Here is a 57671-nt window from a genome sequence, read left to right on the forward strand (position 1 = left end):
CGACGGCCGAGCCGAGCGTCCACGGCAGCATGGCCAGGCCGGCGCCCAGCGCGGTGAAGCCGTGCGCGGTCTGCAGCTGCACCAGGAGCGCGAACATCATGCCGCTCAGCGCCGTGTAGTACAGCACCCCGAGCAGCAGCGCGGCGACGAATCCGCCGTGGCGGACCAGGCGCGGCTCGATCAGCGGTACCCGGCCGGCCCGCGCCCGTCGGCGCTGGTGGACGCCGAGCACGACCAGCACCGGCAGCGCCGCGCCCATGCTGACGAAGCACCACGCCGGCCAGCCGTCCGTGCGCCCCTGCATCAGCGGGTACGCGACCAGGACCATCGCGCCGACGGCCAGCGCGGTGCCGATCCCGTCCAGGCGGCGTACGGACGCCCCGTCGGCGGGCGGCTGGTCGGGTACGTACCGCACGGCGCCGAACAGGGCCAGGACACCGAGCGGCAGATTGACGAAGAACACCGCGCGCCAGCCGAGACCGAACAGGTTCCCGGTCGTCAGCGCACCGCCAAGCACCGGCGCGACGATCGCGGCGACGCCCACCACCGGGCCCATCAGACCGATCGCCTTGGGCAACTCGCGCGGCGGGAACAGCTCGCGCATGATGCCGAGTCCCTGGGGCACCATCACCGCGGCACAGGCCCCCTGCGCCATCCGCGCGACGATGATCATCCCCGGGTTCACCGCGAGACCCGCGAGCAGCGAGGCGCAGGTGAACCCCGCCGTGCCGATCAGCAGCATCCGCTTGCGGCCGGCGATGTCCCCGAGCCGCCCGCCGGTGATCAGCAGGGAGGCGAACGCCAGGGCGTAACCGGCGCCCATCCACTGCAGGTCGGTGCTGCTGCCGTGCAGTCCCTCGCCGATCGCCGGAGCGGCCGTGTTCACCATCATGCCGTCGAGCAGGTCCATGCAGTGGGTGGTCAGGATCGCCGCGAGGGCGTACCAGCGCAGTCTGTCCGTGGGAGTGGGGTCCATGGCCGAGCCTTTCGGGAATCGATGACGCGAATCTGGCGCGAACTGTGCGGCCGGCAGCTCCACAACCGGTCAAGCCGCGCTCGAGCGCCGTTCCCGAAGGTGGGGCCGGGACCCGGCCGACGGGGCCCTGCCGCACGACGTACGAGGGGACATGCCATGGATCTGGGACTGGCGGACAAACGGGTACTGGTCACCGGCGCCACGAGGGGTATCGGCCGGGCCACCGCGAAGGCCTTCGCCGCCGAGGGCGCGCGGGTCGCGGTCACGTACAACCGGTCCGAGCACGCCGCGAAGGAACTGGTCGAGGAACTCGGCGGCGCCGACCGCGCCTGCGCGCTCCACTACGAGCTGGCGGACCCGGCATCGGTCGCCGCGACGGTGAGCGCCGTCGAGGAGCGGTGGGGCGGCGTCGACGTGGTGGTCGCCAACGCCCAGACGTGGGTGTGGATGAACCCCGAGGAGATGGTGCCGTACCACGAGTTCCCGATGGACTTCTGGCTGAGCCGCTACCGGGAGAACGTCGAGGGTCATCTCTGGACGGTGCGTCAGGCCCTCGGCGGCATGCGCGAACGCGGCTGGGGCCGCATCGTGCTGCTGTCCTCGGTGACGGCGACGCACGGCAATCCGGGCTCGGAGATCTACAGCGCCGCCAAGGCGTCGCTGCACGGCTTCGTCCGTGGCCTGATGTGGACGGGCGACGGCGTGCTCGCCAACGTGGTCGCGCCCGGCGGCACGCTCACCGAGAGCCTCGACGCGGTCGACCCGGCGCTCCTGGAGAAAGCGGTCGCGGACACCCCCAGCGGCCGTCTGAGCACGGCGGACGACGTGGCCAGGCTGATCGTCTTCCTCGGCTCGGCGGCGAACGGGAACGTCAACGGCCAGATCATCCACCCCGCCGGCGGCCGGTGATCCGCTTCGCGTTCGAGGGCGGCTCGACTCCCGTTCGAGCGGCTCTCGGCCGGGCGACCACACCATCTCAGCCACGCTGAGACAGCGTCACGCAAGCAGAAGGAGCACCAAGCATGCGATCCACCCGTATACCGAGAACAGCGGCCGCGGGAGCGGCGATGGTCCTCGCCCTGTGCGGCACCCCGCTCGCCGCGGCCGCCCCCGCCTACGCCGACGGCCGGCAGTACTACGTCGACTGCTCCGCCGGCGACGACTCCGCGGCCGGCACGTCCGCCACGACCGCCTGGCGCAGTCTCGCCAAGGTCAGCGGCACCACCTTCGGCCCGGGCGACTCCGTCCTCCTGCGCAGCGGCGTCACCTGCAACGGCGTCCTCGCACCGCACGGTTCCGGCACGGCCACCGCGCCGATCACGGTCAGCACCTACGGCGGCAGCGCCCGCGCGTTCCTCGCCGGCGGCGGCGCCCGCGCCACGGTCTACCTGCACAACGTGCAGGGCTGGGAGCTGCGCAACCTCGACGTCTCGGACACCACCACCCGGGACTCCACCGCGCGCACCGGCATCTACGTGCTGCTCAGCGACTACGGCACCGGCAGCCACTACGTCATCGACAACGTGAACGTGCACGACGTCACCGGCATCGACAGCACGGGGCCGGACAACGAGGACAGCGGCGGCATCGTCCTGAAGGCGGCCGGCTCGGCCAAGCCGACCACCTTCGACGGCATCACGGTGTCCAACAGCACCGTCTCCGGCACCGACGGCTACGGCATCGCCACCGAGTCCCAGTGGTCCAAGCGCGCCCTGTTCCCGGCCGGCGAGAACAGCTACGTGCCGATGACCAACGTCCGCATCACCGGGAACCGGCTGTCGAACCAGGGCGGCGACGGCATCGTGGTGCAGAACGGCACCGCCCCCAGGATCGACCACAACGTCGTCGACGGCTTCGGTCTGCGCGCCACCGCCTACCACTCCGGCGTCTGGGTCTGGAACTCCGACAAGGCCGTGATGGAGTACAACGAGGTCTCGCACGGTGCCTCCGCGCCGCCGATGATGGCCTTCGACGCCGACGGCGCCAACTCCGACGTCACCTACCAGTACAACTACAGCCACGACAACGGCGGCGGCTTCCTGGCCTTCTGCACCGCGCCCGGCCAGCTGAGCGACGGTGTCGTCGTCCGGTACAACGTCAGCGTCAACGACCACGACGCCAGCTACAACGGCTTCACCTTCCCGGTGATCTTCAACGGCTGCGGCGTCACCATGACCAACCTCGCCTTCTACGGCAACACCGTCCACACGTCGGTCGCCAAGGCGCTGATCGGCAACTACGGCCAGAGCGTGGTCAATTACCACGACAACGTCTTCGTGGGCGCGCCGGGCGGCTCGACGATCAACGACACCGTCAGCACCTTCAAGGGCAACGTCTACTACAACATCGCCCAGGTCCCGGCCGGCGACACCGGCCCGGTGAGCAAGCGCTAGTACCGCAAGCGCCAGTAGGCCGGCGTCAGTACCGCCGGCGTCAGTACCGCAAGCGCCAGTACCGCGCAGCATCGCCCGCGTACCTCCCGTACGCGGGCGATGCTCTGCCGTCGTCAGCCCCGCGCCCGCTTGATCGACCACTCCGCGATCCGCAGCGACATCTCCACCCCCTCGGTCGCGTACTCCACCATCGCCTTCTGGTAGTCGCCGACGGCCTCCGCCAGTTCACGCTCCCCGCGGTCCACCGCGGCCAGCAGGCCGCTGAGCGCCGCCGCGTCCCGCGCGGCGGTGTTCGCGCCCACGCCCCCCGACGGCGGCATCGCGTGCACCGCGTCACCGAGGGGCACCACCGGGCAGGTGTCCCACGCCTCCACGGGCCGGGTGGCCCGCAGCGCCACCGCGAACGACGTCGCGGGATCGGCGAACCGGAAGATCTCCCGCAGGTCGGGGTGCCACGCCCGGGTCCGTTCGACCACGAACGCGCACAGCTCCTCGCCGCTCAGCGCGAAGAACTCCTCGTCGGTGAGACCGAGGTCCGCCAGGTGCACGTTGAACACGGACATGTAGTAGTCGTCGCTGTCCTGGAGCCCCGCCCCCGGCCACAGCCGGGCGGCCGCCCGCGACGGCCGCTCGCGGAACAGCATCGGCATCAGGCCCAGGTGGTGGCCGTCGGTGCCGATCACATAGCTGAAGCGGTCCCGCAGCGCCTCCGGCAGCCCTGCCTCGATGGCCTCCTGCCGCGGAATCCGGGAGAAGATCGTCCGGATGCCCAGGTCCTGGGGGTTGTCCCAGGGCCGGAGCTGGGCACGGACCCGCGAGTTGGTGCCGTCCGCCGCGATCAGCACATCACCGACGGCCTCGCTGCCGTCCGCGAAACGGGCGGTCACCCGCCCGTCGGGCGTCCGCTCCAGCTGCTCGAAGTTCTTCCCGAAGTGGACGACCTCGTCGAGACCGGCCAGCAGGATCCGCCGCAGCGTCACCCGGTCCACGGCATCGATCTTGTCGTCCCGGCCGGCCCGCGGGTCCTCGAAGGCCGGCGCCCACTGCGCCGTCAGGTGCTCGTCGTAGGCCGCCAGTCCGCTGTCGTCGCGGGCGTTCGCCGTCGCCGCGAGCAGCTCGGTCAGCCGCGGCGGCAGACAGGCCCTGAGCGCCGCCTCGCCCTCGGGGCTGATCCGGAGCCGGTAGCCCTGCCGGCGCCCGTCGGCCGACTCGTCGCGCTCGTACACCTGGACGTCGACACCGGCCCGCCGCAGCCCCTGGGCCACGCAGAGACCACCGATACCGCCGCCGATGACCAGGACCCGGATGGGTGATCGGCTCGTCGTCACCGCCATGGACACCTCTCTCGTCGCCGTGAACTCGCCGTGAAGCCGCAGCCTCGTCGCCGAGTGGAAGCCGCTGCGGGGAAGCCGCGGCGTGGTCGCCGCGCACGGAACCACGGCAGCATGCGCCGTCCCGCTCAGGTCTGGCTGGAGGCGCCCGCTCCGCCGCCGCGTCGAGCGGAACTCGAGCCCGCTTGAAGAGTTCCCGCCCACCCTGTGCGGACCCAGCAGTCCACGGCCCCGCGAGCTCCCGGAGGAATCGTGTCCCGTCGTCTCTTCACCTCGGAGTCCGTGACCGAAGGTCACCCCGACAAGATCGCGGACCGGATCAGCGACACCGTCCTGGACGCGCTGCTCGCGCAGGACCCCGGGTCCCGCGTGGCGGTCGAGACCCTGATCACCACCGGCCAGGTCCATCTCGCCGGCGAGGTCACCACCACGGCGTACGCCGACATCCCCGGCCTGGTCCGCGCGGCCGTTCTCGACATCGGCTACGACTCCTCGACCAAGGGGTTCGACGGCGCCTCCTGCGGCGTCTCCGTCTCGATCGACGCCCAGTCGCCCGATATCGCCCAGGGTGTCGACCAGGCCCACGAGCACCGTGTCGACGGCCTCCAGGACGAACTCGACCGGCAGGGCGCCGGCGACCAGGGCCTGATGTTCGGCTACGCGTGCGACGACACCCCCGAACTGATGCCGCTGCCCATCTCCCTGGCGCACCGGCTCGCCCAGCGGCTCACCCAGGTCCGCAAGGACGGCACCATGCCGTACCTGCGGCCCGACGGAAAGACCCAGGTCACCATCGAGTACGACGGCGACCGCGCGGTCCGTCTCGACACCGTGGTCGTCTCCACCCAGCACGCCGCCCACATCGACCTCGACGCGCTGCTCGCCCCCGACATCCGGGCGTTCGTCGTCGAACCCGTCCTGGCCGACGCCGGCATCGACACCACCGGCTACCGTCTGCTGGTCAACCCCACCGGGCGGTTCGAGATCGGCGGCCCGATGGGCGACGCCGGCCTGACCGGCCGCAAGATCATCGTGGACACCTACGGGGGCTACTCCCGGCACGGTGGCGGCGCCTTCTCCGGCAAGGACCCCTCCAAGGTGGACCGCTCGGCGGCGTACGCGATGCGCTGGGTCGCCAAGAACATCGTCGCCGCCGGACTCGCCCGCCGGGCCGAGGTGCAGGTCGCCTACGCGATCGGCAAGGCGGAGCCCGTCGGCCTGTTCGTGGAGACCTTCGGCACCGAGACCGTCCCCGTAGCGAAGATCCAGGAGGCCGTCGGCCAGGTCTTCGACCTGCGGCCCGCCGCGATCATCCGCGACCTCGACCTGCTCCGCCCGATCTACGCCCGCACCTCCGCATACGGCCACTTCGGCCGGGAACTGCCCGAGTTCACCTGGGAGCGCACCGACCGGGCGGACAAGCTCCGCGCCCTCGCGCTGGCCTGATCACCCGCCATGCCGCCGTAGCCGTAGCCGTAGCCGTAGCCGCAGTCGTTCCCGTCGCCGTTGCCCCGAGGAGGCACCGCCGTGCACATCGCCGTCACCGGTCCGATCGCCACCGACAGCCCGGTGGGTGGGCCATGAGCCCCCTCACGCAGGCGCAGCGCGCCGACGCGCTGCGCGAGGCCCTCGCCACCCGGGTGGTCGTCGCCGACGGCGCGATGGGCACCATGCTCCAGGCCGCCGACCCGACGCCGGACGACTTCCAGCAGCTGGAGGGCTGCAACGAGATCCTCAACGTCACCCGGCCCGACCTCGTCCGCGCCGTGCACGAGGCGTACTTCGCGGCCGGCGTCGACTGCGTGGAGACCAACACCTTCGGCGCCAACCACGCGGCCCTCGGCGAGTACGACAGCGCCGACCGGATCTTCGAGCTGTCCGCGGCCGGCGCCGCCGTGGCCCGCGAGGCCGCCGACGCCCACCAGGACGGCCGGGTCCGCTGGGTGCTCGGCTCCATCGGACCGGGCACCAAGCTGCCGACCCTCGGCCACGCCCCGTACGCGACCCTGCGCGACGGCTACCAGCGCAACGCGGCCGGCCTGATCGCCGGCGGCGCCGACGCGCTGCTCGTGGAGACCAGCCAGGACCTGCTCCAGACCAAGGCCGCGGTGCTCGGCTGCAAGCGCGCCCTCGCCGAGGCCGGGCTCGACCTGCCGGTCTTCGCGCAGGTCACCGTGGAGACCACCGGCACCATGCTGCTCGGCTCGGAGATCGGCGCCGCGCTCACCGCGCTGGAGCCGCTGGGCATCGACATGATCGGCCTCAACTGCGCCACCGGCCCCGCCGAGATGAGCGAGCACCTGCGCCATCTGTCCCGGCACGCCCGAGTCGGCCTGTCGTGCATGCCGAACGCGGGTCTGCCCGTGCTCGGCAAGGACGGCGCCCACTATCCACTCAGTCCCGGTGAACTCGCCGACGCGCACGCCGAGTTCACCGAGGAGTACGGCGTCTCGCTGGTCGGCGGCTGCTGCGGCACCACCCCCGAGCACCTGCGCGCCGTCGTCCGGCGCGTCCGGGGGCGCGCCGTCACCCCGCGCCGGCCCCGGCCCGAGCCGGCCGCCTCCTCGCTCTACCAGCCGGTGCCGTTCCGCCAGGACACCTCCTACCTGGCCATCGGCGAGCGGACGAACGCCAACGGGTCGAAGAAGTTCCGCGAGGCCATGCTGGCCGAGGACTGGCAGGGGTGCGTGGAGATCGCCCGGGAACAGATCCGGGACGGCTCGCACCTGCTCGACCTCTGCGTCGACTACGTCGGCCGCGACGGCGTGGCGGACATGAGGGAGATCGCCGGGCGGCTGGCCACCGCGTCCACGCTGCCGGTCGTGCTGGACTCCACCGAACCCGAGGTGCTGCGCGCCGGACTCGAGGTGCTGGGCGGCCGGGCCGTGCTGAACTCGGTGAACTACGAGGACGGCGACGGCCCCGACACCCGGTTCGGGCGCATCGCCGCACTCGCCCGCGAACACGGCGCCGGCCTCGTCGCGCTCACGATCGACGAGGAGGGGCAGGCCCGCACCGCGGAGAAGAAGACGGAGATCGCCGAGCGGCTCATCGCGCAGCTCACCACCGAGTACGGCATCGAGGAGTCGTCGATCCTGGTGGACTGCCTGACCTTCACCCTGGCCACCGGTCAGGAGGAGTCCCGCCGCGACGGCATCGAGACCATCGAGGCCATCCGCGAACTCAAGCGCCGTCACCCCGAGGTGCAGACCACCCTCGGTCTGTCCAACATCTCCTTCGGCCTGAACCCGGCGGCCCGGCAGGTCGTGAACTCGGTGTTCCTGCACGAGTGCGTGAAGGCGGGCCTCGACTCCGCGATCGTGCACGCCGCCAAGATCCTCCCCATGGCACGCATCCCGGAGGACCAGCGGGAGGCCGCGCTCGACCTGGTCCACGACCGCCGCAGGGAGGGGTACGACCCGCTGCAGCGACTCCTCGAGCTGTTCGAGGGCGTCTCCGCCTCCTCCAGCGCCGCGTCCAAGGCCGAGGAACTGGCGGCACTGCCGCTCGGGGAACGCCTCGAACGGCGCATCGTCGACGGGGAGCGCGGCGGCCTGGAGGCCGACCTCGACGCGGCGCTGGCCGAGCGCCCGGCGCTGGAGATCATCAACGACACGCTGCTGTCCGGGATGAAGACCGTCGGCGAGCTGTTCGGCTCCGGCCAGATGCAGCTGCCGTTCGTGCTCCAGTCCGCCGAGGTGATGAAGGCCGCGGTCGCGTACCTGGAGCCGTACATGGAGAAGGCGGCCGACGGCGGGAACGCGGCGGGCAAGGGCACGATCGTGCTGGCCACCGTCAAGGGCGACGTCCACGACATCGGCAAGAACCTCGTCGACATCATCCTGTCCAACAACGGCTACGACGTCGTCAACATCGGCATCAAACAGTCGGTGTCGGCGATCCTGGAGGCCGCCGAGGAGCACGCCGCCGACGTGATCGGCATGTCCGGTCTGCTGGTGAAGTCCACGGTGATCATGAAGGAGAACCTGGAGGAGCTGAACCGGCGCGGGCTGGCCGCGAGATATCCGGTGATCCTCGGCGGCGCGGCCCTGACCAGGGCCTATGTCGAGCAGGACCTGCACGGGATCTACGACGGCGAGGTCCGCTACGCCCGCGACGCCTTCGAGGGGCTGCGCCTGATGGACGCCCTCATGGCCGTCAGGCGCGGCGTCCCGGGCGCGACCCTGCCCGAACTGCGGCAGCGGCGCCACCCGCGCACCGAGGTCGTCCAGCCGGAGGAGCCCGGCCGCGGACACGTCCGCTCCGACGTGGCGGTGGACAACCGGATCCCCGTACCACCGTTCTGGGGCGACCGGATCGTCAAGGGCGTCCCGTTCGCCGACTACGCCTCGTGGCTCGACGAGGACGCCCTGTTCAAGGGCCAGTGGGGGCTGAAGGCCCCGCGCGCCGGGACCGGCCCCTCCTACGAGGAACTCGTCGAGACCGAGGGCCGGCCGCGGCTGCGGATGTGGCTGGACCGGCTGCAGACCTCGGGCTGGCTGGAACCGGCCGTCGTCTACGGCTACTACCCGGTCAACTCCAAGGACGACGAGCTGATCCTCCGCGACGAGGACGGCTCCGAACGCACCCGCTTCGCCTTCCCCCGCCAGCGCCGCGGCCGGCGGCTGTGCCTGGCCGACTTCTTCCGCCCGGAGGAGTCCGGCGAACAGGACGTGATCGGCCTGCAGATCGTCACCATGGGCAACCGGGTCTCCCAGGCCGCGGCCGAGCTCTTCGAGGCCGGCTCCTACCGCGACTACCTCGAACTGCACGGCCTGTCCGTCCAGTTGACCGAGGCCCTGACCGAGTTCTGGCACGCCCGGGTGCGCCGCGAACTCGGCTTCGGCGACGAGGACCCCGAGGACCTCCGCGACATGTTCGCCCTCAAGTACCGCGGCGCCCGCTTCTCCCTCGGCTACGGCGCCTGCCCCGACCTCGAGGACCGCGCCAAGATCGCCGGACTGCTCCGCCCCGAGCGGATCGGCGTCGTCCTCTCCGAGGAGTTCCAGCTGCACCCGGAACAGTCCACCGACGCCTTCGTCGTCCACCATCCCGAGGCCACGTACTTCAACGCGCGGTGACGCCCGGCCTCGTGACCGCCGCATGACCACCGCCCCGACCGTTCGACCGACCCGATCCCCAGGAGTGCCGGATGCCTTCCCCCTTTTCCGACTTCAAGGTCGCCGACCTGTCCCTGGCCGAGTTCGGCCGCAAGGAGATCACCCTCGCCGAGCACGAGATGCCGGGGCTCATGGCGATCCGTCGCGAGTACGCGGACCAGCAGCCGCTGGCCGGTGCCCGGATCACCGGCTCGCTGCACATGACCGTGCAGACCGCCGTCCTCATCGAGACCCTGGTCGCGCTCGGCGCCGAGGTGCGCTGGGTGTCCTGCAACATCTTCTCCACCCAGGACCACGCGGCGGCGGCGATCGCCGCCGCCGGCATCCCGGTCTTCGCCTGGAAGGGCGAGACGCTGGAGGAGTACTGGTGGTGCACCGAGCAGGCGCTGACCTGGCCGAACGCCGACGGTCCCAACATGATTCTCGACGACGGCGGCGACGCCACACTCCTCGTCCACAAGGGTGTCGAGTACCAGAAGACAGGCGTCCTGCCCGAGGCGTCCAACGAGGAACTCGCCGTGGTGCGGGCCCTGCTGGAGAACAGCACGCTGGACTGGTCGGCGATCGCCGCCGGTATCCGTGGCGTGACGGAGGAGACCACCACCGGTGTCCACCGCCTCTACGAGATGCACCGCGAGGGCGCGCTCCTCTTCCCGGCGATCAACGTGAACGACGCTGTCACGAAGTCGAAGTTCGACAACAAGTACGGCTGCCGCCACTCGCTCGTCGACGGCATCAACCGCGCCACCGACGTCCTCATCGGCGGCAAGACCGCCGTGGTGTGCGGCTACGGCGACGTCGGCAAGGGCTGCGCCGAGTCCCTGCGCGGCCAGGGCGCCCGCGTCATCGTCACCGAGATCGACCCGATCTGCGCGCTGCAGGCCGCGATGGACGGATTCCAGGTCACCACCCTGGACGAGGTCGTCGAGACCGCCGACATCTTCATCACCACGACGGGCAACAAGGACATCATCATGGCGTCCGACATCGCCCGCATGAAGCACCAGGCGATCGTCGGCAACATCGGCCACTTCGACAACGAGATCGACATGGCCGGCCTGGCCCAGATCCCCGGCATCGTCAAGGACGAGGTCAAGCCGCAGGTCCACACCTGGACCTTCCCCGACGGCAAGGTCGTCATCGTCCTCTCGGAGGGCCGCCTGCTGAACCTCGGCAACGCGACCGGACACCCGTCCTTCGTGATGTCCAACTCGTTCGCCAACCAGACGATCGCCCAGATCGAGCTGTTCACCAAGACCGAGAGCTATCCGGTCGGCGTCCACGTCCTGCCCAAGCACCTCGACGAGAAGGTCGCCCGCCTCCACCTCGACGCCCTCGGCGTCAAGCTGACGACCCTCCGCCCCGAGCAGGCCGCGTACATCGGCGTCCCCGTCGAGGGCCCGTACAAGCCCGACCACTACCGCTACTGACGGAGAGCGCCATGACATCGTCGACATCGTCCGCAACCGTCCGGCCCGCGGTCGATCCGTCCCGGACCGCCCCGCCCACCCTGCTGGGCAGACCCCGCTGGTTCGTCACCCTGTTCGCCACGGACATGTGGGAGAGGTTCAGCTTCTACGGAATGCTGGCCATCCTCTTCCTGTTCGCCTCCGCCCCGGCGGCGAAAGGCGGCCTCGGGCTGACGAACTCCGACGCCGGCATGCTCTTCGGCATCTACACCGCCGCGATCTTCCTCGCCTCCCTCCCCGGCGGCTGGCTCGGTGACCGCGTCTTCGGCAGCTACCGGGCGACCCTGTACGGCGCCGTGGTCATCGCCTCCGGACACCTGCTGATGGCACTGCCGACGGCGCCGACGGTCTACGTCGGGCTGCTCCTCATCGCCCTCGGCACCGGTCTGCTCAAGCCCAACATGGCAGGACTGCTCAGCGCCTTCTACCCGCGCGAGGCGACCGCCGAGCGGGACGCCGGTTTCGCGATCTTCTACACCTCCATCCAGATCAGCGGCCTGATCGCGCCCCTGGTCGTCGGCGGCGTCGGCGAGGGCCTCAACTGGCACGCGGGGTTCGGCGTCGCGGCGGTCGGCATGGGGCTCGGAGTCTGGCAGTACGTCCGCGGCTCGGCCTCCTTCGGCGAGGTCGGCCGCGCCGCCACCCGCCCGCTCGCGCCGGCCGAGCGCCGCCGCTTCCTCCGCCTCTCCACGGCCGCTGTCGCCGTACCGGCCGCGCTCTTCACCGCGGACGCGCTGGCCGGCACCTTCACCATCCGTCACGTCCTCACCCTGGTCGCGGTCCTCAGCCTCGCCGTACCCGTCGGCTGCTTCTGGACCCTGCTGCGCCACCGGGACATCTCCGCGCCGGAACGGACCCGCCTGCGCGCCTACATCGCGCTCTTCCTCGCCTCCGCCCTCTTCTGGGCCCTGCACGTGCAAGGGGGCTCGCTGTTCAACCTGTTCGCCCGGGACGCCACCGACCGCGACATCCTCGGCCTGCACCTCCCGGCCAGCTGGTTCCAGTCGGCCACCCCGCTGGCGATCCTGCTCTGCGCGCCCTTCTTCGCATGGCTCTGGGTGCGCCTCGGCGCGCGCATCAGCGCCACCGCGAAGTTCGCGCTCGGCATGTTCGCCATGGGCGGCTCCATGCTCCTCATGTCCCTGGCCGCCTGGCACGCCCACGCCGTCGGCCGGGTCTCCCCCCTCTGGCTCATCGGCACCTTCCTCCTCACCGGCGCCGCCGAGGCAGCCCTCGCCCCGGTGGGCATGAGCGTCGCCACAGCCATCGCACCGGCGCCCTTCCTCAGCCAGGTCGTCGGCGTCTTCTGGCTCTCCGCGGCCCTGGGCGCGGGGCTCGGCGGCAACGCCATGAAACTCGCGGGAACATCGACCCCGGGAGCCGGGCTTTTCCTCGTCCTGGGCGCAGTGGCGGTGGGCGCAGGGGCGGTGCTGCTCCTCGGGTCCCGGGCCCTGGCTCGGCGGTTGGGGCTCTGAGACGGCGCGGAGGGAGCCACCCGACCGTGAGGCCCTTCGCGGCCATCACCTTCGCGGCGACCTCGGGCTGCTCGGGGGGAGCCCGAGCGTGACGAGGGTCGCCGCCGCGGCCCGCCCGGAGGCGGGCCGCCCCGGCCGGGCGGTGAAGGACCGGCGCGGCCGGTGTGAACGGTGTTCCTCCGTTTCCCGGGAGCCGGATGCGGCGGAGGGCGTGGAGGCGCCTCCCGTGGTTCGCGGGTCGGCGAGGATCCGGGCGCAGGCGGCGGCGTCCGGGCGGGCCTCGGGGGACCGGTCGGTCATCGTCGTGAGCAGGCGGACGAGTCCCGCCGGGAGCCCGGACGGCAGCACCGGCGGGCGGTACAGATGCGCCAGCGCCGCCTCCAGCGGCGCTCCGCCGTACTCCGCCTCGCCCTTGAGGGCCTCGAGCAGCACCAGGCCGAGGCTGTACACGTCGGCCGCAGGCCCCGTCCTGCGGCCCAGGGCCTGCTCGGGCGCCATGTACGAGGCGGTGCCGACGAGGGTGCAGGCGCCCTCGGGGGCGTCGTCCGCGTGCTCGACGCGGCGTGAGATGCCGAAGTCCGTGAGGTGCGGGGTCTCCGACCGGTCCAGCAGGATGTTCGACGGCTTGACGTCGCGGTGGACGACGCCGTGGGCGTGCACATGGGCGAGGGCCGAGGCCAGGGCCACCCCCGTCCGGCAGGTCTCGGCGGGCGTGAGGACCCCGCGGGCGATCCGCCGCCGCAGGGTCGTCCCCCGGACGAGCTGCATCACCAGGAACGGCCGGTTCCCGTCGCGGCCCGTGTCGTAGAGGGTCACCAGGCCGGGATGGTGCATCCGGGCCAGCAACCGGGCCTCCTCGCCGCACTGGGCGTCGGTCCGGCGGGCGCCCGCGGGCCGGTACACCTTCACCGCCACGCGGCGCCGCAGCCGCAGGTCCAGCGCCTCGTACACGTCCGCAGCCCCGCCCCGGCCCAGGAGGCGGTCGAGCCGGTAGCGCCCGGCGACGGTACGGGCCGTCCACGTGACGTCCGCATGTACGGGCCTTGCTCGGAGCTGCATCGGGGCTCCCTGAGGGTGTGGCCGGCCCGCTGCCGACGGGCCGGGAATCGGGCGCGTCGCCCGCCGGTCGTGCGCGGGGCCGCGGCTGAACGCGTGCCCCGTCCGTCCATGAACATCCCCTGAAGGACGGCGAATCGACGGTCGGCATGCCCACGGGCCCGGGAGCGACCCGGTCCGAACGTCTCCGAGGACGGCCGAATGATCCCCGGAGACCCGGGTACGCGAACGCTGTCCAACCCGCAGGGGAGGAGCAACCAACCATGGGTCTGGGACTGTTCATCATCATGATCGCCGTCGGCGCCATCCTCACGTTCGCGACCGACTGGGAGCTCAAAGGGATCGACCTCGATCTGGTCGGCCTGATCCTCATGGGCGTCGGCCTGCTCGGAACCGCCGTCTACACCAGCGTGCTGCGCCGCCGTCGGATGGTGGTCCCGCCGGTGGCGCCCACGGTCACCGACGACGACCGTCGTGACCTGCTCTGAGACGGCCCGCGACCGGCGCCGCGCCCTGCACGAACACAGCGACAGAGGAGTGACAGCGATGACCGACCATCTGTGGTCCTTCAGTGCCGAGTCCGGCCACCTGGCGGGTACCGACCTCACCGGGTGGCGCGTCGAGGCCGCCGACGGGCACATCGGCAAGGTGGACAAGCACTCCGACGAGGTGGACGACTCCTACCTGGTCGTCGACACGGGCGCCTGGATCTTCGGCAAGGAAGTGCTCGTCCCGGCGCGGGCGGTGACCCGCGTCGACCTGGAGGAGCGGACCCTGCACCTCGCCCTGTCGAAGGAACAGGTCAAGGACTCGCCCGAGTTCGTCTCCGACAAGCACCTCGCGGACCGCCAGTACCGCGAGGAGATCGGCCAGTACTACCACACGGCCTGGCCCTTCGGCGGAGGCATGGGCGGCCTCTGACGGCCGCCGGCCCGCCCCCGGTACGCACAGGCTCAGCAGCACGTCCCCGACGGGGAGCAGATGCCCGTCCGAGAGAAAGGTGTGACCATGTCCAAGGTGGAGGAGTCGGTCGAGGTCGAGGTCCCGGTGCGCGCCGCGTACGACCAGTGGACCCAGTTCGAGACGTTCCCGCAATTCATGGACGGCGTGGAACGGATCGAGCAGCGTACGGACACGCTCACCCACTGGGTCACGGAGATCGGCGGGGCCCGGCGCGAGTTCGACGCCGTCATCACCGAGCAGATCCCGGACGAACGCGTCGCGTGGACGACGGTCGAGGGCGAGGCCCGCCAGGCGGGCGTCGTCACGTTCCACCGCCTCGACGCGACCCGGACGAAGGTCATGCTTCAGATGGACTTCGACCCCGAGGGGCTGACGGAACAGGCGGGCGACAAGCTCGGGTTCGTCAAGCGCAAGGTGGTCGGCGACCTCAAGCGGTTCAAGTCGTTCATCGAGGAGCGCGGCGGCCTGCAGACGGGCGGCTGGCGCGGATCGGTCTGAGGATCCGGCGCCGGTGCGGCGCGGCGGGGTACGCCGCGGGCCTGACTCCGCATCGTGCCGCGCCGGACGGAAGCCCCCGCGTCGACGGGGGCTTCCGTCGTGTCGGCCCGCTCCGGGGCGCCTCACGTCCGGGGGCCGCTGCTGCCCCGCGCTTCAGAGGAGGGTCTTCGTGATCGAACGGTACGGCGGGACGCCTGAGGACGAGCCGACGGAGGCGCGGCACGGCGGGAAGGCGGAACAGAGGCTGACCGACGGAGCCTGACCACAGAAGCTGACCGGAGCACCGCCCGGGAAGGGCCCCGCCCCGAGGCGCGTACGGCCCTGAGGCGCGTACGGCCCTGAGGCGCGTACGGCCGGGGACGCGTACCGGTCCGAGGCGCGTACCGGCCCGGGGACCGCCCCCGGCGGGGGAGCGCGGCGACGGAGAGGGGCGGCCCCCCGGGTGGCGGGCCGCCCCTCTCCGTGCCGGACGAGGTCCGTCGTCCGTCGGTCAGTGCTTGAAGACGTCCTTCGCCTTCTCCTTCGCGTCGCGCGCGTCGCCCTTGGCCTGTTCGGCCCGGCCTTCCGCCTCGAGACGCTCGTTGTCGGTCATCCGGCCGAGGGCCTCCTTGACCTTGCCCTTGGCCTGCTCGCCCTTGGCCTTCGCCTTCTGCTCACCGGACACGGGGGATCGCTCCTTCTTCGTGCGACACATCTGACAACAGAACGCCTCACCTGAATCAGCGAGAGCAAACCCATGGAAATCGGGCGCGTCACCGCTCAGCGCGCACCGGAGGGGAGGTTCTCCTTGATCTTGGCGATGGCGAAGCCCCACCCCTGCGACACCGTGGGCCTGGCCGGCACGGCCACCTCCGCCGGGTTGGTCAGCACGTCGAGGAGGACCGGGCCGGGGAGGGCGAGCGCCTCGCGCACGGCCTCGTCCAGTCCGGCCGGCGCGGTGACGCGGATACCGGTCAGCCCGAGCGCCTCGGCCACCGCGGCGAAGTCGGGGTTGTCCAGCACCGTCCCGAACTCGGGAAGCCCCGCCTGCTCCTGCTCCAGCTTGACCATGCCGAGGCGGCGGTTGTCGAAGACGACGAGCTTCACCGGCAGCCGTTCGGAGCGGATGGTCATCAGGTCGCCGAGCAGCATGCCGAGGCCGCCGTCACCGCAGAAGGCCACGACCTGCCGGTCCGGCGCCCACAGCTGCGCCCCGATGGCCTGGGGCATGGCGTTGGCCATGGAGCCGAGGTCGTAGGAGCCGATCAGCCGGCGGCTGCCGCGCATCCGCACGAGCCGCGAGAGCCACACGGTGGCCATTCCGGTGTCCGAGGTGAAGATCGCGTCGTCGGCGGCGTGGCGGTCGACGGCAGCCGCGAGGGCCTCGGGACGGATGCCTGCCTCCCGGTTGTCGAACATGGCCCGCACGCGCCCCAACAGGCGCTTGTCGTGGCCGGGATCGGCGAGGCCGGCCTGGCCCTGCTGCCAGTCCGTGTACCGCTCGCGGGCCTCGTCGAGGTGCGAACGCGACGGGACGGGCGCCAGCAGCGGCAGCAGGGCCCGCAGCGTCGCGCCCACGTCCCCGGCGAGCCCGACGTCCACCGGCACACGGCGCCCGAGGTGCTCCTCGCGGGAGTCGATCTGCACGACCCGGCAGCCCTCCGGATACCAGTCCCGGTAGGGGAAATCCGTCCCCAGCATGATCAGCGTGTCGCAGGAGTCCATGGCGTGGGCCGCGGCCGGATTGCCGATGAGGCCGGTCTGGCCGACCTCGTACGGGTTGTCGGCCTCGAAGCCCTCCTTGCCCTTCAGGGTCAGCACCATCGGCGCCGAAAGCAGCTCGGCGGCGCGCAGCACCTCCTCGCGGGCCTCCCGGGCGCCGCGCCCGACCAGGAGGGTGACCCGCGAGCCCCGGGTGATCACCTCGGCCGCCTCGGCGAGCGCCGGGTCGTCGGGACGCGTGACGGCCGGGCGCGGCAGCGCGAACCGCGTCGGCCGGTCCTCCTCGACCTCCCGGTCGCCGAGGTCGCCGGGGACGGTCAGCACCGCCACGCCCCGCCCGGTCACGGCCGCCCGCACCGCGGACTCCAGCAGCCGGGGCATCTGGGAGGGGGAGGTCACGGTGGCCCGGTACACGGCCACGTCCCGGAAGAGGAGGTCGTTGTCGACCTCCTGGAAGTAGTCCCCGCCCGCCTCCGACAGCGGCACCTGGCCGCAGATCGCCAGGACCGGCGCTCCGCTCTTGGCCGCGTCGTACAGGCCGTTCAGCAGGTGCACCGAGCCCGGCCCCACCGTGCCCATGCAGACGGCCAGTTCGCCGGAGAGCTGGGCGCGCGCTCCGGCGGCGAAGGCCGCCGCCTCCTCGTGGCGGAAGCCGGTCCAGTCGATGCCCTCGGTGGTCCGGATGGCGTCGGTGAGCGGGTTGAGCGCGTCACCGACCACGCCGAAGACACGGCCGACACCGAGGTCGGCCAGCCCGTCGACGATCACCTGTGCGACGGTACGGGTCATGGGGTCTCCCTTCGCTGTGGACGTCGACCGGTTCATCCGAGGGCGAACCGGTCCGGATGAGCTGCCTTCCAGTCGCCTGCCCACGCGTCCGGAACCGAAGCGGGCGACAGGAGCAGACCGGGTTCGAGCGGTTCGTACAGCTCGGCGTGGGACCGCACGACGTCCGGTCCGACCCGGCGCAGCAGCATGCCGGGCCGCAGCTCCCGGGGACCGTCGGCGCCCATGGCGGCCATGAGCGCGAGGGCGCTCCGGACGGTCGCCTCCTGGAAGCGCCGGACCCGCTCCGCCTTGTCCTGGACGTCGAGGGCGCGGGCGCGCCGGCGGTCCTGGGTGGCGACCCCGACGGGACAGGTGTTGGTGTGGCAGCGCTGGGCCTGGACGCACCCGAGGGCGAACATCATCGCCCTGGCGGAGTTGGTGTAGTCGGCGCCCTGGATCAGCCGCTTGACGATGTCGCTCCCGGTGGCGATCTTGCCTGAGGCGCCGATCCGGATCCGGTCGCGCAGCCCCGTGCCGACGAGGGCCCGGTGCACCGTGGTCAGGCCCTCGGTGAGGGGCAGGCCGACGGCGTCCGCGAACTCCAGCGGGGCCGCTCCCGTGCCGCCCTCCGCCCCGTCGACGACGATGAAGTCGGGCGTGAGGTCCTCCTCCAGCATCGCCTTGCAGACGGCGAGGAAGTCGCGGCGCGCGCCCACGCACAGCTTGAAGCCGACCGGCTTGCCGCCGGAGAGCTCCCGCATCCGGCCGAGGAAGCGCACCAGTTCCCGGGGAGTCCGGTAGACGCGGTGGTACGGCGGGGAGATCACCGTGCGGCCCTCGGGGACGCCGCGGACGGCGGCGATCTCACGGCCGACCTTGGAGCCGGGCAGTACGCCCCCGATGCCGGGCTTGGCGCCCTGGCTGATCTTCAGCAGGACGCAGGCGACCTGGCCGAGCGCGGCCTTCTCGGCGAACTTCCGCGGGTCGAAGCCGCCGTCCTCGGCACGGCAGCCGAAGTACCCGGTCCCGATCTCCCAGACGAGGTCGCCGCCGGGAGCGAGGTGGTGCTCCGATATCCCGCCCTCGCCGGTGTCGTGGGCGAAGCCACCGCGCCGGGCGCCCTCGTTCAGGGCGCGGATCGCCCGGGCCGACAGGGAGCCGAAGCTCATCGCCGACACGTTGCGCAGGGCCATGTCGTAGGGCCGGGCGCAGTCGGGCCCGCCGATCCGGATCCGCGGGGGCTCGTCCGGCACCGGGCGCGGGGCCATGGAGGGGACCAGGTACTCGGAGCCGGTCCGGTCCAGCTCCAGCTCGGTGCCGAAGGGGTCCTCGGCGTCCGTCCCCTTCGCCCGCTCGTACACGATGGATCGGGTGTCCCGGTCGAAGGGCGCGCCGTCGACGTTCCGCTCGACGAAGTACTGCTGCACCTCGGGGCGGATCGCCTCCATCGCGAACCGCAGGTGCCCGAGGAGCGGATAGTTGCGCAGGATCGAGTGGCGCCGCTGGACGACGTCGTACGACGCGACCGCGGCGAGCAGCAGGGCGGGTCCGGCCGCGCACCACCACCACGGGGACACCAGGACGGCCGCGAGGCCGGTGGCGAGCGCGGCGAGGACGGGGCAGACCACGAGCAGTGACGTCACCATGGACGGTCGTCTGTCCCGGACGGGCGCGGTCAAGCGCGCGGGAGGAACGGGCGGGGGAGGGGCGGGGGAACGGGCGGGGCGGGACCGGTGGGGCGGGACCGGCGGGCCCGGGGCCCCAGGTTTAGCGGGCGGGAGTCCGGCGAGACGATGCCCATGATTGCTTCGGAGAACAGCGGACGGAACCACTTTCCCCGGACCCGCCCCTACGCCGTGCCGGACCACGCCCACCCGACACGGGTGGACGGCCATGACGTGAACGAGAGGAACGAGCCGGTCGCGCTCGGGGAGCTGCGGGTCCTGCCCGCGCCGTTCGCCGAGAAGGCCCGCGAGGCCGCGTACACGGCCCGGGGCGCCGGGAGCGACCTGTGGGCCGCCGCGCGTGCCCGGCGGGGCGCGACGGCCGGTGCCGCAGCCGGCACGGCGGCCGTGCTCGCCCTCGCGTACGGGTGGGGGCGCAGGGCCGGGCGCCTGGCCGCGCGGCGCGAACTCGGCCCGGTGGCCCTCTTCTTCGAACGCCGCGGCTGAGCGGGCGGCGCTTCCCGCCCCCGCGCGACGCCGGTGCGCGTGTGTACGCCCTCCGGCCGTCCCCTCACCTGTCCGTCACCGTCCTCATGGAGGTCGACCCGCATGATCCCCCTGCTTCTCGTACTCCTGCTCGCCCTGCTCCTCTTCGGCGCCGGCTTCGCCGTCAAGGCGCTCTGGTGGATCGCCGTCATCGTCCTCGTCGTGTGGCTGCTGGGCTTCGTGGCCCGGCCGAAGGGCGGCGCGGGCCGCTGGTACCGCTGGTAGGCGACCCCGGCGACCCCGGCGACCCCGGCGACCCCGGCGACCCCGGCGACCCCGGCGACCCCGCCGCGCGCCCGCAGCGTGACCGAGCCCGGCACCTCCGTCAGGAGCGTGCCGGGCCGTCGTATGCCTTCCGCCGGGGCCGGAGGGGAGGGGTTTCGGCCAGATGACCCGGCACCGCGCTCCTCCAGTCGATCACGGAGGGGTAGGGTCGTCATGATTGCCGTACGGCAACGATCGCAGCAGCCGGAGCCGTCCCGGGGGAGCGGACGTCCGGCGCGCGGCGTGGGCCGTACGGTCCGTGTTGCGCAAGCTTGGTGGGGAACGAGGACGGTGCATGTCTGAGACGACGACCATGGGCTCCTCCGGCCTGGAGCACCTCGGGCAGGCCGCGGTGGTCGAGCCCGAACTCCGTCAACTGCTGGCCGGGCTCACGGCCGTGCGGGACGGCGACTTCGGCACCCGTCTGCCGGACGAGGCGGACGGGCTGATGGGCGAGATCTCCCGGGTGTTCAACGGCATGGTCGATCAGCTGTCCGTGTTCACGTCCGAGGTGACGCGGGTGGCGCGCGAGGTCGGGACGGAAGGGACGCTCGGCGGGCAGGCCGCCGTGCCCGGTGTCTCCGGCACCTGGGCCGACCTGACCGACTCCGTGAACGCGATGGCCGGCAACCTCACCACCCAGGTCCGTGACATCGCCCAGGTGGCGACGGCCGTCGCCAAGGGCGACCTCTCCCAGAAGATCGACGTGGACGCGCGCGGCGAGATCCTGGAGCTGAAGAACACCATCAACACGATGGTCGACCAACTGTCCTCGTTCGCCGACGAGGTCACACGCATGGCCCGTGACGTGGGCACCGAGGGCATCCTCGGGGGACAGGCCGACGTGAAGGACGTCTCCGGCACCTGGCGCGACCTGACCGACTCCGTCAACTCGATGGCGGGGAACCTCACCGCGCAGGTGCGGGCGATCGCCCACGTCGCCTCCGCCGTCGCGGGCGGCGACCTGTCGAAGAAGGTCGACGTGGACGCCCGGGGCGAGATCCTGGAGCTGAAGACGACCATCAACACGATGGTCGACCAACTGTCCTCGTTCGCCGCCGAGGTGACCCGGGTCGCCCGCGAGGTCGGCACCGAGGGCCGGCTCGGCGGCCAGGCCAGGGTGCCGAACGTGGCCGGCACCTGGAAGGACCTCACCGACAACGTCAACTCCATGGCGAACAACCTGACCGGGCAGGTCCGGAACATCGCCCAGGTCACGACCGCCGTCGCCAACGGCGACCTGTCGAAGAAGATCGATGTGGACGCCCGGGGCGAGATCCTGGAGCTGAAGACGACCATCAACACGATGGTCGACCAACTGTCCTCGTTCGCCGCCGAGGTGACCCGGGTGGCCCGCGAGGTCGGCAGCGAGGGACGGCTCGGCGGGCAGGCCGAGGTCGAGGGGGTTTCCGGTACCTGGAAGCGGCTGACCGAGAACGTCAACGAGCTGGCGGGGAACCTCACCCGCCAGGTTCGCGCCATCGCCGAGGTCGCGAGCGCCGTCGCCGAGGGCGACCTCACCCGCTCGATCACCGTCGAGGCGTCGGGCGAGGTGGCCGAGCTCAAGGACAACATCAACGCCATGGTCGGCTCGCTGCGCGAGACGACGCGGGCCAACCAGGAGCAGGACTGGCTCAAGTCCAGTCTGGCGCGGATGTCCGCGCTGATGCAGGGCCACCGCGACCTCGCCGTCGTCGCCGAACTCGTCATGGACGAGCTGACCCCGCTCGTGGCCGCCCAGTACGGCGCGTTCTACCTCGCCGAGGAGGGCGCCGACGGCGTCGAGCTGGTCCTCGTCGGATCGTACGGACGCCCCGCCGGCGACCGGGACCGGGTCCGCTTCCGGCTGGGCGAGTCGCTCGTCGGACAGGCCGCCCGCAGCCGCCGCACCATCGCCGCCGAGAACGTCCCGGCCGGCTACGTCACCATCTCCTCGGGTCTCGGCAGCACGTCCCGGGGCAGCCTCGTGGTGCTGCCGGTCGTCGTCGAGGAGCAGGTGCTCGGCGTCATCGAGCTGATGTCCTTCAGCCCGTTCACCTCCGTGCACCGGGACTTCCTGGAACAGCTCATGGAGACCGTCGGCGTCAGCCTGAGCACCATCGTCGCCAACGCCCGCACCGACGAACTCCTGGACGAGTCCCAGCGCCTGGCCGGCGAACTCCGCTCGCGCACCGAGGAGCTCCAGGCGCGGCAGGAGGAACTCCAGCGCTCCAACGCCGAACTGGAGGAGAAGGCGGCCCTGCTCGCCACCCAGAACCGCGACATCGAGGCCAAGAACCTGCAGATCGAGCAGGCCCGGCAGGAGCTGGAGGACCGCGCCCAGCAGCTCGCCCTGGCCTCCACGTACAAGTCCGAGTTCCTGGCCAACATGAGCCACGAACTGCGCACCCCGCTCAACAGCCTGCTGATCCTGGCCCAGTTGCTGGCCCAGAACCCGACCCGCAATCTCACGGCCAAGCAGGTCGAGTACGCCGGCATCATCCACTCGGCCGGATCCGACCTGCTCCAGCTGATCAACGACATCCTCGACCTCTCCAAGGTGGAGGCCGGCAAGATGGACCTCAACCCGGAGCGCGTGCCCATGCGCAGGCTCCTCGACTACGTCGAGGCCACGTTCCGCCCCCTCACCACGCAGAAGAGCCTCGCCTTCACGGTCTCCACGGCCGCCGGCGTCCCCGTCGACCTCGTCACCGACGACACGCGGCTCCGGCAGGTGCTGCGCAACCTGCTGTCGAACGCCGTCAAGTTCACCGAGCACGGCAGCGTCGAGCTGCGCATCGAACCGGCCTCGGACGGCGAGCTGCCCGTGTCCGTGCACCGCGGTGGCCCCGTCGTCGCCTTCCGCGTCACCGACACCGGCATCGGCATCGCCCCCGAGAACCTGGAGGCCATCTTCGGCGCCTTCCAGCAGGCCGACGGGACGACCAACCGCAAATACGGCGGCACCGGCCTGGGCCTCTCCATCAGCCGTGAGATCGCGTACCTGCTCGGCGGCGCCCTCACCGTCACGAGCGTGCCCGGCGAGGGCAGCACCTTCACCCTCTACCTCCCCGTCACCCGCCCCGACTTCACCGAACAGCCCGGCGCCGCCGCCTCCTCGGCGGACCCCTCGGCGGTGCCCACCGTCCCGGCCCCGGCCGGGGCCGGCGCGCTCGCGCTGCCCGGCGCCCCTGCCTCCCGGCCGACCCGGCGCCTCCTCGTGATCGAGGAGCGCCCTCGCGGGCTCCTCGCCGTCGTCGCCGAGAACGCGGTCACCCAACTCGCGGCCGACGGCGGGCACACGGGCCGGGCGGACATCGAACTGATCGCGGTCGCCGGCCCCCAGGAGGCCGCCTCCGCGCTCGCCTCCCAGCCGTTCCACTGCGTCGTGCTCGACGTCGACATGGCGGACGGCGACGCCCTGCGCTTCCTGGACGCCATGGACGGCGACGAGGCGCTGCGCACCGTCCCCGTCCTCGCCCACCACAACCGCCGGCTCCCGGCCGACGAGGAGGGCGCCCTCCAGGACCTCGCCCGCCGCCGCCCGCTGGAACTCCTCTCCAGCCTCGACGAGCTGCGCGAGCGGATCGCCCTCCACCTGTCCGCGGAGCAGCCCGGTGACGTCGTGCCGCTGGTACGCGACCACCGGGCGCCGGCGCCCCGGGCCGTCGACACCACCCTGCGCGGCAGGACCGTCCTCGTCGTCGACGACGACGCCCGCAACCTGTACGCCCTCAGCGGCATCCTGGAGCTGCACGGCATCACCGTGCTGCGTGCCGAGAACGGGCGGAAGGGGGTCGAGACGCTCCTGGCGAACCCGGCCGTCTCCCTCGTCCTGATGGACGTGATGATGCCGGAGATGGACGGGTACACGGCGACCGCGCGGATCAGGGAGCTTCCGCAGTACGCGGACCTGCCCGTGATCGCCGTCACCGCCAAGGCCATGCCCGGCGACCGGGAGAAGAGCCTCGCGTCCGGGGCCAGCGACTACGTCACCAAGCCCGTCGACGCCGACGAACTCATCGCCTGCGTCAGTCGCTGGCTCGACGGCGGAGCGGCCTCGTGACCGTCCCCGCGGGACCGCCCCGCGCTCCCCGCCCGGCCCCGGAGCGCCGGACCGGCGCACCCCGGCACCGTCCGCACGGCGGCCCCGCGGCCGCCCCGACCGAGGAGTCGCCGACGTGAGTGGCCCCCGCTTCCCGGGCGGAGACCCGTCCGCCGGCCCCGCCGAGGCAGCCGCCGTCGTGCCCCCGGCCCGCGGCACCGCCGCCCCGTACCCCGCCGACGGCCGACTGGCCGCCACCGTGGAACGGCTGCGCGGCGAGGTGCGCGCCGCGCACGCGGCGGCCGAGGGCCGCGCCCTGATCGAACTCGCCAAGGGGGTCATCGTCGAGCGCCTGGGCTGCGGTCCCGCCCAGGCGGCCCGCCAGCTCGCGGAGCTCGCCGAACGCGCCGGTCTCTCCCTACTGGAGCTGGCCGCGGACGTCATCAACCAGGCGGCCCGGGACCGGATGGCCGAGGCGGCGGACGAGTTCGTGAGGACGGCCGTCGGCGAGCCCGCCGTCACCGCCCCCGCCGCCTCGGTCGCCGTGCGGCTGCGCACGGCGGAGAGCGCGGCGCTCAGCGCCGGCGACACCCAGGCCGTCGCCGAATCGCTGCTCCGGCACGCCCTCGAACCCCTGGGCGCCGTCGCCGTGGCGATCTGGACCACCGGCCCGGACACCTCGCTGAGCCTGCGCGGCCACGCCGGCTTCGGCCTCGACGAGGCGGCCCGCTGGCACTACGTGCCGCCAGGGGTGACCACCGCGGCCCGCCAGGCGCTCGTCGGGCGCCGCACGGTCCGGTACGCCTCACTGGCTGCCGCGGGCGTCCCCTCGATCGGCCGCGCGCGCCACCCCGACGGCGGCCGGGTCGTCGTCCCCGCCGGGACCGGCGGCCGCATCCACGGCGTCCTGGAGATCTGCTGGGCCCGTCCGCTCGACCCCCTGCCGCAGGCCGTGGAGCGCCAGATCGAGGCCCTCGCCGAGCTGTGCGCCCACACCCTGGAGACGCTGCCCGAGGCGTCGCCCGGAGGCTTCCCCGTCCCCGGCGGCTTCCCGGTTCCCGGCGGGGAGGGGGCGCCGGCGCTGGCCGAGCTCTCGGACGGGCTCTACGACCCCGCCCTCGTCCTCACCCCCCACCTGGACGAGGCGGGGAAACTCGTCGACTTCCGCATCCGGCACGTCAACGCGCACTTCCAGGATCCGGCCGGACGGCCCCGCGGCTCCGTCGACGGGGCCCTGCTCCTGGAGGCGTACCCGGCGGCGGCGGGCGGCAGCGAACTCTTCGAACGGATCGAGCGGGTCTACGCCACGGGGGAGCCGTTCCGTGCCCGCCGGGTCCGGCTCACCGCCCTGGTGGACGAGGTGCCGCTCACCTCGCTCGCCGACATCAGCATCAGCCGGCACGGGGCGAGCGTCCTGCTCATCTGGCGCGTCGAGGACGAGTCGGCACGCCTCGCCAGCCTCCTCCAGCACGCCCAGCGCCTCGGCCGGGTCGGCGCCTTCGAGGAGGACGTCGTCACCGGCGACATCACCTGGCACGGCCAGCTGTACGAGCTCTTCGGCCGCAGGAGGACGGAGCCGCCGGTCGCCCTGCGCGACCTCGCCGCCCACGCCCACCCCGACGACGCCGACACCATCCGCCGCTTCCTCCAGCAGGTGCTGGGCCAGCGCCGGGTGGGCTCCGCCGCCTTCCGCATGCTCCGCCGCGACGGCGTCACGCGGCACATCCGGGTGACCGCCGAACCCGCCCTGGGCACCGACGGCGGTCTCCAGGCCGTCCGGGGCGCCTACCAGGACATCTCGGCGCAGCACTGGACCGAGGTCGCCCTCAGCGCCACCCGCGACCGGCTGGCGGCGACGGAGGAGGCGGCCGAGGAGCGCAACCGGCTCACCCTCCAGCTCCAGCACGCCATCATGCCGCCGGCCATGCCGCCGCTCGACGCGCCGGGACTCGACGTCGCCGTGCGCTACCGTCCCGCCGAGTCGGAGTCCATGGTCGGCGGCGACTGGTACGACGCCGTCGTGCTGCCGTCCAAGAAGGTGCTCCTGTGCGTCGGGGACGTCGCCGGACACGGAGTGGAGGCCGCCACCGGCATGGTGGTGCTGCGCAACGCCCTCCGCGGCCTCGCCGTCACGGGCGCGGGACCGGGGCAGCTGCTGTCCTGGCTCAACAGCGTCGCCCACCACCTCACCGCCCAGGTGACGGCCACCGCCGTGTGCGGCATCTACGACCCCGGGAGCCGGACGCTGCGCTGGGCCCGCGCGGGACACCTCCCGCCGGTACTGGTCCGCGGGGACGAGGCGTTCGACCTGCCGCTCCTGCGCGGGTTGCTGCTGGGGGCCCTCGCGGAGGCCGAGTACGAGGAGACGGAGCTGCGGCTCGAACCCGGCGACACGGTGCTGATGTACACCGACGGGCTCGTCGAGCGGCGGGACACCGCCGTCCAGGATTCCGTCGCCCAGCTGCTCACCGTCGCCCGGCAGCCGTCCGACAGCCTCGAATGCCGGCTGGACCAGCTGCTGGCGCGCAGCAAGTCGGACACCGACGACGACACGTGCGTGGTCGGTGTCCAGGTGTCATGACCCCGTCCGTCCCACGACCGACCCCGGCCCACCCCATGGAAGCAGGTCATATGTCAGACCGAGAACCGAACCTGGATGTCGACGTCGAGATCCGCGACGCCCGCACGGCGGTGCTGACCGTGACGGGTGAGCTGGACATGGAGACGGCCGGCCGGCTGCAGGACCTTCTGGCGGAACAGTTCGGCCAGGGGCGGCGCCGTCTCGTGCTGGACCTGTCCGCCCTCGGTTTCATGGACTCCTCGGGGCTGAACGTCCTGATCAGGGCGGTCAACCGGGTGCGGGAGACCGGCGGCGACCTCTATCTCGCCGCGCCGACCCCGGCCGTGCGCCGCATCCTGGAGATCACCGGTGTGACGACGACGATCCCGCCGTACGACGGCGTGGCGGACGCGCTGGCCGCGGCCGCCGACGCGAGATAGCGGACGGGTGGCGCGGCCCGCGTGCACGGGTCAGGCGCAGGGAAACGGAAGAGGAGGACCGTGCACGAGATCGCCGAGATCGAGCAGGCGCTCCGCCGGGCGGCGCCGCACCGGCTCGTGGGGGTCGTCGAGGACGCCCTGAGGGAGCACGGGGTGCTGCGGGTGGAACTCCGCATGGCCGACTACGGTTTGCGGACGCTCCAGCTCGTCGGGCATGTCTCCGGGGCGGATCCGTCGGTGCCGATCCACGACAGTCCCCAGGGGCGCGCCTTCGGCGCCCAGGAGCCGCAGGTCGTCCGGGAGCCCGGGGCGCTCCGGCTCCACCTGCCCGTCACCGTGCGCGGGGACCGGCTGGGGGTGCTGACGGCCGAGCTGCCCCCGCAGGCCGACGTCGGGCCGCTGCTGCCGGGGCTCGCCCAGGTCTGCGAGGCGCTCGGCCACGAGATCCTGGTGGCGGAGCGCGACACGGACCTGTACGTCCGGGCACGGCGTGCGACACGGCTCACGCTCGCGGCGGAGATGCAGTGGCAGCTGCTGCCCGGCCGTTCCTGCGCCCGTCCCGAGTTCGCCCTCGCCGCCCATCTGGAGCCCGCCTACGCCATCTTCGGCGACAACTACGACTGGTCGGTCTCGGACGGCCGGCTGACCCTGACGGTCACCAACGGCATGGGGCAGGGCATCGAGGCCGCCCTGCTGACCAACCTCGCCGTCAACGCGCTCCGCAACGCCCGCCGGGCCGGCCTCCCGCCGGCCGACCAGGCCGCGCTGGCCGACCAGGCCGTGTACGCCCAGTACCGGGGCGAGGCCTTCGTGTCGGTGCTGCTGCTCTGCTTCGACCTGGCCACGGGCGAGGTGGAGGTCGTGGACGCCGGATCGCCCCGTCTCTGGCGGCAGCGGGGGCCGGCGGTGGAGTCCGTCGGCTTCGAGGCGCAGCTGCCCCTCGGCATGTTCGAGGACACGGTGTACGTGCCCGAGCGGTTCGCGGTGCGGCCGGGCGACCGGCTGCTGTTCGGCAGCGACGGCGTGTACGCGGCCGTCTCGCCCGCGGGGGAGAGCTACGGGGACCGGGCGCTGGCCCGCGCGCTGCGGGGGACGCGGCTGCTGCCGCCCACGCACGTGCCACAGGCGGTGCTCCGGGAGCTCGCCGTCCACCACGGCGGCAGCCCGCTGGAGGACGACGCCCTGGTCGTCTGCCTCGACTGGTACGGCGCCGCGTCAACAGTTGTCGCGTGACATCGGGGGTGTGCCAGGCCGGAGACGGCGTCGCGCGGGGATCAGGCCGAACGGACGTCCTTCAGCGGCGTGCGGGCGGGCGACGAGGCGGCCGGTCCGCTCCCTCGCACGGCCTCGTGGAACCCGCTGAGCCCCCGCAGCAGCGCCTTCCGGCTCGTCGGCGACATGTCCGCGATGACCGCGAGCAGGGCCTCCTCGCGCTGCACCCTGAGGTCCCGCAGGTACGCCTTGCCGCGCACGGTCAGATGCAGCTCCAGCTGCCGGCGGCTCACGGGGCTGGGCAGCCGCTGCACGAAGCCCAGCGCCTCCAGCCGGTCGCACATGCGGCTCACCGAGGGCGGTGCGGAGCCGAGCAGCTCGCCCAGCGTGCGCAGGCTGATGCCCTCCTCGCGGTCCAGGCTGTACAGCACGCGCAGCTGACTCGCCGAGACGGGTGTCGGCGACACCATGTCCCGGCCGCGCTCCCACAGCACTTCCAGCAGCTCGATGAGCTCCCGGGCGGACGCGGCCGTCCGCTGCGGTTCCTGTGACGGCGGGGCGGGGTTGCCCTTCATGCCTGCCGACCCTCCTCGGACGTCCCGGGCCGGGGGCAGTGGCCTGGCGACGGACCGGTCATCTCCACATCTCCCCACAAGGCGGTACGGATCCGGCGGAACGGCACGTGACAGTGGAACGCGCACTGCGCGCGGCGGCACCACACTTCCTCCTGGACTCCCTCCGTACCAGTCTCGCCCACCTGCACGCCGCGACCCCTGCCGGCTGCTGCCCGTCGACTACGGACGCACGGCCCCGCGCCCCGTGGAGCCCGTCCGCACACCTGCCGGGATGCCGCACGCACCCGCGAACGTGGGTCCCGCAGGCCGCGTCTTCCGCACCCGGCAACCATATCTTTTCCGAGATGTCGGGCCCACGGCGACCGCTCGGACCCCGGCCGAGGGTCGATACGGGTACCCGTGCCGACCGCGCGGGCGCCCCCTTGACGCCCTGTCGGCCGATGTGATCCGCGTTGCGGGCGGTGTGGGAACCATGAACAGGGGAAAGGCGGGTACGAGGAGCCCAGCCGCCGGCCCAGGACGAGGGGAGTACCAGCGCCATGACGGACGCGATCACAGCGGAGCGCGCGGTCCCGGAGCCCCTGCTGTCCGCCGGTGCCGTCTACGACGACGCCACCCGCGGCGGGGCGATAGCCTCCGCCCGTGCCTTCACGGCCGAGTTCCTCGCGGCCGCCCCGACCGTGCTGCCCGGACCGGTCGGTCAGGAGCGCGTAGAGCTCGCGCAACTGGTGGTCAGCGAACTGGTCACCAACGCGATCCGGCACACGGCCGGCCCCTGCCGGCTCCTCCTCGAACTGGGCCGCGACAGCCTGGAGATCTCGGTCTTCGACCAGGAGGCCGCCGCCCCCGTGCCCCGCGGACACGACCCCCGCCGCATCGGTCAGCACGGCGTCGAGATCGTCGTCGCCGTCTGCGACAGCCTGACCGTGGAGCCCGCCCCGGAGGGGAAGCGGGTCCGCGCCCGCCTCTCCCTCCTGCCGGAGTACGGCACCACGGCCACCCCACGTGACCGGCGCGTGCGCTGACGCACCGGCAGCCTCATCGCTACCTCACCGGCCCCCGGGAGGCGCCGGGGCAGGCATCCGACGGCCGACATCCGGCTCGGCAACACCGGGGTCGACCTGGGCTGGGCGTCACCGGGGCCCTCGCCGCGGACCGCGGGGGACGGGCGCGACACCCCACCACGTCATCGCCACACCGACAGCGAACACCAGGACCAGCATGACCGGCACGACAGAATCCTTCCGGGAGCGGACCGCGTTCGAGGATCCGACTGACCGCGAACGCCCGGCCGAAACCGCTTCCTCCGTCATGAATCCGGAGGCCCGGCGAACGGGAAGGGGACAGTGACGTCCACGCCGAGCGGTTCCTGCAGCCGGGACGGCCAGGTCGCCGTCGTCCGCGTACGGGGGGCCGTGGAGCGGGGCCCCTCAGCCGGGACGGCCGGGGGCGGCCAGGCGGAAACAGGCCGTGACGTCCTTGCCCCGCGGACAGGGGCGGGTCAGCACGTCATCGGCGAGCGCGTCGACCAGAAGCAGTCCACGCCCGCCCGACGCGCCCTCGTCCGGGTTGCGCCGCTCGGGCGCCAGCGGCGAGGCGTCGTGCACGGTGACGTGCAGGCACTCCTCGTCCCAGGTGAGGATCAGCTGCGCGTCGCTGTGGGCGTGTACATGGGCGTTGGTGACGAGTTCGGAGACCGTCAGCACGACCGAGTCCGCCACACCGGGGGCGGTACGGTCCCAGCCGAGCGCCGCCAGGTGCTCACGCGTCCAGTCCCGGGCCGTCTTCACGCTGCTGCCTATCGGCAGCGACCGCGCCCAGCCGACGGCCCTCATCGAGGGATCCCGTGTCATGACTCTCCTTCGGACGACCAGGTTGAGTTCCGTCTGCCCGTCGACCGGGAGAACGGAACCGACGGAAAAGCAGAGAGGAGTTGGTGGGTGTGGACGTGAGAAGTCCGGGTAGGCGAGCAGCCTCAGGGCCACGCATCCCGATGAGGAACACACGTGAAAGGGGAAAGGTGTGACGGTCACCACGATGTCGACCACAGGAGTCGAGTCCGGAGTGGGGACGCTGCCGCAGATCCCGGACACGATGGCGGTCGCGCCCAAGGACGCGAGGGCCCTGTCGAAGGTCTTCTTCCAGGAGCTCGCGACGCTGGAGGAGGGGACGCACGAGTACCAGTACGCGCGCAACACGCTCATCGAGATGAACATGAGCCTGGTCCGCTACGCCGCCGGGCGGTTCCGCCACCGCGCCGACGAGATGGAGGACATCGTCCAGGTCGGCATGATCGGCCTGATCAAGGCGATCGACCGGTTCGAGCTGTCGCGGGAGGTCGAGTTCACCACCTTCGCCGTCCCCTACATCGTCGGCGAGATCAAGCGGTTCTTCCGGGACACCTCCTGGGCGGTGCACGTACCCCGCCGGCTCCAGGAGGCGCGGGTGGAGCTGGCCAAGGCGACCGAGGAACTCAGCACCCGGCTCGGCCGGATGCCGACGGTCAAGGAGCTGGCCGACCTGATGAGCCTCACCGAGGAGGAGGTCACCGAGGCGCAGCTGGCCTCCAACGGCTACAACTCCTCGTCCCTGGACGCCGCCCTCAGCGGCGAGGACGAGGACGGCGACGCCTCGCTGGCCGACTTCATCGGCAGCGAGGACCCCGCCATGGCGCTGGTGGAGGACTTCCACTCGCTGGCCCCGCTCATCGCCGACCTCGACGAGCGCGACCGCCGGATCATCCATCTGCGGTTCGTCGAGGAACTGACCCAGGCTCAGATCGGCGAACGGCTGGGCTGCTCGCAGATGCACGTCTCGCGGCTGCTCGCACGCACCGTGAAGCGCCTGCGCGAGGGCCTGCTGGGCACCAGCGCCGGCTGACCCGCCAGGCCCGTACGGCTCCAGGCTTCCCGCACCGGACGCGCGTCCGGTGCGGGAAGCCTGGAGCCGTTCTCCTGCGGGCCGGGAAAGCGCATCCTCAGGGCCGTGGGCGGAAGCCGGTGAAAGACCGCCACCGTGCCCGCAAGGCCGCCGGCAACCCACCTGGAGCTCTTCGCCGCTGCCCGTACCTGAACACCTCCCGACGCTGACAACTCAAATAACCAGGATTTAAAGGCGAGTTCAGGTCCATGTAGGCGGCAAGGTAAACACGCCGCCATTTTTCTGCCATACACCTTTGTGCGGCTGTTGTGGCCACGCCAAGATCCTCCTGCGCCGGGGACACCCCCGTGCATCCCGGCACAGGGAGGAGAGGGCATGCTGCCCCCAAGACAACAACGACGGCTCATGACCTGCACCGTCGTGGCCGCCGCGTTCGGACTGGCAAGCACCCAGTCGTTCGCGGCCCAGGCCGACACCGGACCCCGGCCCTGGCAGGCTCGCCACCAGGCCGCCGTCGGCCGGCAGCACATCAAGGCGGTGCACGGTGGCGACGCCATGTCCGCCTTCACCGCCGAGGGCGATGAGGACGGCGCCGACGAGGCGGAGAACTCCGCCGAGGCCACGGCCCAGTTCACCGAGGCCCGTACCGCGCCCGGCGTGGTCGCGCCCGGTGCGTACGGCGCGGCCTGGCAGCAGCTGCAGTCGATGCGGCACACGTCCGGCGGCTGGGATCACGTCACGAAGAAGGCGTACGACTCGGACGACGGCCGCTACCGGGATGTGAACTCCAACTCCAGTGGCGGCTCGGGGAAGGTGACCGGTCGTATCACCGGGATCGCCGCCGACGACCAGGGCTATGTGTACGCGGGCGGCGCCAACGGCGGTGTGTTCCGTTCCACGACCGGCGGGGGGCACTGGAAGCCGATCGCAGACAAGCTGCCCTCCCTGTCGACCGGCACTCTCGCCCTGGACGGCGGGAACCGGCTCTGGTACGCCACCGGTGAGTCCAACACCGGGGCGACGTCCTTCGTCGGCACGGGCGTGTACGTCCTGAAGGACCCGCGCCGCGGGCAGTTCCGGCCCGGCGACCGCGTGGGCGGCGCCGAACTGGAGTCCACCGTCGTCCACGCCCTGCGCTTCGCAGGCACCAAGGTGTGGGCGGCGACCAGCACCGGCGTGTGGTCGCACTCCACGACCACCCTGTCCGGGCCGTGGAAGCACGAGTTCGTCCCCAACCCCGAATACCTGCCGGGCGGTTCGAAGGCGAACGACCCCAGCGCGCCGTACAAGAACATCGCCAACGACATCGCCGTCGACCCGAAGGACCCGGAGAAGGTCCTCCTCGCGGTCGGCTGGCGCGGCGGCGACACGTACAACGGGCTGTACGCCAGGCAGGACGACGGCAGCTGGAAGCCGGCGAGCGGCCTCGGCGACCTGCCCACCAACAGTGACGACGTCGGCAACATGACGTTCGCGGCCGCGGCCGACGGCTCGCGCCTCTACGCCGTCGACCAGTCCCCGGCTCAGATGGCCACCAACCCCGACAGCGGGCTCAAGGGCGTCTACGTCTCGAAGAACGGCTCGCCGTTCGGCCCGTGGACGCAGATCGCCGACTACACCAAGCTGAAGGCGTCCGGATCCGCCCTCCAGGACGACGGCTACCAGCCGGGCATCCAGTCCTGGTACAACCAGTTCCTCCAGGTCGACCCGGCCGACGCCGACCACGTCTACCTCGGCCTGGAAGAGGTCTTCGAGACCAGGAACGGCGGCTCGACCTGGACCACCCCGGGCCCGTACTGGAACTTCTCCTTCCCCTGCTGGAGCATCGACCCGGCCAAGCAGACCGGCGACTGCTCGCCGACCACGCACTCCGACCAGCACGCGGTCGCGATCGGCAGCTACAAGGGCAAGAGCTGGACGTACGTCGGCAACGACGGCGGCATCTACCGCCGCCCGCTCAAGGGTGCCGTCGACTCCGGCGGCCACGCCAAGGACTGGCAGTCCCTGAACGACGGCACCATCGACACCCTCCAGTACTACTCGGTCGGCGTCGGCAAGGACCTGGCCTACGGCGGCGTCTCGGTCACCGGCGGCCTGCAGGACAACGGCCAGTCGATCCTGCGCGGCCGCGACAAGGTCATGGGCTCCGACTTCGGCGGCGACGGCGGCGACACCATCACCGACCCCGCCGACGGCTGCAACATCGCCGAGGAGTACGTCTACCTCGACATCTGGGTCACCCAGAACTGCGGTGTGAACGACGGTTCCTGGACCACGGACCCGGCCAAGGCCACCGAGTACGAGGTCGCTCCGCCGGACAAGGACCTGGGCGGCGCCGGTGCCCGCTTCATCGCGCCGATCGCGGCCGACGCCAAGGACAGCGGCACCTGGGTGGCCGGCGGCCGGCACGTGTGGGTGAACACCAAGGGCTACGCGATCCGCTCCGGCAAGGAGTGGACCAACGCGTACGACCTCGGTGAGGGCCATGTGGCCACCGCCGTGGCCTCCTCCGGCGGCGCGGTCTACGTCGGCTGGTGCGGCCCCTGCAACAACCAGGGCTTCACCCGCGGCATCGCCGTCGGCAACGTGGGGGGCACCTCCCGGACGGAGTCCGGGGGAGGGACGGGCTGGCACCAGCTGAACCTGCCGGTCGACGCCACCATCCCCAACCGCTACATCTCCGGCTTCGACATCGACCCGGCCGACGCCCAGCACGTGTACGTGGCGGTCAACGGCTTCTCCCGCAAGTGGACCGAGGGCCCCGGCGCGGGCGTCGGTCATGTCTTCGAGTCGAAGAACGGCGGCGCCGACTGGACGGACGTCTCGGCCAACCTGCCCGACGTCCCGGCCAACACGGTGAAGCTCCTCCCGAACGGCGGCCTCGCCCTCGGCACCGACCTGGCCACCTTCTACCGGCCCGCCGGAGCGACGCAGTGGCAGGTCCTGGGCCACGACCTGCCCAGCACGGCCGTGATGCAGCTCCGCCTCGGGCCTGACGGCAAGCTGTACGCCGCCACGCACGGACGAGGCATCTGGTCCTTCGACGTACGGCGCCTCAAGGGCCGTAAGGACTGATCACGACGGATTCCCGTCCTACGGCGGCCGGTGCGCACCCCATCGCGGGAGTGCACCGGCCGTCCTGGTGGCCCGGGCCGGCGAAGCCGCAGTCGCCGACCTGGTAGAAGGACCGGGTGGAGTCCAGCACCCGCTTCACGGTCGACGAGCTGTTCGAGGCCAGGCTCCCCGGCATCGTGAAGCCCGACACGGCCGGCTGAGCCGGAACCGGATCCGGATCCGCGGGACGTCACCAGGAGTCGCGGAACGGCGGTGCCGTGGGCGCCGGGCCCAGTGTGGTGGTGCCCGGCGCCGCCCGGTGGCCGAGGCCGGTGCGGTATGCGTCGAGCGCGGCCTCCATGCGGCCCGTACGCCGCAGCAGATCGCCGAGGAGTCGGCACAGATCAGCCAGATCGCCCGCCGCCCCGGTGCGCTCCAGCACGGCGAGGGCCATGACGTAGTGCTCCTCGGCGCGCTCGTCCGCGCCCTTCTCCTCGGCGATCAGCCCCAGCAGCCGGTGGGCGCCCGCGGCGTGGACGGCGCCGCGTCCGTCACCGAGGTCCGTACCGAGTTCGAGGAGACGGGACAGCAGGGCCACCGCCTCCTCGCGCTTTCCCCGGCGGCGCAGCACATCGGCCAGCTCGACCTCGACCTGTGCGGTGTAGAGGGCGGCGCTGCGGGCGGCGAGCATTTCGCGGGCGGTGCGCAACTCGCGCTCGGCGGCTTCGAGGTCGCCGTTCTGGGCGTGCACATAGCCGCGCATCCAGTGGCAGTGGGCCAGCTCGGTACGGGTCTGCAGTTGCTGGTACAGGTCCTGAGCCTTGGCCAGTGAGGCATCGGCCTCGGCGATCCGCCCCTCAGCGAGCAGGGTGCGTGCCACGCTGCGATGCATGCCGGCGACCAGGGCCGGGTCGGAGACCCGCGGGGCCAGTGCCAGGGCGAGTTCGGCGGCCTGGGCGGCGCGGGCATGCGCTCCCATGTCCATGTACGGGCCGATGGAAGACGCGTACAGCAGCACGAGGGCATCCGGATCGTGCAGGCCCTGGGCGTTCAGTTCGTCGATGGCGGTCTCCAGGACGTAACAGGCGTACCGCAGTTCACCGGCGAGCAGGTGTGTGACGGCCCGGCCGCGCAGCGCGCGGACCCGGCGGGGGAGCGGCTCACCGGCCGAGGCGAGGGTCCGTTCCGCCGCCTCGAAGTGCTCGCGGGCGACGGTCAGTTCACCGCTCTCCAGGGCGCATTCGCCGAGCCCGGTGAGCGCTTCGACCCGCTCGGACGCCAAGTCGAACTCCTCGGCCTCGGCGAGCAGTTCCCGGTAGCGGGCGGCCGCCTCTCCGACGGTGCCGGTGGCGAGCAGACGGCGGGCGTCGGTAAGGGCCAGGCGCAACTCGGTGGCGAGGCGGGCGGGACGGCCAGTGGCCAGTTCCTCGTACGTCGTGCCGAGCCGCTCGGCCAGGAAGCGCAGGGCGGTTTCGGAGGGGCGGACCTTGCCGGACTCCAGTGTCGAGATGTACGAGGCCGTGTACGCGGGCTCGGCCAGTTGCCGCTGCGTCAGGCCTCGTCCGGTACGCAGGCGCTGCACGCGCTGCCCGATGACAGCCGATTCGTCCATGGTGCGGTCCTCTCCCTGCGGTTTCACATCCGCAAGCGCATTGTGCGGCACTCACGGAGGGCCCTAAGTTAAGCGTCTTGTTAAGCGCATTCATACACGCACTTAAGTTGCCTGCTCCGGGGAGAGACTGTTGCGCCCGTCCATACGCATATCCATGGCGGCGGCCACGGTGGCCGCCGCCGTCATGACCGCCCTCGGCGTCGCCCCCGGCTCCGCTTCCGCGGGCCCCGGCCCGGCGGCGACCGGGCGGGTCAAGGTCGAGATACCCGGCCACGAGCACGCCGCGAGCGGGGAGCGCGGCCACCACGAGGCCGGCTCCGGCTACACCTGGGTGCCGTCCGCCAAGGGCGGCCCCGGGGCCCGTACCTCCGATCCGCTCTCCGCGGCCGAGACCCGGGCCGACGGCGACGTCGCCCAGGTCATCGACCACGGCCCCACCGCCGACCGCCTCGACGTGGTTATCGTCGGTGACGGCTACACCGCCTCGGAACAGGCGCAGTTCCACGTCGATGCCATGGCGAAGTGGGCCGAGGTGACGGCCGTCGAGCCGTACACCACGTACCAGGACCTCTTCAACGTCTGGACCGTCGACGCCGTCTCCAACGACTCGGGCGTGTCCGGCGACCCGGGCCCCGGCATCGTCAAGGACACCGCACTCGGCTCGTACTTCTGGTGCGGGGACATCGAGCGGCTGCTCTGCGTCGACGAGCAGAAGGTCGACTCGTACGTCGCCAAGGCCCCCGAGGCGGATCTCGTCATCGTCCTCGCCAACAGCACCAAGTACGGCGGCGCCGGCTACAACACGCCCAGCAAGACGCTCGGTTACGAGGGCATCTCCACCGCCTCCGCCCGCAACGACAAGTCCGGCCAGGTCGCCATCCACGAGACCGGCCACTCCCTCGGCAAGCTCGCCGACGAGTACTTCTACCCCGGCTACCCCGGCTACGAGCAGTACACCGGCGAGGAGCCGGACGAATCCAACATCTCCACCCTGAGCGCCGACACCATGGCCGCCCGGCGGACCAAGTGGTACCGCTGGCTCGGCGAGACCTCTCCGGACGGCGGCACGGTCGGTGCGTACGAGGGCGGCGGCTACTACGTGGCGGGCCTTGACCGGCCGACCGACGCCTCGATCATGCGGGTGCTCGGCAAACCCTTCAGCCTCCCCGGCCGCGAGGCGATGATCGCCGGCTTCTACCGCCACGCCTCCCTCGCGACCGCCGTCACCTCCACCGACCGCACCCTGCGCCAACTCGATACGGCGCGCGTGGCGGTGCCGCGGCTGGTGGGCGAGCGGCAGCCCGACATCCGGTGGTACCTCGACGGCAAGCCGCTGACCGCTCAGACGGGCCGGACGGCCGTGCCCGTCGCCGCGCTCCACCTGGACGCGCGGGCCGGCCGCGACCACCGCCTCACCGTCGTCGTCACCGACCGCACGGACGCCGTGCGCGACCCGGAGATCGCCGAGACCCTCCAGGACCGGCAGTCCTGGACGGTCCGCCACTGACGACCGTCGCCGGGCGCTCAACAGACCACTGTGGAGCGCCCGGCAACGGATTTCGGAAATACTTTGCCGAGTACATGGCAAGCCCAACAAGTCTGACACTCTTCCAACCAATCGCCGCAGCAGCCCCCCACGAAGGCACGCGCACCAGGCGGCGACCGCCAGGTCGCTGCACCTGAGCTCGTAGGAGGCACTGGTCGTCAAGTCCGTCCTGAAGGACGCGGACGGAACCGTGTACACCCGCTACGAGCGCACCTTCGCCGGACTGCCCGTCCTCGGCGGCGACCTGGTCGTCCACACCGCCGCGAACGGCTCCGCCAAGGGCGTCACCAAGGCCACCGGCGCGACCATCACCGTCGCCTCCACCACCGCTACCCGCAGCGCCGGCTCCGCGAAGGCTTTCGCGCTGGGCCGCGCCAAGGCCAAGGGCGTCGCGAAGGCGACGGCCCGCACCGCCCGCAGGGTCGTCTGGGCCGCGTCCGGAGCGCCGACCCTGGCCGAGGAACGCGCCGCCGAAGCCCAAGCCGGCCACGGCGGTCGTGGCGAAGAGGAGGGCGGCGCGCGAAGACCAGGACGCGAGGAGCCGGGGGGGGAGACTGCACCAGAATGCCCGCGCAGAGCCGGGTCCTCAGAGTTCGTCGTGGTCCCGGCCGTCGGACCACGGTCCGATGCTGGGCTGCGGGATGATCGGACCGTGCTCCGACGCGGAGAACACCGCCCGGGCGGGATCGTTTTCGGCATGACGACAACGACACGGAACACACCCGCCGTACACGGCACCGCCACCCCCGCCAAGGCCCGGCTCCCGCCCGTGGTGTGGGAGGGTGACGTGGCCTTTCGGGGGGGATCGCCGGTGGCGGCGCCCGTGCTGCTGGGGGTCGGTGTGCTGCTGCGGCTGCCCTTCCCCTTCTTCTTCCCGGAGCAGCTCTCCGCACGCGTCGAGCACCCCGGTTTGATCGCGGTCTCCTGCGGCGCCTTCGCGGCGGGGAACGTCCTGTTGTGGCCGGCCCTCGCCGTGCTAGCCGCTCGGATCGGCCGTCACAGCCCCGGGACGGCCCTGTGGGGCGGGGTCCTCGCCGTGCTGGGGCTCTTCGCCCGGACGTTCCACGCCGGCGTGGACCACCTCGCCTTCCAGCTCGCCGACCGGCAGGGGGCGGAGGCCGCCGCCCGGTTCGTCGGAGAGACATACGGTGCCTTCCACATCTTCAGCACGCTCAACGTCGCGATCATGGGAGGCTGGCTGATCCTCGCCACCGGGGCCTGGCGGGCGCGTGTGCTGGGCCCCGTCCGGGCACTCGCCCTGGCCGCCACGGCAGCACTGCCGCTCGGCGTGCTCAAAGGCACCACGCCCCTGTCTGTGGTGGCCGTCGCAGGTCTCTGTCTCGCGCTCGTCCCGCTGGGCGTCACCGTGCTGCGCGGTGGCCCGACGCCTCGCCGGGCCACCGCGCTGCGACTCCTCCGAAACCGCCGGCGTACGGGTGCTGATCCTGACCACGTTCTACCTCGACGAGTACGTCTACGCGGCCCTGCGGGCCGGCGCCGCGGGTTTCCTCCTCAAGGACGCCCCGCCCGCAGAGGTCCTGGCCGCCATTCGCATCGTCGCCACGGGTGATTCCCTCCTGGCTCCGTCCGTGACCCGCCGTCTCGTCGAGAACTTCGCCCGCCGCCCCGTCCCGGCCCCCGGCCGCAGCGCCGCATCACTGGCCGGGGTGACGGAACGGGAGCGCGAGGTCCTGGAGCTGATCGCACGAGGGCTGTCGAACCACGAGATCACGGCCCACCTCCACCTGAGCATGGGAACGCTGAAGACCCACATCGGCCGCCTGCTGTCCAAACTCGGCGCCTGGACCGCGCCCAACTGGTGATCGCCGCGTACGAATCGGGACTCGTGTCGCCCTCTGACGGCGGGTCCGGGCGCCCCAGCCGACCGTGACCGGAACCGGGACCTCAGGGGTGAAGGCTCGCAGCCGGTAAGCGGGCGCCGCGCGCCGCGTCGGCTCGAGGCCTGAGCGCCTTGCGGGGAGACTCAAGAAGCGCCATCAGGCGCTGCCGAGCCCCCGCGATGTCAGTGCCATGTCCGGCATACCCGCAGCACAAGAGGAGGTCCCGCAAGGCGCACTCGCGCACAGAAGCACGAGTCGAACAGCTCGGCAGGCAGCCGGGAACCCCCACGCCTAGGCTGGACAGCAGGAACATCCCCGTCTCGGGTCGTCCCTTCGGGATGGAGGCGCGATGCTACGGACACCGGTGTGCGGAGTACTCGGCATCGAGGTGCCGATCGTGCAGGGGCCGCTCGGAGGGCCCTGGCAACAGGGCATGCGGCTCGCCGCGGCGGTCAGCGACGCCGGTGCGCTGGGCAGTCTCCCCACCACGCTGCGGACGCCGGCGCAGGTCCGTGACGACGTCCGCCGGCTGCGCGACCTCACCGACCGGCCGTTCGCGCTGAACATGACGCGGCGCCCGTTCGACCCCGAGGTCTTCGACGCGGTGATGGTCGAGGCCCCGCCGGTCTTCTCCTTCGCGCTCGGCGAACCCGATGACCTGGTGACCCGCGTCCACGACGCCGGCGCCGTCTTTCTCCAGCAGGTGACCACGGTCGAGCAGGCGGTACGCGCGGCCGAGGCCGGCGTCGACGTGATCAGCGCGCAGGGCACGGAATCCGGCGGGTTCTCCGGAGACGTCAGCACGATGGCGCTCGTGCCGCAGGTCGTCGACGCCGTCCGGCCGGTGCCGGTTCTCGCCTCCGGCGGCATCGCCGACGGCCGGGGCATCGCCGCGGCACTGACCCTGGGTGCGCAGGGCGTGAACATCGGCACCCGGTTCCTGGCCTCGGTCGAATGCGAGGTCAGCGACGACTGGAAGGCGGCCATCGTCTCAGCAGCCAGTCAGGACGCCGTGAAAGTCATGTTCGTCGAGCACATCCTGCCCCCGCCGACCGAGGGCGGCTTCACGACCGTCCCCCGGTCCCTGCTCACCCGGTTCGTCGAAGAGGGGAACGCCCGCCCCGAAGCGGCCGCCGCCCAGGCCGAGGCACTGCGCACCCGAGTGATGACGGCGATGCGCGACGGCACGGCGCACGAACTGATCCCGCTGACGGGCCAGACCGCCGGCCTCGTCCGCGACATCGCCCCGGCCGCCGAACTCGTCCACCGGCTGATCACCGAGGCAGAGGCGACGCTGCGCGCTCTCGCCGACCTGGTGTCGGAGAAGAACGGCGCCGACGAACCCGAGTAGGGGGGAGCCGAGGTAGGCCTTCGCCGACGTGGTGCGGGTGCGGCGATCACCGCAGACAACAGCCTCGCGCGTGGATCCGCTCACAGCGAGGGTGCTGCCGGACGACTGACGACGGTCGTTGCGTAGGCCGGCGTCGCCGTGGTGGGGGAGCGAGCGAGCCGGCCGAACCCCTCGAACCTGTCTGACTGTGCGTCAGAAAAGTCGGCCGATTGGTCAGCTTCAGGCCTCCAGACCTGGTGAGAGCTGACCGGACACGAGTAGCGTCTCCTCGCCGACATCCTCGACCTCGGCTCCCCATACCCTCTGGTTCTCACCGGCGGGTACGCGGTGCAGGCCCCGGTCTGGTAGCAGGCCTCAGCGCGCGCGGATGGCGGACTACGCACGTCCAGACCGATCCGCTCAGCGGCCGGTTCCTCCTGTCAGGCAGCGGTGTCCAGGTGCGCGAAGACGACGAGGTTCTCGGTGTAGTCGCGAGCCTGGCGGTCGTAGGCGCCGGCACAGGTGATGAGCCGAGCCAGGGCGCTCGGGGTGTCGTCATAGACGCGTTTACTGGGGAAGTCGTCCTTGTGGAAACTTTCCACGGAGTCGATGAGGAAGACGGCCGTGGTGCCGTCAGCACGGTCGACCTCGAAGCCGTCACCGGGGGATAGTTCGGCAAGGCGGGCGAAGACAGCCGGGGAAGTGACGGTGTCGAGGTGGCCCGCGATGAGCGCGGTGCCACGCTCGCCGGGTGAGACTCCCGAGCTTTGCCAGCCGACCAGGTTCGTGTCGTTCGCCGGAGGCGGCTCCAGAGCACCGGAAGGGCCGATCTTCAAACCGATGAACGGCGCATCCACACCGATCTTGGGAATCCGCAAGCGGACCGGCGCGGAACGCGGCATCGCCAGGTCGCCCGGCGAAGCCTTCTCCGGCCCTGTCGAGGCCTTGGGCTGAGCGGGTTGCGGTGCGGCCGCCGGTGCCTGCCGCGTCGCGGAAGGCACCGAAGGCGAGACCGGCGACGTCGCGTCCGGAGAGAACATCTTGGAGCCGAATGCGTAGAGCAGCACGGCCACTGCCAAGGCCCAGAACACGATTCGGCCGACCCACCGCCTGGTGCGTCGGGATGATCCCCTGCTCACGGGATGGGGACGGGTCGTCACCGAAAACACAACCTTTCGGATGCGGGCGGAATACCTCAAGGGGCCGGACGCGGGCCGCCGCCCTGGTACGACGGCGACCCACGTCCACTGCTCGTTCGCCAAGCGGCGACGGCAGCCGGTACGCGTTTGCTAGGCGGCGCCGGCAGCCTTCCGACGGCGGACAAGGACGAACGCGGCCAGGGCACCCGCCACGACCACGGCCCCGGTCACGTTCGTGCCAGTGCTCGCAAGACCACCGCCGCCTGTGTGCATGCCACCCTTCGGCTTCTCCGACTTGTAGCCGTCCTCCTGCTCCTTGGACCAGTCCTTGTCCTTGTCGTGGTCATCCTTGGACCAGTCGTCGCCGTTGACCAGGGCGAGTCCACCGGAGCCGGTGTGCATACCGCCGTGCGGCTTGTCCTTGTCCTTGTCCTTGTCGTGGTCACCCTTGGACCAGTCGTCGCCGTTGACCAGGGCGAGTCCACCGGAGCCGGTGTGCATACCGCCGTGCGGCTTGTCCTTGTCCTTGTCCTTGTCGTGGTCACCCTTGGACCAGTCGTCGCCGTTGACCAGGGCGAGTCCACCGGAGCCGGTGTGCATACCGCCGTGCGGCTTGTCCTTGTCCTTGTCGTGGTCACCCTTGGACCAGTCGTCGCCGTTCACCAGGGCGAGCGCACCGGAGCCGGTGTGCATACCGCCGTGCGGCTTCCCAGGCTCGTGCGCCTGGCTGTGGGAGGAGTCGTCCTTGTCCCAGTCCCCTGCGGTGCTGGCGTACGAGAGCGGTGCGGCGAGCGCCAGGGTGCCGGCGGCTGCGGTCGCGGCGAGAAGAATGCGGGCAGAGCGCATCGATGACTTCCTTTCGTCGCCCGCGCCGGCTGACTGACTGTCGGCTCTTCGTTACGCGGCGACATGGCCCACCGTCAGCCGCCCCGGCCTTCGCCGCTACTTGAGATGGTGCATCCGATACCCAGCGGGGAAATGGGTGAGCGAGTTCGGATCCGTCGTGGCTATCGCGTGCGCAGGCACCTGACGTCTGAGCTGTGACGTAAGGGCACTGCAGAGATCCACCGATCCTGGCGAGCAGTGAGCGTGCCTCGTCCTGGTGCGGATGCGCCGGACGCACCTGCGCCGCGCAATCGTCGACGGCCCGTCGTGCCTCCTGCTCTGCCCGTTCGTCTCGGCCGTGCCCGTGCAGGGCTACGGCCAGGGGGTCCGGAGCGCGCCCGCCTCGGCGCGTGTCCCGTCCGCGTCGTGGCCGGCCGCCCCGGCCTCTTCAAGAGCCTCCGTGTGCCGCTGTTGCCCACACAGGGCGCGTACGAGCGTGGTGTGCACGGCGGACGTCCAGCCGTCGGCCATTCGCTCCAGGTTTCCCGGGGCCACCGCCTCGGCCTCCTCGTGGCGGCCCTGCTCACATAGGGCCACTAACCGTGGACGCGTACGCCGTGGTACCGGTTTGCCCGCCCGCCCGCTCCCGACAGGCAGAAGCAAGCGCTTAGTAAGTGACGGAGGAGCGCCCGTGGCGATGACGGCACGCGTGGACGTCTGCCGGCTCTCCCTGGACCGGTTCGGCCTACCGGCCCACCGGGTGCTCTTCGTCGACGACGCGGAGCCGAACGTGCTCGGCGCACGCGCCGTCGGCTGCGGGCTCTGCTGCACACCGACGGCTACACCACCAGGGCAGTGCCCGCCGACCTGATCCCCGGCCTGCCCCGTCGACCGGTCTGAGCCGCTGCGAAACGGCTCCGGCCTCGATGCGCTCCCCGCCGGATCACCTCACTGCCCGAGCGGACATCACGGTCCCGCTCACGCGCCGTGCGCGAGTGCGCGCAGCCCGGCGGCGGCCAGGGGGCCCGGTGCCTCACCGACGGCGTCGAAGCCGTCGCCTCGGGTCAGGCCCTGGAGGTGACGGGCGTGAATGCCCTCCGCGATGACCGCGATCTTGAAGTACCCGAGTCCCAGGTAGAAGTCCAGGCGGGCCAGGTCGCGTCCGCTCGCCTCCGCGTAGCGGGCCGCGAGCTCGCGCCTCGTGGGCAGCCGCTCGCTGGTCGACGCAGCCGCGCCGCCCAGCACCGGGGCGAAGGCCGGATCGGTGTACACCAGGTGCAGACCGAGGTCGGCGAGAGGATCCCCGAGTGTCGCCATCTCCCAGTCCACCAGCGCCCGCACCTCCGACGGGTCGTGCGGGGCCAGGATGGCGTTGTCGATGCGGAAGTCGCCGTGCACGATCGACGCCCCGGCCTCGGGTGGGCAGGCGGTGGTGAGCCGTGCGTGCAAGGTGTCGATGTCGGGGAGGTCGCGGGTTCGGACCCGGGTCCACTGGTCGTACCAGCGCTCGATCTGCCGGGAGAGATAGCCCTCGGGACGGCCGAACCCCGTGAGCCCCACGGCGCCGGGGTCGACGGCGTGCAGGCCGGCGAGGACGTCGACCAGGGCGTGGGCACAAGCGGTGATCTGCTGGTCCGTCAGCGTGTGAAGCTGCTCGGGGGTGCGGATGACCCTTCCCCCCACGTACTCGACCAGCGAGAACGGCACCCCCATGACGGACGCGTCGCCGCAGGCGACCGCTCGGGGCACCGGAACGCCGCTCCCGGCGAGCGCGGAGATGACCCGGAACTCGCGCCCCATGTCGTGAGCGGAGGGAGTGAGGCCGCCCAGGGGCGGGCGGCGCAGGACCCAGATGGCATGCCCGTCCGTGAGCTGGTAGGTGAGGTTGGAGCGACCTCCCTGGATCAACGAAGCCGAGAGCGCGCCGCGAAAGCCGGGTACGTGGTCGTGGAAGAAGGAGTTCAGGGCGGCCAGGTCGAGGCCGTCCACGGTGCTCCGGGCTGCGGCGCTCATGCCGCGTCACCCTTCCCGCCCTGGCTGCTTGCCCCGGTCTCGTACCGACGTACGACCCGGCGGGCGATGGCCCAGCGGTGCGTCTCGGAGGGGCCGTCGTAGATGCGGAACGGCCGCACCTCCCGCAGGAAGCGTCCGAGCAGCGCGTCCCCGGACACCCCGAGGGAACCGCAGATCTGCAGCGATCGGTCGACCACACGCCATATGGCCTCGGCACTGAACGTCTTGGCGATCGAGGTCGACTGCGCGGCCGAGCCGCCCTGGTCGAGTTCCCAGCACGCCTGCAGAATCAGACCGCGTGTGGCGGCGATGTCGATCTCGTTGTCGGCGATCATCTGCTGGACCATGCCGAGATCGGCCAGCCGCGAACCGAAGAGCTCCCGCTCCGCGGCACGGGCCACGGCGATGTCCTGCGCGTGGCGGGCGATCCCCAGCCAGCGCATGCAGTGCGTCATCCGGGCCGGGCCCAGCCGGACCTGGGCATACCGGAAGCCCTCGTCCACCGCTCCCAGGACGGCATCCTCGGACACGAAGCAGTCGTCGAAGAGCAGCTCGATGTGACCGCCGAAGAGGCTCTCATCGAGGGTCTCGATGTGCCGGACGGTCTTCATCCCCGGGTTGTCGGAGTCGACGAGGAACATGGTCGCGCCGCCGCGGTCGCCCGGTGCGCCGGAGGTCCGCGCCATGACGATCGCGAAACCTGCGCCGTCGGCACCGGTGATGAACCACTTGCGGCCGTCGATGCGCCAGCCGCCGGGGACGCGTTCGGCGCGCGTCGTCAGCGCGTTCGGGTCGGATCCGGCGCCGGGGGCCGGCTCGGTCATCGCGAAGCACGAGCGGATGTCCCCGGCGGCGAGCGGCCGCAGATACCGCTCGCGCTGCTCGGGGGTCGCGACGGCCTCCAGCAGGTGCATATTCCCCTCGTCGGGGGCGGCGATGTTCAGTGCCAGCGGGCCGAGAAGCGAGTAGCCCGCTTCTTCGAACACCGACGCTCTGCCGCGCATGTCCAGTCCGTGACCGCCGAGTTCGGCGGTGACGTGGGGAGCGAAGACCCCGGCCTCCTTCGCCGCGCGTTGCAGTTCCAGCCGTATGGCCTCGGTGTGGACGACGCCCTTGTGTTGCTTCTCCAGGGGCAGCACGGTCTCGCGAATGAAGCGTGCGGTGCGCTGAGCGAGGTCCGCGACGCCGGGGTCGGGCGAAAAATCGACAGTCATGATCACCTCAGTGGGCTTACAGGTGTTGTGTCACGTAACGGATGCCGGAAGGCCCCCCGGGGTGGCACGGCCGAACACGTGCGCCGTGCCGCCCCTGGCGACTGATGGCCTTGGCGGCTGACCGGATCAGCTCCCTGATGAGCTGATCAGAGACCGTTCGGGTGCTCGCGGTACCAGTCGGCGGGCGTGAGCGCGTAGAACCCGGACGTCCCGGCCTCACCCTCGTAAATGACCTCGACGCCCCTCGGGATGGTCACGACGTCGCCGGCACGGGCTTCGAGCACCTCATCACCGAACGTGAGCCTGAGGGTTCCGGTGATGATGTACATGACCTCCTCGTACGGCAGCTTCCAGGGGTCGGTCGCCCCACCCTTGTCGAAGCGGGCGATCCCGCCACCGAGCTGGGACAGACCCGTGTTCTGCGTGCGCATCTCGACGGTCATGGGACCGTTCTCGATGACGTACTTCTCGACCAGCGGCGCGAGCTGGGGCTTCAGTTCTTCGCTCATCTCGTTCTCCTTGCTGTGCGATCCGGTTGATTACTGGGCGGTCCAGCCGCCGTCGACGTACACCGACTGGCCGGTCATGAAGTCGGAGGCCCGGGACGCGAGGAACACGGCCGCACCCACGAAGTCGGTGGTCTGTCCCCAGCGCCCCATCGGCGTCCGCTGGACGATCCAGCGGCTCGACGCCTCGTCGTTGTAGGCGCCGGCGGTCATGTCCGTGACCAGGAAGCCGGGGCACAGGGCGTTCACCTGGACGCCCTTGCGCGCCCACTCCAGGGCGAGGGCCTTCGTCAGGCCGACGATGGCGTGCTTGGACATGATGTACGCGGTGTTGTCGCGGATGGCGACGTTGCCGAGGATCGAGGCGATGTTGATCACCTTGCCGTAGCCGCCGGAGTTCTGGAGGTACGGCGCCGCCGCCTGGCAGAGCAGGAACGCAGACCGGTTGTTCAGGTCGATGACTCGCTGCCAGGTCTCGCGAGGCGTGTCCTCGATCGGGGAGTCATGGTCGTCGGCAGCGTTGTTGACGAGGACGTCGATCCCGCCGAGGTCCTCCGCGACCGAAGCGACGGTCGCGGTGATGGACTCGGGGTCGGACAGATCCGTGGGATAGACAAAGGCCTTGCCGCCGGCGGCTTCGACGAGAGCCTTCGTCTTCTTCAGTCCGTCCTCGCTCCGGGCGACGCACGCGATCGTGGCGCCGAACGAGGCGAATCCGACGGCCAGTTGTTGTCCGAGGCCCTTGGACGCTCCCGTCACAAGGATGCGCCGATCGGTGAGGTCGAATATTCCGGGCCCGATCCGGTCGGGCTCCAGGGCGTTGCTGACTGGCATTGATCTTGCTCTTTCTCTTTGGGGGAGTTGTGGTCAGGTGCGGGCGAAGGACCGCGCGCCGGATTCGGCGTCGGCACCCAGCTCGGCTTCGATCGCGGCGCCGATCTCCAGATCGATCGTGGTCTCGAAGCTCGCCTGCAAGCCGTGGTTGACCAGGTTCTTGGCCGCGCCGACCGCCCAGGCGGACTGTTCGCCGAGCACCTGGATCGCACCGTTCACGGCGATCTCCAGACCGGCTTCGGGAACCGCCTCCGTCACCAGCCCCCACGACGCGGCCTCCGCTCCGCTGAGGGGCCGTCCCATCAGCAGGAGGGACTTGGCACGTACCGGACCGACCGTCCTGGGCAACAGGTTGGTGAAACCGTTGGTGACTACGCGCCCGACCGAGGCCTCGGTGAACTGGAAGACACACTCCTCGGCGACGATCACGATGTCCCCGCTGAGCGCGATCTCCGCCCCTCCGCCGATCGCGTAGCCGTGCACCTGCGTGATGATCGGCACCCTGCACTCACGCATCGCGTGTGCCACGCGCTGCATTCGCTGGGCCACGGCTCGGGCGCCGATGGTGTCAAGGGGCCCCTGAGCGGCGGCCTGCTTGAGGTCGTGCCCGCTGCAGAAGGCACGTCCGGCACCGCGGATGATGACGGCGACCGTGTCCTGCTCGACCGTCCGGAGCTGCTCGGCGAGCCCGTCGAGCATGTCGTCGCTGAGGGCGTTGAGCCGTTCCGGGCGGTTCAACGTGAGGGTCAGCACGCCCTCGTCGCTCTCCGCTATCAGGTCGCGTGCCGTCATGAGGTGGCTCCTGTCTTGAGCTGATCGACGAGACGGGTCCCCCAGACCGAGTCGATGAGGCGGGCGGCGTTTCCGCGCGTGTACTTGTCGTACGACTCCTCGCTCAGCTGGAGGTAGTCCAGCTCCGGGATGAGCCGTTCGTGGCGCATCATGGGCCAGTCGCTGGCCAGGAGGACCTGGTCGGAGACCATGGTGTTCATCCAGTGAGCGACGGGCTCCCAGCCACCCTTCGGTCCGACCATCCGCTTGGGGGCCACCGCTCCGAAGTCTGCGTAGACATTGCGGTGCTTCCAGAGCACCGCCAGCGTCTCCGTGACCCACGGCCAGCCGCCGTGGCTGGCGACGATCACGAGCCCGGGGTAGGCGCACGCGATCTCGCACAGGGCCGAGGGGTGACCGAAGGAGATGGGCCCGGTGTCACTGAAGTTGATGCCGCTGTGCACCGTGACGGGGTGCCCGTTCTCCTGGCAGTACTTCAGCAGCGGCGCCGCGATCGGATCGTTCGCGGCGACCTTGAGGAAGCCCGGCTGGAAGTTCCAGCCGCGGAGACCGAGATCGTCGTGAGCGTGCTTGAGGATCTCGAGCGCGTTGGGAAGCCGCGGATCGGTGGTCGCGATGCCGGCCACCAGGCGGTCGGGGTGCGCGGTGACGGCTCGGTGGACCCGTTCGTTGACGGCGACGGGGTCGCCCTCTTCCCACTCCGCCTGCATGACGCCGATGACGTCGTTCGTCTCCATTTCGGCGATCAGGTGGGTCAGGGACCGACCGCCCGTGAACTCGTTTCCGTAGACCCGGGTGTAACCCTCGCTGTCGGTGCCCTCGAGGTCGACGCTCGTCGCCTCGTCCGCGGGCCGGATGCGAAAGTCGATGTAGCGTGCGTTCATGTCTGAGCTCCTGATCTTTTGGCCGTGTCGAAATAGGTGGTGAGGATTTCCCTCGGATCTACGTCGTGCGCCTCACCGGCGATCCCGATGCGGCCCCCCGGGGCCGATCCGCTTACGCAGCTCGAACTTCTGGATCTTTCCGGTCGGCGTGACCGGGAACTCGGTCACGAAGTGCACCTGATCCGGCACGAGGAACTTCGGTGCCCGTTCGGCGACATGCGACCTGATCTCGTCCGCTGTGACCCGGTGTCCGGGAGCGGCTTGGACGAATGCGGCGATCTCCTGCTCGGAGTACTCGGAGTCGACTCCGACGACTGCGCACTCCAGGACGGCAGGATGGGAACGGATCTCCCGTTCGACTTCGAAGGACGAGACGTTCTCGCCGCGCTTGCGAAGAGCGTCCTTGATGCGGTCGACGAAATGGAGGTTGCCTTGGGAGTCCTCTTCGAGGACGTCGCCGGTATGGAGCCAGCCGTCCCGGAGAGCGGCCTGCGTCGCAGCGGCATTGCCGTGGTAGCGAAGCAGGACCATGCCGTCCTCGTCGGCACCGACGAGCAGTTCGCCAGGGGTGCCCTGCCGGACGTCGCGCCCCTGATCGTCGACGAGCCGGATGCGGTAGCCGGGGCGCGGCGTGCCGACTCCGGTCCTCACACTCGCATCCCAGGAGGAGACGAGAGGGACGTTGGCCTCGGTCGACCCGAAACAGGTGGTGACGCGGACGTCGAAGCGCGAGCGGAACTCGTCCACGCCCTCGATCAGCGGCACCATCAGGACCCGGTCGAGGGTGTTCTGCGCGTCGTCGGGCCGCGCTGGCTGGTTGAGTACGAACTGAGCCATCGCCCCGAGGAGGAACGTCGCCGTGACACCGTGCGCCTGGACGTCGTTCCAGAAGGAGTTGATGCTGAAGCGTCTGACGAGGACGGTGCACGCTCCGCGCTGCAAGGCGGCGTAGACGACCGCCCACCGGCCGGCGATGTGGAAGAGCGGCAGCGGCGCGTAGTAGACGTCTCCGGGTGCGAGGTCGAGCATGTCGGCGACGGCCGTCGCGTACGCATGGGCGTGGCGCTCGGCGATGACCGCGCCCTTCGACGGCCCTGTCGTCCCTGACGTGTACATGACGGCGGTCTCGGAGAGCTCGTCCCGGCGAACCGTTTCGCCGGGGGCGGTGCCCGCCGACAGCGGACGAACCACGGCACCGGCTTCGGTGTCATGCCCGTTGACCACCAGGATCGACGTCAGCGCCTCGTTGCCGACGGCCACCAGGCGGTCCGTGTAGCGGGATTCGGTGATCGCCGTACTCGCACCCGCGTCGCGCACGACGTGCGCGAGTGTCTCGCCGACGTAGGCCGTGTTCACGGGGACTTCCAGGAAGCCCCCCAGGGCGAGCGCGAGCCAGGTGATCACCGACTGCTCGGAGTTGTCCAGCATCACGAGCACCGGTTCGCCTGCCGAGAGCCCTTGCTCCTGCAGTGCGCCCAGCCGGTCGAGGGCGGCTTGCTTGAGGTCCGCGAAGGAGAAGGTGCTCCCTTCGAAGACCAGTGCCGACGCGTCCGGCCACGTCGCCACCGCGTGGTCCAGGGCGGCGTGGATCGTCCTGCGTGTTGCGTGTGCCATGACCTGCCTCACTTGCCGCTATAGCTCAACTGCGAGATCGAATGCCGCATGCACAGCTCCCTCGATGCGATGCGGGTGGAGAACGCCGCCGACTGCACGGACGTCGAGAGACTCGGGCAGGTCCTCGAAGAGCTCGGCGCGCGGTTCGGCCCAGGTGTGCACGACGTGATCCGCCACGATCGTGACGCCTTGGAGTGATGGCGCGATCGGCCGGCCCTGGGCATCCACATCGCGATACGTCATCGTGGCGAGTCCCCCTACTCCACAGCGAAGAGCACCCTCCGCGACGTCGTACTCGCGGACCTGCGCGGAGCAACGGCTCGTGACGCCGACGGCTGCCAGCCTCGTCAGGAAGTCGTGGCGGACCTCTGGTTCGGCGTGCCGGCCGTGCGCGTCGGGGGGTTCACGCACGGCCACGCGCCTCGTCCGGTGCGTCAGTAGGTGATGACGGTCCGGCCGCCGTCGCCCTTCCCCATCGCGGCGAAGGACTCGTTGATCTCGTGGATCGACACGGTGCGCCCGACGAGCCGGTCCAGGTCGAGCTGGCCCTGCATGTACAGGTCCACCAGTCGAGGGAAGTCCAGTGCGGGGTGGCTGCTTCCGTAGTTGCTGCCGATCAGCGACTTCTCGCGGTCCGACATGACCATGGGGTCGATCTCGATCGTCACGCCCTCGGCCGCCTGCCCCACCACCACGGCGGTGCCGCCCGGCCGGATGAGTTCGTAGGCGAGCTCGATGGTGGGCTTCAGACCGATCGCCTCGAAGGCCCAGTCGACGCCGCCCTCACCGACGAGTTCGCGGACCGCTTCGGCGAGGTCCGTCTGCCGCGAGTTGATCACTGCTGTGGCACCCAGCGCCCGGGCGCGCTCCAGCGACCCGTCGTTCACGTCCACGGCGATGATCTGGCCGGCCGAGACCAGGCGGGCGCCCATGATGACCGACAGGCCGACGCCGCCGCAGCCGATGACGAGCACCGTGTCGCCCGGCTTGACGTCCGCGGTGTTGATGACGGCGCCGACACCGGTGGCCACGGCGCAGCCGACCAGCGCCGCCTTCTCCAGCGGCGCGTCCTTGCGGACCGGGATGGCGCTGGTCTCCCGGACGACGGCGCGGTCGGCGAACGCCCCCGTGGCGAGGTAGCTGGGCACGGGCCGGCCGTTGCGGGACAGGCGCGACGTGCCGTCGAACATGACGTTCTGGTAGGCGGTCTCCTCGACCTTCGGACACAGCGCCGGCCGACCGGAGTTGCAGTACGCGCAGACACCGCAGTACGGCACCCACGACAGCACGACGTGGTCACCGACAGCCACGGTTGTCACACCCGGGCCCACCTTCTCGACGACCCCGGCCCCTTCGTGGCCGAGCACCACCGGGCCCTCGGACGACCACTCGCCCTTGACCACGTGGTAGTCGCTGTGACAGAGACCGCTGGCGGCCAGCTTGACGAGTACCTCGCCCTCCTTCGGGTCCTCGAGGTCGAGTTCCTCGACCGTCATCGGCTTCCCGACGGATTCGAACACTGCGGCGGTGACCTTCATGGCACGTCCTTTCGTGAGAACAGGTGAGGGGGTGGCCGGGCGGTGGGCGGCCGGGACCGGGTCAGTCGCGGGCGGCGCCCATGGCCAACATCACGTGCTTGGTGCGGGTGTAGTCGTCGAGGGCGTAGGTGGCGTTGTCCCGGCCGTATCCGGAGTGGCCGAAGCCGACCCAGGGCATCTCGGTGGCCACCGTGAGGTGGGAGTTCGTCCAGACGCTGCCGAAGTTCAGCTGCTCGACGGCGCGGAGCGCCCGGCCGTGGTCGGCGGTCCACACGGACGCGGCGAGCCCGTACACGACGTCATTGGCCTTGGCGATCGCCTCGGACTCGGTGGCGAACGACTCCACGGAGATGACCGGGCCGAACACCTCTTCCCGGGCCATCTCGGAGCCGGCGGCGACGTTGGTGATGACGGTCGGCGGGTAGAAGAACCCGGCGCGGTCCGGGATCTGGCCACCGGTGACGACCGTGGCCCCGTCACGCCGGGCCCGGTCGACCATGCCGGCGATGCGGTCACGCTGCGCGGCACTGATCACCGGCCCGAGCACGACGTGCTCCCCTTCGGCGGGGTCGCCCATCGTCAGGGCCTCCGCCGCGCGGACGAGCCGCTCGACGAGCTCGTCGTGGACGCTCTCGTGGCAGATGACGCGCGTGGCCGCACCGCAGTCCTGACCGGCGTTGGTGTAGCCCGCCGCGATCAGGCCCTCCACCGCGGCATCGAGGTCGGCGTCGTCGTAGACGACGACCGGGGCCTTGCCACCCAGCTCCAGGTGGACGCGCTTGACCGTGGCGGCCGCGCCTTCCGCGACGCTGCGGCCGGAGCCGACGCTGCCGGTGAGCGCCATCATGTCGATGCCGGGGTGGTGGCTCATGGCCTCACCGACCACCGACCCGCTGCCCAGGACGACGTTGAGCACGCCGGCCGGGAGGATGTCGGCGGCCAGCTCCATCAGGACGAGGGTGGTCAGGGGCGTCAGCTGGGACGGCTTCAGCACCATCGTGTTGCCGGCCGCGAGCACGGGCGCGATCTTCCAGGCGGCCATCATCAGCGGGAAGTTCCAGGGAGTGATGGCACCGACGACGCCGACGGGTTCCCGCCGGATGTACGAGAGCTGCCCCTCGACGTACTGTCCGGCCGCCGGGGCCTGCGCCGTGCGGGCCGCGCCCGCCATGAAACGCAGGCTGTCCGAGACGACCGGGATCTCCTCGACCACCGCGGCCAGCGGCTTGCCCCCGTTGATCGACTCGATCGCCGCGAGCAGGTCGAGGTGGGCGTCGACCGCGTCGGCAAGCTGGTTGAGCAGCGCCGCACGGGCCGCCGGCGTGCGGCCGGCCCAGTCGGGCAGCGCCCGTCGGGCCGCGGTCACCGCCGCGTCCACGTCCGCGGGAGTGCCCTTGGGGACCGTGCCCAGCGAGGCCTCGTTGGCCGGATTGATCAGCGCGGTGGTTCCGGCGTCGGGCACGGCGGTGGTGAACGAGCCGTCGATGAAGTGGGCCCTCGGCACCCGTGCGATGCGGTCCGCGGCCTCGGTCAGAGTGTCCTTGGTGATCACGATGTCGGCTCCTAGCTGTCGACGGATGCAGGTTCGGTACGGGCGGGCTGTACGGAGCCCCGGGCGGCCCGGGCTCGTTCGGCGGCTTCGAGTGCGTCGCCGGAGGGGGCGGTCGAGCCTCGCCAGGGGCGCGCCAGGACCATGTAGAGCGCACCGCTGACCAGGACCACGCCGAGGCCGATCAGGACGCTCCAGCGGTCGACGAAGGCCAGCGAGGCGTCACCGGGCTGGATCAGGATGAGCATCGCGGAGACGCCGTACAGCAGGGCGGCGACGTTGATGGTGAACCCGGCGCGGCCCAGGCTCCAACTGCCGCCGGGCTGCCAGCCCTTGAGCCTCATCCGCAGTGCGGCGAGCACGACCATGTGGAAACACACATAGATGCCGCAGACCGCGAAGGAGGTGACGCGCGGCAGGCTGTCGGGCTGCACGAGCACCCAGACGCAGATCAGCGTCGGAGCCGCGCAGCCGACCAGCATGGCGACACGCGGGGAGCCCTGTGCGGACAGCGTCGACAGCTTCTTGCTGCCGGGCAGCATGTCGTCCCGGGCGAAGGCGAAGATCAGCCGGCTGAGTGCGGCCTCCAGGGACAGCACGCATGAGATGAACGCGGTCAGCGCCACCACCAGGAAGATCTTGGTGCCGACCGGTCCGACCGTGGCCTCCAGGATCGCCGAGACGGGGTCGGTGACCTTGCCGCCCACGATGTCCGGCAGGTTCGGGGCCGCCAGGATGAAACCGATGAACGCCAGACCCGCTGAGAACAGCCCGGTCACGACGGTCAGGATCATCGCCTTCGGAATGGCGCGGCCCGGGTTCTTCACCTCTTCCGCGACGTCCCCGCAGGCTTCGAACCCGTAGAAGAGGAACAGACCGGTGAGCGCGGCGAGCAAGAAGGTCTGGTAGTACGGCGCACCGCCGCCGGCGCCCATCGCGTCGAAGAAGACGCCGAACGAATTGTGGCGCTTGAAGAACAGCAGGTAGAGGCCACAGAAGATCACGCCCACGATCTCCGCGTAGAAGCCGATACGGACGACCGTGCCGAGGGTCCGGGTGCCGCTGAGGTTGAGCAGCATCGCCAGCAGCAGCAGACCGACGGCGATCAGGAAGCTCTGGACGGTGGTCGGCGTGAAGCCCAAGAGACTTCCGACGAAGGGGACGGCGAAATACGACACCGACGTGATGGTGACGATCAGGGCGCACAGGTAGATCCAGGCGGCAAGCCAGGCGTAGCGCGGCCCCCACAGTCGCCGCGCCCACGGGTAGACACCCCCGGCGATCGGGTACTGGGAGACGACCTCACCGAACACCAGGGCCACGAGCATCTGGCCGGCGGCGACGATGACCAGCCACCAGATCGACGGCGGCCCGGCCGTGGTCAGTCCCAGCGGCATCAGGGCGGCCAGGCCGCCCAAGGGTGACAGGTAGGTGAAGCCCAGGGACAGCGTCTCCATGACGCTCATGGAGCGGGTGAACTGCGCCGTATTTTGGGTCTGTTCAGGCATCCGGGGCGATGCCTTGGACGAAGCCATCAGGGGACTCCTTGGAAGGTGCGTCGGCCGGTTCGGCCGTGCGACTGACGGTCGCTCTCGGCGCCGGGGAGCGGCGTGCCGATCGGTCAGGCGTGACCAGGGAGACCGGCGTCCTGTCGCATCCGGGCCGCCTTTACGTTCCACTCGTGTTCGGTCGGCAGGCTCGACTCAAGCCCGAGCAGCGCCTGCGCTGCCTGTCGTCCTATGGCCGGGGCCAGTTGGATCCCGGAGGCGCCCGCGCCGACAGCGTTGATGACGTTCTCGCACGTCGGATGGCGACCGACCACGGGCAGTCCGTCGCGGGTCATCGCGCAGACGCCGGACCAGGTTCTGCCGACGGTCGCTTCTTCGGCGCCCTTCACACGCTGTGAGAGGAGTTCGACGACCAGCATCGTGTCGTCCTCGTCGAGCGGCTTGGGGCGCAGACTGGGCGTCGCTTCCCTGAGGTTTCCGTCCTCGCTGTGGAGACCGGCTATGAGCTGGGTGGCGCCCTCCTGGCGGAAGTACACCCCCGGCACGCCCGATCCCGGGATGTAGTCCATGACGAAGGGCAGCGAACGGATGGGCCATTCCTTCAAGTTCGCCACGACGACGCCGTACAGCTGGTTCGACACAGCTACCGGGGCGTCGAGGAGAGCGGCGATGTCCGGTGCCCACGGCCCTGCCGCGTTCACGACCCAGTCCGCGTCCAGTCGATGGGTGGCCGTCGCCAGGGTCCACGCACCCGAGTCGGCCTGGTCGGCTGCTACAAGAGGCGACGACGAGAGCACGCGCACGCCTGCGGCGCGTAGCCGTGCGGTCATCCTCGCGCAGAACTCGTATGCGTCGATGTATCCGTCGGAGCGGCCGATGAGACCTCCGACAAGGTCGTCGCCCGTTATCAGGTCCGGCCATGAGGAGGCGATCTGGTCCCGGTCCAGGATCTCGGCGTCGACGATTCCGAACTCCTGCTGGAGCGCGCGCGACGCATGGAAGCGGGCCATGTCCCCTTCGGTCCGCGCCAGTCGGAGATATCCCGAGCGTGTGAAGGAAAGCCCTGTCTCCTCGCTGAAGGCATCGAAGAACCGGCGGCCGTACGCCCTGACCTCGATGGCGTCGGCGGTCGAGAACTGCGTCTCCACCATTCCGACGGAGAGACCCGAGGTGCCCTCGCCCGGGTGGGCCATGTCCAGCACCGTGATATCGAGTAGCGACGGCGCGAGTTCCACGAGGTGCCATGCGGTGCTCAGGCCCAGGACCCCCGCACCGACGATGACGACTTTCTGGGATATCGGCATTACGCGCCCTCGCGAACTGCCGTGCATGCATGACGGTGAATCAATGTTGTGTTCCTTGCCGTGTACTCAGAAGCGGTACGCGCCCGACGCCCGGGCCACTCCGTCCGGGGACATCGCCCGGGCGATCTCCTCGGCGATACGTTCGGTGGCTGCCCGGCTGGTCCGGCTGAGGGCCGTGAACGAGATGAATCCGTGCACGAGGCCGCCTTCGCGGAGAACCCGTGTCGGTACCCCGTTCTCCAGGAGCTCGGCGGCGTATTCGAGCGCCTCGTCCCGGAGCGGATCGAATCCGGCGACAGACACCACGGCAGGAGGCAAGCCGTCCAGGTTCCCGAGCAACGGGGAGACCCGCGGATCCTTCACGTCGGTTCCCGCCGGCAGGTAGTGACCGCTGAACCACTTGATCTGCTTGGCCGAGAGAGCCGGGGAACCGGCGAACTCGTGGTGCGAGGGCCGCTCGGTCGACAGGTCCACGACCGGGTAGATCAGGACCTGCAGGAACGGCTGGACCTCACGGCCCCGCAGCTGCTGGCACAGTACGGCCGCTACGTTGCCCCCGGAGCTCTCGCCGGCGACGACGATGCGGTGCGGATCGAGACCCCACTGCGCGGCGTGCTCGACGGCGTAGCCCCACGCGGTCAACGCGTCCTCGT

General features: G+C 71.2%; 45 protein-coding genes and 2 pseudogenes (2 of these 47 running past the window's edge). 24 read left to right on the forward strand and 23 right to left on the reverse strand.

Features of this window, described 5'->3' with window-relative positions; all coding sequences use genetic code 11:
- Positions 1–976, reverse strand: partial view of an MFS transporter gene (locus ACIRSU_RS08820; RefSeq protein ID WP_403790022.1) — the 5' portion only. The gene continues 494 nt to the left of window position 1, outside the view; only the first 976 of its 1470 coding nucleotides appear in the window; its start codon is at positions 974–976; its stop codon lies beyond the left edge, outside the window.
- A 156-nt stretch (positions 977–1132) separates the two neighbouring features.
- Here ACIRSU_RS08820 and ACIRSU_RS08825 point away from each other — a divergent pair, with 156 nt between their 5' ends.
- Together ACIRSU_RS08825 and ACIRSU_RS08830 are read left to right on the forward strand one after the other, a co-directional pair.
- Positions 1133–1885: an SDR family NAD(P)-dependent oxidoreductase gene (locus tag ACIRSU_RS08825; RefSeq protein ID WP_403790023.1), complete on the forward strand. Its 753-nt coding sequence runs from the start codon at positions 1133–1135 to the stop codon at positions 1883–1885.
- A gap of 113 nt (positions 1886–1998) precedes the next feature.
- Positions 1999–3369 carry a right-handed parallel beta-helix repeat-containing protein gene (locus ACIRSU_RS08830; protein WP_403790024.1) on the forward strand — a complete coding sequence of 457 codons (1371 nt, stop codon included), beginning with the start codon at positions 1999–2001 and terminating at the stop codon, positions 3367–3369.
- A gap of 113 nt (positions 3370–3482) precedes the next feature.
- Here ACIRSU_RS08830 and ACIRSU_RS08835 read toward each other — a convergent pair whose 3' ends face one another.
- Positions 3483–4703 carry an FAD-dependent monooxygenase gene (locus ACIRSU_RS08835; RefSeq protein WP_403790025.1) on the reverse strand — a complete coding sequence of 407 codons (1221 nt, stop codon included), beginning with the start codon at positions 4701–4703 and terminating at the stop codon, positions 3483–3485.
- A gap of 249 nt (positions 4704–4952) precedes the next feature.
- Here ACIRSU_RS08835 and metK point away from each other — a divergent pair, with 249 nt between their 5' ends.
- The 4 genes from metK (at position 4953) to ACIRSU_RS08855 (ending at position 12764) form a co-directional block, all read left to right on the forward strand.
- Positions 4953–6146, forward strand: coding sequence for a methionine adenosyltransferase (gene metK / locus ACIRSU_RS08840; RefSeq protein ID WP_403790026.1), 1194 nt, complete (start codon positions 4953–4955; stop codon positions 6144–6146).
- 134 nt (positions 6147–6280) lie between these two features.
- Positions 6281–9781: a methionine synthase gene (gene metH / locus ACIRSU_RS08845; RefSeq protein WP_403790027.1), complete on the forward strand. Its 3501-nt coding sequence runs from the start codon at positions 6281–6283 to the stop codon at positions 9779–9781.
- 71 nt (positions 9782–9852) lie between these two features.
- Complete coding sequence (ahcY, locus tag ACIRSU_RS08850; protein ID WP_403790028.1) at positions 9853–11250, forward strand: adenosylhomocysteinase; 1398 nt, start codon at positions 9853–9855, stop codon at positions 11248–11250.
- A gap of 11 nt (positions 11251–11261) precedes the next feature.
- Positions 11262–12764, forward strand: coding sequence for a peptide MFS transporter (locus ACIRSU_RS08855; RefSeq protein WP_403790029.1), 1503 nt, complete (start codon positions 11262–11264; stop codon positions 12762–12764).
- A 45-nt stretch (positions 12765–12809) separates the two neighbouring features.
- Here the strand turns inward: ACIRSU_RS08855 and ACIRSU_RS08860 are convergent, their stop codons facing one another.
- Positions 12810–13823 (reverse strand): serine/threonine-protein kinase, encoded by a 1014-nt coding sequence (locus tag ACIRSU_RS08860; RefSeq protein WP_403790030.1) that lies wholly within the window; start codon positions 13821–13823, stop codon positions 12810–12812.
- 260 nt (positions 13824–14083) lie between these two features.
- On the opposite strand from ACIRSU_RS08860, the gene ACIRSU_RS08865 reads away from it, so the two are divergent.
- The 3 genes from ACIRSU_RS08865 (at position 14084) to ACIRSU_RS08875 (ending at position 15281) form a co-directional block, all read left to right on the forward strand.
- A complete protein-coding gene (locus ACIRSU_RS08865; RefSeq protein WP_403790031.1) occupies positions 14084–14308 on the forward strand; it encodes a DUF6458 family protein in 225 nt (74 codons plus the stop codon).
- A gap of 58 nt (positions 14309–14366) precedes the next feature.
- Positions 14367–14741 (forward strand): PRC-barrel domain containing protein, encoded by a 375-nt coding sequence (locus ACIRSU_RS08870; RefSeq protein WP_403790032.1) that lies wholly within the window; start codon positions 14367–14369, stop codon positions 14739–14741.
- An 87-nt stretch (positions 14742–14828) separates the two neighbouring features.
- Positions 14829–15281, forward strand: coding sequence for an SRPBCC family protein (locus tag ACIRSU_RS08875; RefSeq protein WP_403790033.1), 453 nt, complete (start codon positions 14829–14831; stop codon positions 15279–15281).
- A 490-nt stretch (positions 15282–15771) separates the two neighbouring features.
- Here ACIRSU_RS08875 and ACIRSU_RS08880 read toward each other — a convergent pair whose 3' ends face one another.
- From ACIRSU_RS08880 to ACIRSU_RS08890, 3 genes are all read right to left on the reverse strand, one after another.
- Positions 15772–15945 (reverse strand): CsbD family protein, encoded by a 174-nt coding sequence (locus ACIRSU_RS08880; protein WP_403790034.1) that lies wholly within the window; start codon positions 15943–15945, stop codon positions 15772–15774.
- Between the two features lie 95 nt (positions 15946–16040).
- Positions 16041–17771, reverse strand: a complete 1731-nt coding sequence (locus ACIRSU_RS08885; RefSeq protein ID WP_403790035.1) for a thiamine pyrophosphate-dependent enzyme — start codon at positions 17769–17771, stop codon at positions 16041–16043.
- Positions 17772–17803: 32 nt separating this feature from the next.
- Positions 17804–19396, reverse strand: coding sequence for an FMN-binding glutamate synthase family protein (locus ACIRSU_RS08890; protein ID WP_403790036.1), 1593 nt, complete (start codon positions 19394–19396; stop codon positions 17804–17806).
- 252 nt (positions 19397–19648) lie between these two features.
- Between ACIRSU_RS08890 and ACIRSU_RS08895 the strand changes: the two genes are divergently transcribed.
- The 6 genes from ACIRSU_RS08895 to ACIRSU_RS08920 all read left to right on the forward strand — a co-directional run bounded on the left by ACIRSU_RS08895 (position 19649) and on the right by ACIRSU_RS08920 (position 28481).
- Positions 19649–19921: a hypothetical protein gene (locus tag ACIRSU_RS08895; RefSeq protein ID WP_403790037.1), complete on the forward strand. Its 273-nt coding sequence runs from the start codon at positions 19649–19651 to the stop codon at positions 19919–19921.
- 102 nt (positions 19922–20023) lie between these two features.
- Positions 20024–20185: a hydrophobic protein gene (locus tag ACIRSU_RS08900; protein WP_403790038.1), complete on the forward strand. Its 162-nt coding sequence runs from the start codon at positions 20024–20026 to the stop codon at positions 20183–20185.
- A 334-nt stretch (positions 20186–20519) separates the two neighbouring features.
- Positions 20520–24269: a HAMP domain-containing protein gene (locus ACIRSU_RS08905; RefSeq protein WP_403790039.1), complete on the forward strand. Its 3750-nt coding sequence runs from the start codon at positions 20520–20522 to the stop codon at positions 24267–24269.
- A gap of 115 nt (positions 24270–24384) precedes the next feature.
- Positions 24385–26829 carry a SpoIIE family protein phosphatase gene (locus ACIRSU_RS08910; RefSeq protein WP_403790040.1) on the forward strand — a complete coding sequence of 815 codons (2445 nt, stop codon included), beginning with the start codon at positions 24385–24387 and terminating at the stop codon, positions 26827–26829.
- Positions 26830–26879: 50 nt separating this feature from the next.
- Complete coding sequence (locus tag ACIRSU_RS08915) at positions 26880–27248, forward strand: STAS domain-containing protein (RefSeq protein ID WP_403790041.1); 369 nt, start codon at positions 26880–26882, stop codon at positions 27246–27248.
- Between the two features lie 60 nt (positions 27249–27308).
- A complete protein-coding gene (locus ACIRSU_RS08920; protein WP_403790042.1) occupies positions 27309–28481 on the forward strand; it encodes a PP2C family protein-serine/threonine phosphatase in 1173 nt (390 codons plus the stop codon).
- A 41-nt stretch (positions 28482–28522) separates the two neighbouring features.
- Here the strand turns inward: ACIRSU_RS08920 and ACIRSU_RS08925 are convergent, their stop codons facing one another.
- Positions 28523–29035 carry a MarR family transcriptional regulator gene (locus ACIRSU_RS08925; RefSeq protein WP_403790043.1) on the reverse strand — a complete coding sequence of 171 codons (513 nt, stop codon included), beginning with the start codon at positions 29033–29035 and terminating at the stop codon, positions 28523–28525.
- 539 nt (positions 29036–29574) lie between these two features.
- Here ACIRSU_RS08925 and ACIRSU_RS08930 point away from each other — a divergent pair.
- Positions 29575–30060: an ATP-binding protein gene (locus tag ACIRSU_RS08930; protein WP_403790044.1), complete on the forward strand. Its 486-nt coding sequence runs from the start codon at positions 29575–29577 to the stop codon at positions 30058–30060.
- 405 nt (positions 30061–30465) lie between these two features.
- Here ACIRSU_RS08930 and ACIRSU_RS08935 read toward each other — a convergent pair whose 3' ends face one another.
- Complete coding sequence (locus ACIRSU_RS08935) at positions 30466–30888, reverse strand: ATP-binding protein (RefSeq protein WP_403790045.1); 423 nt, start codon at positions 30886–30888, stop codon at positions 30466–30468.
- Positions 30889–31057: 169 nt separating this feature from the next.
- Between ACIRSU_RS08935 and ACIRSU_RS08940 the strand changes: the two genes are divergently transcribed.
- Positions 31058–31915, forward strand: a complete 858-nt coding sequence (locus ACIRSU_RS08940) for an RNA polymerase sigma factor SigF (protein WP_403790046.1) — start codon at positions 31058–31060, stop codon at positions 31913–31915.
- Between the two features lie 375 nt (positions 31916–32290).
- Positions 32291–34990, forward strand: a complete 2700-nt coding sequence (locus tag ACIRSU_RS08945) for a glycosyl hydrolase (RefSeq protein WP_403790047.1) — start codon at positions 32291–32293, stop codon at positions 34988–34990.
- Between the two features lie 229 nt (positions 34991–35219).
- Here ACIRSU_RS08945 and ACIRSU_RS08950 read toward each other — a convergent pair whose 3' ends face one another.
- A complete protein-coding gene (locus ACIRSU_RS08950) occupies positions 35220–36581 on the reverse strand; it encodes a tetratricopeptide repeat protein (protein ID WP_403790048.1) in 1362 nt (453 codons plus the stop codon).
- A gap of 154 nt (positions 36582–36735) precedes the next feature.
- Between ACIRSU_RS08950 and ACIRSU_RS08955 the strand changes: the two genes are divergently transcribed.
- The 4 genes and pseudogenes from ACIRSU_RS08955 (at position 36736) to ACIRSU_RS08970 (ending at position 41319) form a co-directional block, all read left to right on the forward strand.
- Positions 36736–38088 carry a M64 family metallopeptidase gene (locus ACIRSU_RS08955; RefSeq protein ID WP_403790049.1) on the forward strand — a complete coding sequence of 451 codons (1353 nt, stop codon included), beginning with the start codon at positions 36736–36738 and terminating at the stop codon, positions 38086–38088.
- 190 nt (positions 38089–38278) lie between these two features.
- Positions 38279–38407 (forward strand): annotated as a pseudogene (locus ACIRSU_RS08960) (hypothetical protein); the annotation flags it as partial.
- A gap of 1126 nt (positions 38408–39533) precedes the next feature.
- Positions 39534–40018 (forward strand): annotated as a pseudogene (locus tag ACIRSU_RS08965) (LuxR C-terminal-related transcriptional regulator); the annotation flags it as partial.
- Positions 40019–40317: 299 nt separating this feature from the next.
- Positions 40318–41319: an NAD(P)H-dependent flavin oxidoreductase gene (locus ACIRSU_RS08970; RefSeq protein ID WP_403790050.1), complete on the forward strand. Its 1002-nt coding sequence runs from the start codon at positions 40318–40320 to the stop codon at positions 41317–41319.
- Positions 41320–41738: 419 nt separating this feature from the next.
- On the opposite strand, the gene ACIRSU_RS08975 is transcribed toward ACIRSU_RS08970, so the two are convergent.
- A complete protein-coding gene (locus tag ACIRSU_RS08975; protein WP_403790051.1) occupies positions 41739–42365 on the reverse strand; it encodes a class F sortase in 627 nt (208 codons plus the stop codon).
- A gap of 222 nt (positions 42366–42587) precedes the next feature.
- Entirely contained in the window at positions 42588–43283 is a 696-nt protein-coding gene (locus ACIRSU_RS08980; protein ID WP_403790052.1) for a hypothetical protein, read from the reverse strand.
- Positions 43284–43959: 676 nt separating this feature from the next.
- Between ACIRSU_RS08980 and ACIRSU_RS08985 the strand changes: the two genes are divergently transcribed.
- Positions 43960–44133 (forward strand): hypothetical protein, encoded by a 174-nt coding sequence (locus tag ACIRSU_RS08985; RefSeq protein WP_403790053.1) that lies wholly within the window; start codon positions 43960–43962, stop codon positions 44131–44133.
- A 107-nt stretch (positions 44134–44240) separates the two neighbouring features.
- On the opposite strand, the gene ACIRSU_RS08990 is transcribed toward ACIRSU_RS08985, so the two are convergent.
- The 7 genes from ACIRSU_RS08990 to ACIRSU_RS09020 all read right to left on the reverse strand — a co-directional run bounded on the left by ACIRSU_RS08990 (position 44241) and on the right by ACIRSU_RS09020 (position 51119).
- Complete coding sequence (locus ACIRSU_RS08990; RefSeq protein ID WP_403790054.1) at positions 44241–45275, reverse strand: phosphotransferase family protein; 1035 nt, start codon at positions 45273–45275, stop codon at positions 44241–44243.
- On the reverse strand, positions 45272–46489 hold the full coding sequence (locus ACIRSU_RS08995) for an acyl-CoA dehydrogenase family protein (protein ID WP_403790055.1): 1218 nt from the start codon (positions 46487–46489) through the stop codon (positions 45272–45274). Before ACIRSU_RS08995 ends, ACIRSU_RS08990 begins: the two co-directional genes overlap by 4 nt.
- Before the next feature lie 146 nt (positions 46490–46635).
- Positions 46636–46998, reverse strand: a complete 363-nt coding sequence (locus tag ACIRSU_RS09000; RefSeq protein WP_403790056.1) for a cupin domain-containing protein — start codon at positions 46996–46998, stop codon at positions 46636–46638.
- A 30-nt stretch (positions 46999–47028) separates the two neighbouring features.
- Positions 47029–47829: an SDR family NAD(P)-dependent oxidoreductase gene (locus ACIRSU_RS09005; RefSeq protein WP_403790057.1), complete on the reverse strand. Its 801-nt coding sequence runs from the start codon at positions 47827–47829 to the stop codon at positions 47029–47031.
- Between the two features lie 33 nt (positions 47830–47862).
- Positions 47863–48621: an enoyl-CoA hydratase/isomerase family protein gene (locus ACIRSU_RS09010; protein WP_403790058.1), complete on the reverse strand. Its 759-nt coding sequence runs from the start codon at positions 48619–48621 to the stop codon at positions 47863–47865.
- A complete protein-coding gene (locus tag ACIRSU_RS09015) occupies positions 48618–49505 on the reverse strand; it encodes an amidohydrolase family protein (RefSeq protein WP_403790059.1) in 888 nt (295 codons plus the stop codon). The genes ACIRSU_RS09010 and ACIRSU_RS09015 overlap by 4 nt, the downstream gene beginning before the upstream one ends.
- A 72-nt stretch (positions 49506–49577) precedes the next feature.
- Entirely contained in the window at positions 49578–51119 is a 1542-nt protein-coding gene (locus ACIRSU_RS09020) for a class I adenylate-forming enzyme family protein (protein WP_403790060.1), read from the reverse strand.
- 48 nt (positions 51120–51167) lie between these two features.
- Between ACIRSU_RS09020 and ACIRSU_RS09025 the strand changes: the two genes are divergently transcribed.
- On the forward strand, positions 51168–51317 hold the full coding sequence (locus ACIRSU_RS09025) for a hypothetical protein (protein WP_403790061.1): 150 nt from the start codon (positions 51168–51170) through the stop codon (positions 51315–51317).
- A 236-nt stretch (positions 51318–51553) separates the two neighbouring features.
- Here the strand turns inward: ACIRSU_RS09025 and ACIRSU_RS09030 are convergent, their stop codons facing one another.
- The 5 genes from ACIRSU_RS09030 to ACIRSU_RS09050 form a co-directional block, all read right to left on the reverse strand.
- On the reverse strand, positions 51554–52657 hold the full coding sequence (locus ACIRSU_RS09030) for a Zn-dependent alcohol dehydrogenase (protein WP_403790062.1): 1104 nt from the start codon (positions 52655–52657) through the stop codon (positions 51554–51556).
- A gap of 61 nt (positions 52658–52718) precedes the next feature.
- Positions 52719–54209 carry an aminobutyraldehyde dehydrogenase gene (locus tag ACIRSU_RS09035; RefSeq protein ID WP_403790063.1) on the reverse strand — a complete coding sequence of 497 codons (1491 nt, stop codon included), beginning with the start codon at positions 54207–54209 and terminating at the stop codon, positions 52719–52721.
- Between the two features lie 11 nt (positions 54210–54220).
- On the reverse strand, positions 54221–55741 hold the full coding sequence (locus ACIRSU_RS09040; protein WP_403790064.1) for an APC family permease: 1521 nt from the start codon (positions 55739–55741) through the stop codon (positions 54221–54223).
- A gap of 86 nt (positions 55742–55827) precedes the next feature.
- Positions 55828–57018, reverse strand: coding sequence for an NAD(P)/FAD-dependent oxidoreductase (locus tag ACIRSU_RS09045; protein ID WP_403790065.1), 1191 nt, complete (start codon positions 57016–57018; stop codon positions 55828–55830).
- Positions 57019–57084: 66 nt separating this feature from the next.
- Positions 57085–57671: the 3' portion of an alpha/beta hydrolase gene (locus tag ACIRSU_RS09050; RefSeq protein WP_403790066.1), read on the reverse strand. The gene runs 487 nt beyond the window's last position; the window shows 587 of its 1074 coding nt (coding positions 488–1074); the start codon falls outside the window, past its right edge — the gene reads right to left on this strand; the stop codon is at positions 57085–57087.

It is taken from the genome of Streptomyces sp. NPDC101160 (assembly GCF_044768205.1).
GTDB lineage: Bacteria > Actinomycetota > Actinomycetes > Streptomycetales > Streptomycetaceae > Streptomyces.

What these genes read in the sequence shown, in the direction of transcription:
- ACIRSU_RS08825 (WP_403790023.1), top strand. Translation starts at nt 1,133, where the DNA reads ATGGATCTGGGACTGGCGGACAAACGGGTACTGGTCACCGGCGCCACG.
- ACIRSU_RS08830 (WP_403790024.1), top strand. Translation starts at nt 1,999, where the DNA reads ATGCGATCCACCCGTATACCGAGAACAGCGGCCGCGGGAGCGGCGATG.
- ACIRSU_RS08835 (WP_403790025.1), bottom strand. Translation starts at nt 4,703, where the DNA reads ATGGCGGTGACGACGAGCCGATCACCCATCCGGGTCCTGGTCATCGGC.
- metH (WP_403790027.1), top strand. Translation starts at nt 6,281, where the DNA reads ATGAGCCCCCTCACGCAGGCGCAGCGCGCCGACGCGCTGCGCGAGGCC.
- ahcY (WP_403790028.1), top strand. Translation starts at nt 9,853, where the DNA reads ATGCCTTCCCCCTTTTCCGACTTCAAGGTCGCCGACCTGTCCCTGGCC.
- ACIRSU_RS08855 (WP_403790029.1), top strand. Translation starts at nt 11,262, where the DNA reads ATGACATCGTCGACATCGTCCGCAACCGTCCGGCCCGCGGTCGATCCG.
- ACIRSU_RS08860 (WP_403790030.1), bottom strand. Translation starts at nt 13,823, where the DNA reads ATGCAGCTCCGAGCAAGGCCCGTACATGCGGACGTCACGTGGACGGCC.
- ACIRSU_RS08865 (WP_403790031.1), top strand. Translation starts at nt 14,084, where the DNA reads ATGGGTCTGGGACTGTTCATCATCATGATCGCCGTCGGCGCCATCCTC.
- ACIRSU_RS08870 (WP_403790032.1), top strand. Translation starts at nt 14,367, where the DNA reads ATGACCGACCATCTGTGGTCCTTCAGTGCCGAGTCCGGCCACCTGGCG.
- ACIRSU_RS08875 (WP_403790033.1), top strand. Translation starts at nt 14,829, where the DNA reads ATGTCCAAGGTGGAGGAGTCGGTCGAGGTCGAGGTCCCGGTGCGCGCC.
- ACIRSU_RS08885 (WP_403790035.1), bottom strand. Translation starts at nt 17,771, where the DNA reads ATGACCCGTACCGTCGCACAGGTGATCGTCGACGGGCTGGCCGACCTC.
- ACIRSU_RS08890 (WP_403790036.1), bottom strand. Translation starts at nt 19,396, where the DNA reads ATGGTGACGTCACTGCTCGTGGTCTGCCCCGTCCTCGCCGCGCTCGCC.
- ACIRSU_RS08900 (WP_403790038.1), top strand. Translation starts at nt 20,024, where the DNA reads ATGATCCCCCTGCTTCTCGTACTCCTGCTCGCCCTGCTCCTCTTCGGC.
- ACIRSU_RS08905 (WP_403790039.1), top strand. Translation starts at nt 20,520, where the DNA reads ATGTCTGAGACGACGACCATGGGCTCCTCCGGCCTGGAGCACCTCGGG.
- ACIRSU_RS08915 (WP_403790041.1), top strand. Translation starts at nt 26,880, where the DNA reads ATGTCAGACCGAGAACCGAACCTGGATGTCGACGTCGAGATCCGCGAC.
- ACIRSU_RS08925 (WP_403790043.1), bottom strand. Translation starts at nt 29,035, where the DNA reads ATGAAGGGCAACCCCGCCCCGCCGTCACAGGAACCGCAGCGGACGGCC.
- ACIRSU_RS08930 (WP_403790044.1), top strand. Translation starts at nt 29,575, where the DNA reads ATGACGGACGCGATCACAGCGGAGCGCGCGGTCCCGGAGCCCCTGCTG.
- ACIRSU_RS08935 (WP_403790045.1), bottom strand. Translation starts at nt 30,888, where the DNA reads ATGACACGGGATCCCTCGATGAGGGCCGTCGGCTGGGCGCGGTCGCTG.
- ACIRSU_RS08945 (WP_403790047.1), top strand. Translation starts at nt 32,291, where the DNA reads ATGCTGCCCCCAAGACAACAACGACGGCTCATGACCTGCACCGTCGTG.
- ACIRSU_RS08950 (WP_403790048.1), bottom strand. Translation starts at nt 36,581, where the DNA reads ATGGACGAATCGGCTGTCATCGGGCAGCGCGTGCAGCGCCTGCGTACC.
- ACIRSU_RS08955 (WP_403790049.1), top strand. Translation starts at nt 36,736, where the DNA reads ATGGCGGCGGCCACGGTGGCCGCCGCCGTCATGACCGCCCTCGGCGTC.
- ACIRSU_RS08970 (WP_403790050.1), top strand. Translation starts at nt 40,318, where the DNA reads ATGCTACGGACACCGGTGTGCGGAGTACTCGGCATCGAGGTGCCGATC.
- ACIRSU_RS08980 (WP_403790052.1), bottom strand. Translation starts at nt 43,283, where the DNA reads ATGCGCTCTGCCCGCATTCTTCTCGCCGCGACCGCAGCCGCCGGCACC.
- ACIRSU_RS08985 (WP_403790053.1), top strand. Translation starts at nt 43,960, where the DNA reads ATGACGGCACGCGTGGACGTCTGCCGGCTCTCCCTGGACCGGTTCGGC.
- ACIRSU_RS08990 (WP_403790054.1), bottom strand. Translation starts at nt 45,275, where the DNA reads ATGAGCGCCGCAGCCCGGAGCACCGTGGACGGCCTCGACCTGGCCGCC.
- ACIRSU_RS08995 (WP_403790055.1), bottom strand. Translation starts at nt 46,489, where the DNA reads ATGACTGTCGATTTTTCGCCCGACCCCGGCGTCGCGGACCTCGCTCAG.
- ACIRSU_RS09000 (WP_403790056.1), bottom strand. Translation starts at nt 46,998, where the DNA reads ATGAGCGAAGAACTGAAGCCCCAGCTCGCGCCGCTGGTCGAGAAGTAC.
- ACIRSU_RS09005 (WP_403790057.1), bottom strand. Translation starts at nt 47,829, where the DNA reads ATGCCAGTCAGCAACGCCCTGGAGCCCGACCGGATCGGGCCCGGAATA.
- ACIRSU_RS09010 (WP_403790058.1), bottom strand. Translation starts at nt 48,621, where the DNA reads ATGACGGCACGCGACCTGATAGCGGAGAGCGACGAGGGCGTGCTGACC.
- ACIRSU_RS09015 (WP_403790059.1), bottom strand. Translation starts at nt 49,505, where the DNA reads ATGAACGCACGCTACATCGACTTTCGCATCCGGCCCGCGGACGAGGCG.
- ACIRSU_RS09020 (WP_403790060.1), bottom strand. Translation starts at nt 51,119, where the DNA reads ATGGCACACGCAACACGCAGGACGATCCACGCCGCCCTGGACCACGCG.
- ACIRSU_RS09025 (WP_403790061.1), top strand. Translation starts at nt 51,168, where the DNA reads ATGCACAGCTCCCTCGATGCGATGCGGGTGGAGAACGCCGCCGACTGC.
- ACIRSU_RS09030 (WP_403790062.1), bottom strand. Translation starts at nt 52,657, where the DNA reads ATGAAGGTCACCGCCGCAGTGTTCGAATCCGTCGGGAAGCCGATGACG.
- ACIRSU_RS09040 (WP_403790064.1), bottom strand. Translation starts at nt 55,741, where the DNA reads ATGGCTTCGTCCAAGGCATCGCCCCGGATGCCTGAACAGACCCAAAAT.
- ACIRSU_RS09045 (WP_403790065.1), bottom strand. Translation starts at nt 57,018, where the DNA reads ATGCCGATATCCCAGAAAGTCGTCATCGTCGGTGCGGGGGTCCTGGGC.